Source organism: Massilibacteroides sp. (assembly GCF_028705895.1).
Lineage (GTDB): Bacteria > Bacteroidota > Bacteroidia > Bacteroidales > Tannerellaceae > Massilibacteroides.
This window is the reverse complement of the sequence record NZ_JAQWCQ010000004.1, coordinates 57,672-103,737: the sequence shown is the minus strand read 5'-3', so window position 1 is coordinate 103,737 and position 46,066 is coordinate 57,672. Positions and strand designations below refer to the sequence as shown.

General features: G+C 38.9%; 33 protein-coding genes and 1 tRNA gene (1 of these 34 running past the window's edge). 13 read left to right on the top strand and 21 right to left on the bottom strand.

Annotated features, from left to right (window positions below; translation table 11 throughout):
• Window positions 1-189: 189 nt before the first annotated feature.
• The 3 genes from gcvT to PHT93_RS02020 are packed head-to-tail and all read right to left on the bottom strand — an operon-like array spanning window position 190 to window position 3,922.
• Complete coding sequence (gene gcvT / locus PHT93_RS02030) at window positions 190-1,275, bottom strand: glycine cleavage system aminomethyltransferase GcvT (protein WP_300238861.1); 1,086 nt, start codon at window positions 1,273-1,275, stop codon at window positions 190-192.
• A gap of 10 nt (window positions 1,276-1,285) precedes the next feature.
• Complete coding sequence (gene pepT, locus PHT93_RS02025) at window positions 1,286-2,506, bottom strand: peptidase T (protein WP_300238858.1); 1,221 nt, start codon at window positions 2,504-2,506, stop codon at window positions 1,286-1,288.
• Between the two features lie 12 nt (window positions 2,507-2,518).
• Window positions 2,519-3,922, bottom strand: a complete 1,404-nt coding sequence (locus tag PHT93_RS02020) for an amidophosphoribosyltransferase (RefSeq protein ID WP_300238855.1) — start codon at window positions 3,920-3,922, stop codon at window positions 2,519-2,521.
• A gap of 351 nt (window positions 3,923-4,273) precedes the next feature.
• Here PHT93_RS02020 and PHT93_RS02015 point away from each other — a divergent pair.
• From PHT93_RS02015 to PHT93_RS02000, 4 genes are all read left to right on the top strand, one after another.
• A tRNA-Thr gene (locus PHT93_RS02015) sits at window positions 4,274-4,347 on the top strand.
• A 178-nt stretch (window positions 4,348-4,525) separates the two neighbouring features.
• The gene (gene rsfS, locus PHT93_RS02010) at window positions 4,526-4,885 is read left to right on the top strand and encodes a ribosome silencing factor (RefSeq protein ID WP_300238853.1); all 360 of its coding nucleotides are present in this window, start codon (window positions 4,526-4,528) and stop codon (window positions 4,883-4,885) included.
• 47 nt (window positions 4,886-4,932) lie between these two features.
• Window positions 4,933-6,942, top strand: coding sequence for an ATP-dependent zinc metalloprotease FtsH (gene ftsH / locus PHT93_RS02005; RefSeq protein WP_300238850.1), 2,010 nt, complete (start codon window positions 4,933-4,935; stop codon window positions 6,940-6,942).
• Window positions 6,943-6,967: 25 nt separating this feature from the next.
• The gene (locus PHT93_RS02000) at window positions 6,968-7,786 is read left to right on the top strand and encodes a phosphatidate cytidylyltransferase (RefSeq protein ID WP_300238847.1); all 819 of its coding nucleotides are present in this window, start codon (window positions 6,968-6,970) and stop codon (window positions 7,784-7,786) included.
• Here the strand turns inward: PHT93_RS02000 and PHT93_RS01995 are convergent.
• A complete protein-coding gene (locus PHT93_RS01995; protein WP_300238871.1) occupies window positions 7,773-8,474 on the bottom strand; it encodes a porin family protein in 702 nt (233 codons plus the stop codon). The two genes, PHT93_RS02000 and PHT93_RS01995, sit on opposite strands and share 14 nt — an antisense overlap.
• Before the next feature lie 154 nt (window positions 8,475-8,628).
• Between PHT93_RS01995 and PHT93_RS01990 the strand changes: the two genes are divergently transcribed.
• Complete coding sequence (locus tag PHT93_RS01990) at window positions 8,629-8,799, top strand: 4Fe-4S binding protein (protein WP_300238845.1); 171 nt, start codon at window positions 8,629-8,631, stop codon at window positions 8,797-8,799.
• An 86-nt stretch (window positions 8,800-8,885) separates the two neighbouring features.
• Here the strand turns inward: PHT93_RS01990 and PHT93_RS01985 are convergent, their stop codons facing one another.
• On the bottom strand, window positions 8,886-9,242 hold the full coding sequence (locus tag PHT93_RS01985) for a DUF3276 family protein (RefSeq protein ID WP_300238843.1): 357 nt from the start codon (window positions 9,240-9,242) through the stop codon (window positions 8,886-8,888).
• Window positions 9,243-9,474: 232 nt separating this feature from the next.
• Here PHT93_RS01985 and nusB point away from each other — a divergent pair, with 232 nt between their 5' ends.
• The 5 genes from nusB (at window position 9,475) to PHT93_RS01960 (ending at window position 12,936) form a co-directional block, all read left to right on the top strand.
• Window positions 9,475-10,401 carry a transcription antitermination factor NusB gene (gene nusB, locus PHT93_RS01980; protein WP_300238841.1) on the top strand — a complete coding sequence of 309 codons (927 nt, stop codon included), beginning with the start codon at window positions 9,475-9,477 and terminating at the stop codon, window positions 10,399-10,401.
• Between the two features lie 56 nt (window positions 10,402-10,457).
• Window positions 10,458-10,760: a preprotein translocase subunit YajC gene (gene yajC, locus PHT93_RS01975; RefSeq protein WP_300238839.1), complete on the top strand. Its 303-nt coding sequence runs from the start codon at window positions 10,458-10,460 to the stop codon at window positions 10,758-10,760.
• 152 nt (window positions 10,761-10,912) lie between these two features.
• Window positions 10,913-11,782 (top strand): CdaR family protein, encoded by an 870-nt coding sequence (locus tag PHT93_RS01970; protein ID WP_300238836.1) that lies wholly within the window; start codon window positions 10,913-10,915, stop codon window positions 11,780-11,782.
• Window positions 11,779-12,357, top strand: coding sequence for a dephospho-CoA kinase (gene coaE / locus PHT93_RS01965; protein ID WP_300238833.1), 579 nt, complete (start codon window positions 11,779-11,781; stop codon window positions 12,355-12,357). The genes PHT93_RS01970 and coaE overlap by 4 nt, the downstream gene beginning before the upstream one ends.
• A gap of 126 nt (window positions 12,358-12,483) precedes the next feature.
• Window positions 12,484-12,936: a DUF5606 domain-containing protein gene (locus tag PHT93_RS01960; RefSeq protein WP_300238831.1), complete on the top strand. Its 453-nt coding sequence runs from the start codon at window positions 12,484-12,486 to the stop codon at window positions 12,934-12,936.
• A gap of 90 nt (window positions 12,937-13,026) precedes the next feature.
• Here PHT93_RS01960 and lon read toward each other — a convergent pair whose 3' ends face one another.
• Entirely contained in the window at window positions 13,027-15,486 is a 2,460-nt protein-coding gene (lon, locus tag PHT93_RS01955; RefSeq protein ID WP_300238867.1) for an endopeptidase La, read from the bottom strand.
• Window positions 15,487-15,591: 105 nt separating this feature from the next.
• On the opposite strand from lon, the gene PHT93_RS01950 reads away from it, so the two are divergent.
• On the top strand, window positions 15,592-16,302 hold the full coding sequence (locus tag PHT93_RS01950) for a methyltransferase (RefSeq protein ID WP_300238829.1): 711 nt from the start codon (window positions 15,592-15,594) through the stop codon (window positions 16,300-16,302).
• Here PHT93_RS01950 and PHT93_RS01945 read toward each other — a convergent pair.
• On the bottom strand, window positions 16,274-17,257 hold the full coding sequence (locus PHT93_RS01945; protein ID WP_300238864.1) for a diacylglycerol kinase family protein: 984 nt from the start codon (window positions 17,255-17,257) through the stop codon (window positions 16,274-16,276). The genes PHT93_RS01950 and PHT93_RS01945 overlap by 29 nt on opposite strands.
• An 860-nt stretch (window positions 17,258-18,117) precedes the next feature.
• On the opposite strand from PHT93_RS01945, the gene PHT93_RS01940 reads away from it, so the two are divergent.
• Window positions 18,118-20,457 carry a GH92 family glycosyl hydrolase gene (locus PHT93_RS01940; protein ID WP_300238826.1) on the top strand — a complete coding sequence of 780 codons (2,340 nt, stop codon included), beginning with the start codon at window positions 18,118-18,120 and terminating at the stop codon, window positions 20,455-20,457.
• 109 nt (window positions 20,458-20,566) lie between these two features.
• Here the strand turns inward: PHT93_RS01940 and PHT93_RS01935 are convergent, their stop codons facing one another.
• From PHT93_RS01935 to speA, 6 genes are all read right to left on the bottom strand, one after another.
• Entirely contained in the window at window positions 20,567-21,733 is a 1,167-nt protein-coding gene (locus tag PHT93_RS01935) for an FN3 domain-containing metallophosphoesterase family protein (RefSeq protein ID WP_300238824.1), read from the bottom strand.
• A 12-nt stretch (window positions 21,734-21,745) separates the two neighbouring features.
• Window positions 21,746-23,440: a RagB/SusD family nutrient uptake outer membrane protein gene (locus PHT93_RS01930; protein WP_300238819.1), complete on the bottom strand. Its 1,695-nt coding sequence runs from the start codon at window positions 23,438-23,440 to the stop codon at window positions 21,746-21,748.
• Window positions 23,441-23,452: 12 nt separating this feature from the next.
• Entirely contained in the window at window positions 23,453-26,740 is a 3,288-nt protein-coding gene (locus PHT93_RS01925) for a TonB-dependent receptor (protein WP_300238816.1), read from the bottom strand.
• A 215-nt stretch (window positions 26,741-26,955) separates the two neighbouring features.
• Window positions 26,956-27,906, bottom strand: a complete 951-nt coding sequence (locus PHT93_RS01920) for a FecR family protein (RefSeq protein WP_300238814.1) — start codon at window positions 27,904-27,906, stop codon at window positions 26,956-26,958.
• Between the two features lie 57 nt (window positions 27,907-27,963).
• Window positions 27,964-28,518 carry an RNA polymerase sigma-70 factor gene (locus tag PHT93_RS01915; RefSeq protein WP_300238812.1) on the bottom strand — a complete coding sequence of 185 codons (555 nt, stop codon included), beginning with the start codon at window positions 28,516-28,518 and terminating at the stop codon, window positions 27,964-27,966.
• A gap of 119 nt (window positions 28,519-28,637) precedes the next feature.
• Complete coding sequence (gene speA, locus PHT93_RS01910; protein WP_300238810.1) at window positions 28,638-30,530, bottom strand: biosynthetic arginine decarboxylase; 1,893 nt, start codon at window positions 30,528-30,530, stop codon at window positions 28,638-28,640.
• Window positions 30,531-30,652: 122 nt separating this feature from the next.
• Between speA and PHT93_RS01905 the strand changes: the two genes are divergently transcribed.
• Entirely contained in the window at window positions 30,653-31,837 is a 1,185-nt protein-coding gene (locus PHT93_RS01905) for a hypothetical protein (RefSeq protein ID WP_300238807.1), read from the top strand.
• A 20-nt stretch (window positions 31,838-31,857) separates the two neighbouring features.
• Here the strand turns inward: PHT93_RS01905 and PHT93_RS01900 are convergent, their stop codons facing one another.
• From PHT93_RS01900 to PHT93_RS01865, 8 genes are all read right to left on the bottom strand, one after another.
• The gene (locus tag PHT93_RS01900; protein ID WP_300238805.1) at window positions 31,858-34,218 is read right to left on the bottom strand and encodes an ABC transporter permease; all 2,361 of its coding nucleotides are present in this window, start codon (window positions 34,216-34,218) and stop codon (window positions 31,858-31,860) included.
• A gap of 14 nt (window positions 34,219-34,232) precedes the next feature.
• Entirely contained in the window at window positions 34,233-36,578 is a 2,346-nt protein-coding gene (locus PHT93_RS01895; protein ID WP_300238802.1) for an ABC transporter permease, read from the bottom strand.
• 92 nt (window positions 36,579-36,670) lie between these two features.
• Window positions 36,671-37,351 carry an ABC transporter ATP-binding protein gene (locus PHT93_RS01890; RefSeq protein WP_300238800.1) on the bottom strand — a complete coding sequence of 227 codons (681 nt, stop codon included), beginning with the start codon at window positions 37,349-37,351 and terminating at the stop codon, window positions 36,671-36,673.
• A 138-nt stretch (window positions 37,352-37,489) separates the two neighbouring features.
• The gene (locus tag PHT93_RS01885; protein ID WP_300238798.1) at window positions 37,490-39,814 is read right to left on the bottom strand and encodes an ABC transporter permease; all 2,325 of its coding nucleotides are present in this window, start codon (window positions 39,812-39,814) and stop codon (window positions 37,490-37,492) included.
• Between the two features lie 11 nt (window positions 39,815-39,825).
• On the bottom strand, window positions 39,826-42,192 hold the full coding sequence (locus tag PHT93_RS01880; RefSeq protein ID WP_300238795.1) for an ABC transporter permease: 2,367 nt from the start codon (window positions 42,190-42,192) through the stop codon (window positions 39,826-39,828).
• A gap of 4 nt (window positions 42,193-42,196) precedes the next feature.
• Entirely contained in the window at window positions 42,197-44,527 is a 2,331-nt protein-coding gene (locus tag PHT93_RS01875) for an ABC transporter permease (protein WP_300238792.1), read from the bottom strand.
• 8 nt (window positions 44,528-44,535) lie between these two features.
• Window positions 44,536-45,786, bottom strand: a complete 1,251-nt coding sequence (locus tag PHT93_RS01870; protein WP_300238789.1) for an HlyD family efflux transporter periplasmic adaptor subunit — start codon at window positions 45,784-45,786, stop codon at window positions 44,536-44,538.
• A gap of 33 nt (window positions 45,787-45,819) precedes the next feature.
• Window positions 45,820-46,066, bottom strand: the end of a protein-coding gene (locus PHT93_RS01865; RefSeq protein WP_300238787.1) for a TolC family protein. 1,091 nt of this gene lie beyond the right edge of the window; 247 of the gene's 1,338 nt are visible here — the last part of the coding sequence; its start codon lies beyond the right edge, outside the window — the gene reads right to left on this strand; the stop codon is at window positions 45,820-45,822.

Genomic DNA, 46,066 nt, shown 5'->3' with positions numbered 1-46,066 from the left:
CCAACCTCTTCGGATTGACAGACGAGGATATCTATGATGCTATTATAAACAGGTCTGAAGAGATCAAGCATGTTTTTGATATTTACAAATTAAAACTGGCAAGTTGAACTTGCGAAACTTAAATAAAGGATATAATTTTAAAAATAACCTTTATTTCTGGAAGAATAAAGGTTATTTTTTTTATTCATTCTATTTTCGGAAAGGAGGTTTTACGACCTGCGCTTTCAATGATTTATTTCTTACTTTAATCATTATTTCTGTTCCGATTTTAGCAAATTCAGGCTTTACGTATCCCATGCCGATACCTTGTTTAAGAACAGGAGACATCGTTCCGGAAGTAACCGTGCCAATCACCGTATCATTCGTATCCACTATTTCATAACCATGACGAGGAATCCCTTTTTCTACCAATTCAAAGGCACATAGTTTGCGCGTTACGCCCTCTTTCTTCTGACGTTCTAACTCTGCGCGACTTGGGAAATCTTTTCCATCCACAAATTTGGTGATCCAGCCTAATCCGGCTTCTATCGGAGATGTCGTATCATCCAAATCATTTCCATACAAACAGAATCCCATCTCCAGACGAAGAGTATCACGGGCTCCAAGTCCAATAGGCTTAATACCTTCCGGTTTTCCAGCCTCGAAAACAGCATTCCAGATCGTCATTGCATCGGCGTTATAGAAATAGAGTTCAAAGCCTCCTGCACCGGTATAGCCTGTGTTGGAAATTATCACCTCTTTACAACCGGCAAAATCGCCCGTCACAAAGGAATAATAAGGTATAGAAGATAAATCAACCGAGGTAAGCCGTTGAAGCACTTCCTGAGCTTTAGGGCCCTGAATAGCCAACTGTCCTGTTTTATCAGAAGCATTTTCCAATATTGCACCAACCTTATTATGGCTCACACACCAATCCCAATCTTTAGCGATATTTCCGGCATTAACTACCAGTAAATACTTTTCCGATTCGTAGTGATAGACCAATAAATCATCTACAATACCTCCTTTTTCATTTGGAAAACAAGTATATTGCGCTTTTCCAAGAGGAACAACAGATGCATCATTTGATGTTATTGACTGAATGAAGGCAAGGGCATTAGGGCCTTTCACCCAGAATTCTCCCATATGCGACACATCAAACACCCCCACACTATTACATACGGTCAGATGTTCGTCAATAATACCACTGTATTCAATCGGCATATTAAAGCCGGCAAACTCGTGCATCTTAGCTCCTAAGGAAATATGCACATCGGTAAACGGTGTAGTCTTCATGTTCTTTTGTTTAAGATTTATGTGTTAATAGCTCTGCTATTTTTATGATTGTTTCCATGCTCTTACGCAATGAAGGAACCGGTAGAAATTCATACCGTCCGTGAAAATTATGCCCTCCGGCAAAGATATTCGGACAAGGTAACCCCATAAAAGACAATCGGGCGCCGTCTGTTCCTCCGCGAATTGGTTTTACAATCGGCTTTACCCCTACTGCCGTCATTGCTTCAAAAGCCAAATCTACGATATATTTTTTAGGTTCGACCTTCTCTTTCATATTATAATATTGATCACGCAATTCCAAAGTCGTACTATTCGGATATTTTGTATTGAGCTTATCAACCAAAGATTGCAGAAGTTCTTTTTTGTCTTCAAATAACGCGCGATCATGGTCACGCACAATATAAGACAGAGAGGCTGATTCCACCGAGCCGTTCATTTGTATCAGATGGAAGAAGCCCTCATATTTTGTCGTATGCTCCGGTCGTTGGTCGGCAGGCAATAAAGAAGCATATTCAAGAGCAAGCAAAGAGGCATTTATCATCTTGTCTTTTGCTGTTCCGGGGTGCACATTCAATCCCTTAAAACTAATCTTTGCGGCGGCGGCATTAAAATTCTCATATTCCAATTCGCCGATTTGTCCACCGTCAATTGTATAAGCCCATTCGCAACCAAACTTTTCCACGTCAAAGTGATTGGCTCCTTGTCCTATTTCTTCATCCGGCGTAAAACCAATTCTTATCTTTCCATGTTCTATTTCCGGATGATTCCTGAGATAGGCCATAGCTGAAATAATAGCAGAAACACCCGCTTTATCATCTGCACCAAGTAATGTTTTGCCATCGGTAACAACAATATCCTGTCCGATATAATCGTTTAGTTCCGGAAACATATTCGGAGACAATACGATATGATCCGTTTCATTTAATAAAATATCTCCGCCGGTATAGTTCACCACCTTCGGGTTCACATTCTTTCCCGATAAATCCGGACTGGTATCTAAATGAGCAATAAAACCAATCACCGGAACTTGTTTTGTTGTATTAGCCGGAAGAGTAGCCATAATATAGGAACGTTCGTCCAACGAAATATCTTCCAAGCCTATTTCTTCTAATTCTTTCACTATTTGCCTGGCAAGAATAAGTTGCCCGGGAGTACTCGGCGTTACACCGCTTTCTTCATTCGATTCAGTATCGAACTTCACATATCTTAAAAATCTTTCTAAAGGGTTCATAGCTTTATCCTATTAAAAATAACTATTTGCATTATAACAATGTGTACAAACACATTCGGACGGCAAACCAATAGACTCAATCAAATCCTCTACTGTATTAAACCTCAAGGTAGTGATATTTAACTTTTTCCGAATACACTCCACCATATTGCGGTACTCCGTTGTACCGGTAGTCGCATATTTTTCCAGATTTTTCTCATCATCACCCTCCAATTCTTTAACAATACGACGGGCGATTAGTTCCAATGCAGACTTAGAAGCAGAGAATCCGATAAACGGACAAGCATGAAGGATAGGAGGACAGCCGATACGCATATGTACTTCTTTCGCCCCATAACCATAGAGAATATTCACATTATCCCGTAATTGAGTTCCACGAACAATTGAATCATCACAAAAGACCACACGCTTCTCACGCAACAAATGTTTATTCGGAATTAACTTCATACGGGCTACAAGGTTACGTACTTCCTGATTGGATGGAGTAAAACTACGTGGCCAGGTTGGAGTATATTTCACAATCGCTCTGCGGTAAGGTATCTTTTTCTGCTCTGCATATCCCAAAGCCATCCCAATACCGGAATCCGGAATACCCGATGCAAAATCAGCATCCACATCATCCCGTCGCGCCATCGCCATACCACTGGCATAACGTGCGGCATCCACGTTTACTCCTTCATATTCAGAAACCGGATAGCCGTAATAAACCCAAAGAAAAGAACAAACCTGCATCTTCTTTCCCGGTTCACGCAGTTGCGTCATCTTCTCAGACGTTAAATGAACAATTTCGCCCGGCCCTACATTATAATAATGTTCGTATCCTAAATTAGGAAAGCTGCAAGGTTCACTTGATGCCGCAAAAGCATCTTCTTTTTTTCCAATAACCAAGGGTGTTCTTCCGTATTTATCCCGAGCGGCAATAATTCCGTCTTCCGTTAGAACCAACATGGAACATGAACCTTTTATTTTCTCATGCACAATCTCTATTCCTTCCTTAAACGTCTTCCCCTCAGATATCAGCAAAGAGATCAATTCCGTTTGGTTAATATTACCCGAACTCATTTCCGAAAAATGCTTTCCTTTCTCTAAAAGTTCTTTTTCAAGCTCTCCCAGATTATTAACCTTTGCAACTGTAACAACTGCATACTTACCCAAATGAGAATTAATAAAAATTGGTTGAGGATCAGTGTCACTAATAATACCTATTCCGGAATTACCTTTAAACTTATCTAATTCACTTTCGAAACGAGGTCTGAAATACGAATTTTCCAAATTGTGAATAGATCTATTAAAAACGCCCTTGTGAAGTGTAACTAAACCTCCTTTTTTTGTTCCTAAGTGAGAATTGTAATCCGTACCATAAAACAGGTCGATAGAACAAGGAGATTTAGAAATCGTACCGAAAAAACCGCCCATTGTTGTTGTTTATATATTATGTAATTAATTATTCACAAAGTTAACAGAATATTCTATGCTTTAATACCAATTAAAGACAAAGCAATCGGATACGTATTACCTTTTCTTACCGATCTTTATCTTCACTTTTTCCTTAAATTACATTTTTTAACAACAAGAATATGAAAGAAATCCAGACACTTAGAAAAAACTATGAGGTTCCTGATGATTTTTCATTTGCATTGTAAAGAAAAATATCTACTTTTGCAGCCGGGTAAGTCCTACACGGCATGCTCCCTCGGAATCCCCCAGGGCTTGACCGCAGCAAGGGTACTTGGTTGTAGCGGCGCGATGTAGCAAGCTTACCCACCTGCCTCTTTAGCTCAGTTGGCCAGAGCACGTGATTTGTAATCTCGGGGTCGTTGGTTCGAATCCGACAAGAGGCTCAGAAAAGCTGTCCGACACGGATGGCTTTTTTCATATCCCCCCCTCTCCTTCCACCCCTTGTAAACTTTATGAAAGCTATATTGTTTCTATACAGAACAATTAATTTTCGTAACGACAGTGTTCGTCATAAATTTAAGAAGTATATTTGCCAATTCAAACAGACCCATTAGAATAGGAATGAATCAAACAAAAAATTTAGTTAAAACATTGATAAACGGCTTGCAGGAAAAGAAAGGCAAGAAGATTGTAACAGTAGATATGAGCCACCTCTCCGGTGCCATATGTCAATTCATGATTATCTGTGAAGGAAATACGCCTACACAAGTTGCGGCATTATCAGACTCGGCCTGGGATTTCGCACGCAAAGAAGCAGGAGAAAAACCATTATCCGTAGATGGGAAACAGCAGGCGGAATGGATCGGTATGGATTATGGCACAGTTCTTGTTCATATCTTTCTGCCGGAAAAACGGGAGTTCTATAATTTGGAAACATTATGGTCTGACTCAAAAGTCACCAGCATTCCTGATTTGGACTGATTTTCTCATAATACATCGTTGATACGTTTATGAATAAAAATAAGAATATGTTTAATAAGCCTTCAAAAGATAATAAACAAAAAATGTTTCGCTTCAACATCTATTGGATGTATGGGCTTATATTTATAATGTTAGGAGCACTTTATTTTATAAGTGACTCTTCAGTGACTAAAGAAATAGGCTGGACAGAGTTTCAAAAGTTTGCTCAGGAGAATTCCTTTGAAAAGATTACAGTTTTCAACAAAAAAAACTTATTGGAGGCTACTGTAAAAAGCGATAAGGTCAAAGAAGTCTTTTCTGAAAATGCAGACAAGCTTGGTTCTTCTCCTAAAATATTAGTAAAGATCCCTTCATCAGACAAATTCTCGGATTTTTATGACAGAACGGTTAAGGAAAACAATATCGACACACAAATAAGATATGAAGAGGGAGAAGATGCTTTTCTTAATTTCTTTATATCATTAGCGCCTTGGATACTATTCATATTCCTCTGGATATTTATTATGAAACGTATGTCCGGTAACGCAGGAGGCGGCCCCGGTGGTGTATTTAATGTAGGAAAGGCGAAAGCTCAACTGTTTGATAAAGATAATGATCATAAGGTTACTTTCCAGGATGTCGCCGGGTTATCAGAAGCCAAACAGGAAGTTGAAGAAATCGTCTCTTTCCTTAAAAATCCCGGAAAATACACAGAACTTGGAGGTAAAATACCGAAAGGAGCCTTACTTGTAGGACCTCCGGGAACAGGTAAAACGCTGCTTGCTAAAGCTGTGGCAGGTGAGGCAAATGTGCCGTTCTTCTCTCTATCCGGTTCGGATTTTGTTGAAATGTTTGTTGGTGTTGGAGCATCGCGTGTACGTGATTTATTCCGTCAGGCAAAGGAGAAAGCCCCTTGTATTGTCTTTATCGATGAGATCGACGCTGTTGGACGTGCGCGTGGTAAAAATGCGAATATGAACAGCAACGACGAGCGAGAAAATACACTGAATCAATTACTGACAGAAATGGATGGATTTGGTTCTAACAGTGGCGTAATCATCCTTGCGGCAACAAACCGTGCGGATGTCTTGGACAAGGCACTTCTCCGCGCAGGACGTTTTGACCGTCAGATACATGTAGAACTGCCCGATTTAAATGAACGAAAAGAAATCTTCGGAGTACATTTACGTCCAATCAAAATAGACAATAGCGTTGATGCGGAATTCATGGCAAGACAAACCCCGGGATTCTCCGGAGCCGACATAGCCAATGTATGTAATGAAGCCGCGTTAATAGCCGCACGTAATGGCAAAAGTTTTGTTCAAAAGGAAGATTTTATGAATGCAGTAGATCGTATAGTCGGCGGTTTGGAAAAACGGACTAAGATTACAACTGCGGAAGAGCGAAGAAGTATAGCCTTTCACGAAGCAGGGCATGCAACTCTTAGCTGGTTACTGGAACACGCCAATCCATTGGTAAAGGTTACGATCGTACCGCGTGGAAAAGCTTTAGGTGCAGCTTGGTATCTGCCTGAAGAGCGACAGATAACAACGAAAGAACAGTTGTTGGATGAAATGTGTGCGACCTTAGGCGGACGTGCTGCTGAAGAAATCTTTCTTGGTAAAATTTCGACAGGTGCATCCAATGATTTGGAAAGAGTAACCAAACAAGCTTTAGCTATGGTTATTTACTTTGGCATGAGCGAAGCTTTACCTAATATTAATTATTATGATTCTACAGGTCAGGAATGGGGGTTCACAAAACCATATAGTGAAGAAACAGCCAGACTGATCGATACCGAAGTACAAAAGATCATCAATGAACAATACGCACGGGCAAAACAAATTTTGTCGGAAAATTCAGAAGGACATAATAAGCTTGCGACAGTACTGTTAGAACGAGAAGTGATCTATACAGAAGATGTAGAACATATTTTCGGAAAACGTCTTTGGGTATCCCGCAGCGAAGAAATATTAGAACAACAAGAAAAGAAAACCAACGCTCCCAAGGAAGAGCAGCCAGACCATCCTGTTGAAGAAAAAGCTGCGGAAACAACCGTAGAGGAAAAAGAAGAATAAGTTTCATCCATAAAACTCAGTAACCTTGAAAAATCTGATAATCCGTGCATTTACCGGGCTAATATTCGTAGTCGTCATCATTAGTGGCATATGGTATAGTGCATATACTTTTCTCGTGCTATTCGGTATAATCACCGGGCTTACTGTATGGGAATTGTACGGATTATTATATGGAAAAGGAACAAACCTGATTAAACGCAGTACACAGGTTTTAGGAGGAGTATATCTTTTTGCTTCCACTTTTATGTATAATTACGGAATTGCTAATGAAGATATATTTCTGCCCTATTTGTTATTCGTCCTGAGTATCTTTATTATGGAACTTTATTACAAAGCAGAGAACCCTATCAGCAACTGGGCAAACCTTCTTTTCATTCAAATTTACGCAGCCGGATCATTTTCATTATTGAATTTAGTCGCTATAGAAGGTGGAAACTATTCTGTAATTCCATTATTTGCCATATTCGTTTTTGTATGGATTAATGATACCGGAGCTTATTTAGTAGGTTCCACTATTGGGAAAAGACGGTTGTTCGAACGCATTTCTCCAAAGAAATCATGGGAAGGCTTTTTGGGAGGAATAACATTTGTATTATTAGTCGCCTATTGGGCATCGTGTTATTTTGTAGAGATTTCATGGTACAATTGGTTAGGTCTTGCTTCAACCATTGTTGTATTTGCAACTTGGGGAGATCTGACGGAATCTTTATTGAAAAGAACATTAAAAGTGAAGGATTCGGGCAATATACTGCCAGGTCATGGCGGAATTCTTGACAGATTTGACAGTATCATCATGGCAGTTCCTGCCGCCTATATTTATTTAGAGCTATTTATTCGAAATTAAAAGTAAGCACAATCATTCGTGATGTAGCTTTCGAAAGAGCATTGGTATATTTGATCGTTTCCGTATCATTTAAATCTTCACGATTCTTCTCCAGCAAGTCAACAAGACCAAAGCTAAACTTCAATTCCGGACATAACTTAAAGTACGGCAAATAAAGATCACATCCAAAACCGATCTCAACACCAAAGTCTGCTCCTTTCAACAATATCGGATTTCCTTTCTTTCTGCCCAGATCAAAAGCCCCGTAAACACCTCCATAAAGATAAGGCCTGTAATTATTCAATCTTACCGCAGTATATTTCACACCTAACGGAAAACTAAGATAACTGGAACGGACATCCGTAGTAAAAGTCTCTTGTGTGCTCTGTTCGATATATGTTATTTTTTTATCTCCAAAATGCAAAGAGGGAGTAAAGCGAAGGTTCATATACGGATTCATGAACATATCTCCTATCACACCGACACTAAATCCGGGAGAATACGAAGGTACTTCGGCAAAAAGAATCTCACCATTTTCGGATACACCCGTATTCGTCAGGATAAGATCCTGAGCATGGATTCCGACATGAAAGCCAAGATGAAACATTTTAAAATCAGCGTATGGCTGATTTTTAGGTCGTTCTCGTTGAGCCAAAGCCAATACTGAAACCAAACAACCTAAACTTATGAATAAAAACAGACGTTTCAATTTTCCCACTATTTTTATTACTATAACGAAGAACGAATAAACTTATTGCAATAACTCGGAAGTATGCGAAAATTAAAAGGTTTATGTTTTTTTACTACAAATATTTATAATATTTTTGCAGGAACTAATGGTGTTTAATTTAAACGTTTAGAAAATGGCTTACGTAATTAGCGAAGATTGTATTGCGTGTGGAACTTGCATAGACGAGTGTCCTGTATCTGCAATATCAGAAGGGGATATTTATCATATTGATCCTGAAATGTGTACTGATTGTGGAACTTGCGCGGATGTATGTCCAACTGAAGCAATCCACCCTGCAGATTAAAATTGAAAAAGTACATTATCAATGTAAACAACAAGCGGCTTACTCTTTATAGAACAAGCCGCTTGTTGTTTTATTTTTAGTTAAACTCAAAATTCGATATCAAGCTTAATATCTCCGTCTTCTTCTGTTTTCTTATCAGTCGGTTTTTTTTCGTCTTCCTTTTCTATACCGTGTTCTTTTATAAAAGAGATAACATCCGTCATCCCATCCATAAATTTCTGAAAATCTTCTTTATACAAAAAGATTTTATGCTTTTCAAAAGAAACATTCCCTCCATCACGGGATTGTATCTTTTTGCTTTCCGTTATAGCTAAAAACAAATCATTCTTAAGATTCTTCTTAACATCCAAATAGTAAATCCGTTTCCCTGCCTTTATGGCTTTAGAATAAACTATTTCCTTATCCCCACTTTCAACATAAGTTTTCTTAATTGAATCTTCCATATCTGCAAAAATTACTGTAAACACTCTCTCATTTACTAAATACTGGTTCAAATATGTACATTTTTTTTAAAATATACACTATTTTAGATGAGTAAAATAATACATAACACACACAAAATTAAAAAATTACAGAACTATATATATTTATTTAATCCTATAAACAGCCTTATTCACAAAAGAATAATTAAATTTGCAGCCTTATTTAATAAATTAAAAGAAGCTCCTTCAAACAATGATCAACAGAATTTTAATCCGTATTAAAGTTTTACAGATAATATACGCTTATTATCAAAACGGAAACAAAGACCTGAAAACTGCGGAAAAAGAATTACTATTCAGTTTACAAAAGTCGTACGACTTATATCATTATTTTCTTCTCCTGCTCATAGACATCACGAATCTTCAAAAACGTATTTTAGACAATCGCAGGCATAAATATATGCCGACAGAAGAAGAGTTGAATCCTAACACGCGATTTATCAACAACCGATTTATTGCGCAGCTTGAAGAAAACACAGATCTTAAAGCGCAGATATCCGAGAATGGAATATCGTGGAGTAACGATGCCGATTTTATTAAGGATGCATTAGAGCTTATTCTTAATTCGGATATTTATCAGGAATATATATCCAACGAAGAAGATTCGTATGAGGTAGATAAAGAGTTCTGGAGACAGGTATTTAAAAAGATTATCTGTACAAACGAAATGGTAGAAGATTACCTGGAAGACAAAAGCATCTACTGGAATGATGATATAGAAATAGTCCAGACCTTCACTTTGAAAACAATAAAAAAGTTTGAAGAGAGCAATGGAGCAAATCAACCACTTCTTCCCATGTTCAAGGATGAAGAAGATCGCGAATTTGCCGTATTATTATTCAGACAAACCTTGTTGAAAGGGGTTGAGTACCGCGAACGTATAAGTCGTCATATGAAAAACTGGGAAACAGAACGAATCGCAAATATGGACCTAATAATAATGCAGGTGGCTCTGGCAGAAATCACGTCTTTCCCCTCGATCCCAATTAACGTTACGCTAAATGAGTACATAGACATTGCTAAATACTACAGCACTCCAAAGAGTGGTGTCTTTATCAATGGTATTCTTGATTCAATTGTCTCCGAGTTAAAAAAGGAGAACTTGTTATTTAAAGATTAATTATTATCATTACATTTGCAAATATCTGAATTTGATAAAACAATAAACAAGTAAATATGAACTTATTAATTATCTTACAAGCTGCTGGGGGACAATCTCAGATACCTGGAATTATTATGATTGTAGCAATGGTTGCAATCTTCTATTTTTTCATGATTCGTCCGCAACAAAAAAAGCAAAAAGAAATTCAAAAAGCGCGTGAAGCATTACAGACTGGTGATCGAGTGATCACATCTGGTGGAATCTATGGTAAAATAAAAGAAATCGGTGATGTTTATATGATTATAGAAATTGCTGATGGTGTAAAAATAAAAGTAGATAAAACCTCAGTCTTCGCTTCTTCTGAAGACGCAAAATAATACAAACGAATATGCCGCGACTTGAGGAAAACGAAAGTATCAAGTCTGTCCAGAGAAAGATTAAAGCTTTTTTACATCGTCAAAGTTGGAAAGAAGTTTTAATCTTTTTTTCTTTTCTAATGTTATCATTCGGCTTTTGGATTTTACAGAGCATGAATGAAGAATATGAAATAGAAATAACAATTCCGGTCAGATACAAAGATATTCCGGCGGATGTAGCCTTTACGCAAACTCCGCCAAAGGAGATTATTGTGTTTGTAAAAGACAAAGGGAATGTGTTACTAAACTATTCCATAGGAAGGATTATTGCTCCTATTGAGGTTGAATATAAAAAAGCACGTAATAAAAACGGAGTATTAGTTGTTAGCCAGGAAGAGATTGAAAGCCATATACAAAAACAACTATTCAACACAACTCAACTTCACAGATTTTCTCCCACCTCTATTGAAATCCAGACAAGCAAAAGAAAACAGAAGAAAGTCCCCATTAAATTTAACGGTTCCGTTCTTCCAAATGACGGATACGGAATTTCCGGAGAAATAACCATTGCTCCTACCATGATAGACATCTTCTCGACTCAAAACATTCTTGACTCCATTTCTGAAATAAAAACGGAATATTTAGAGGTGAAAAATGTAAAGAAGTCCATTTCAAAAAGTATAGCGTTAGAGACTATTCCGGGCGTTACCTTCGGACAGGCCTATGTATCCATAGCGATTCCGATTGAAGAGTTTACGGAAAAAACGCTCGAAATACCGGTCGTCTGCGTTGGCATCCCGCAAAATTACAGTGTAAGGATATTTCCACCGACAGTTAAGGTTAATTGCAATATACCCCTTAGCAAATACAAAAACCTGAACGAGGACAATTTTACTATCCGCATAAAATATACCGACTTGGAGCAATACGTGTCCGGATCAATCCCAATCCGGTTAGAGCAACAACCGGACTGGATACAGAATTACAGTCTCGTTCCCAGTAAAGTTGAATTTATCATTGAACAAGCGATTACATCAAAATGATCAGGATAGGTATCACCGGCGGCATAGGAAGTGGAAAATCGGTTGTATCAGAGATACTCTCGTTATCCGGCGTTCCGGTATTTATTGCAGATACAGAAGCTAAATTATTGATAAATACGTCTCAGAATATACGAAAAGCCCTTTGTGAGTTATTCGGGAACGACCTTTACACAGACCAGGGATTAGATAAAAAAAGGTTGGCTTCTATCATTTTCAATGATCCTAAAAGATTGCAAACAGTAAATAACATCGTTCACCCGGAAGTGGGAAGAGCTTTCATAAAATGGGTACAAGAACAGAAAGGTGATCTCTGTGCAATTGAATCTGCAATATTATTCGAATCAGGATTTGATTCATTAGTGGATAAAACGGTAACCGTCTATGCTCCTGAAGCCATACGTATCAAACGAGCATGCAGCAGGGATTATACAACAGAAGATAACATCAGACAACGAATAAAACATCAACTACCTGAAGAAATAAAAAAAGAACGTTCGGATTTTGTCATCTATAATGACGATCAGAAAGCCCTCATTCCTCAGATCTATGCCCTACTTACCTCTTTACATTCTTAAGACATCACAAATCAGTTGACTTTTAATAGAGAAACGTTTTTTATACTATAAGATGTTTCTTATTCCCACTCCTTATCGTACATTTGTAACTTTAAAGTTTAACGCTAAGAAGAAAAGGAAAGTATTATGTTGAAGACTATTTTGTCTGTTTCGGGGAAACCCGGATTATATCAATTGGTTTCCCACGGGAAAAACATGTTGATTATCGAATCTTTAGTAGATAAAAAAAGAATACCGGCGTACGCTAAGGACAAAGTAATATCATTAGGTGATATTGCTATTTATACCAATAGTGAAGAGGTGCCATTGCATGAAGTTCTTACGACCTTAAGAGACAAGAAAAACGGAGAAAAAGTAGATACAAAACAACTAAGCTCCTATCCTGACGAACTACGTAAGTTTTTTGAAGAAATCCTTCCCGATTTTGATCGTGACCGCGTTTACCCAAGTGATATAAAGAAACTTATCGGTTGGTATAATATATTAATCGGAGCGGGAATTACGGATTTTTCGCCTAAACCGGAAGAAACAAAAGAAGAGTCAACAGAAGAAAAGACAACCGACTCTGAAAAAGAATAAATCAAATTATAACGATTTAAAAAAGGTCTAAAATTCCGGCATTGGAAATTTAGACCTTTTTTATTTTCTGAATGTATGCTATTTATCTACTCAGAACTGAGGATTTTTAACGACTTCATCAGTCAGAGCAAAAGCAATCACATCTGCAATGTCTTTTACATAATGGAAAGATAAACCTTTCAGATAATCCGATTTGATCTCATCTACATCCTTTCGGTTTTCCTCACAGAGAATGAGATCTTTAATTCCGGCACGTTTAGCAGCAAGTATCTTCTCCTTGATTCCGCCTACAGGCAACACCTTGCCTCTTAATGTAATTTCTCCGGTCATAGCCAGATTCGGTTTTACCTTCCGTTGTGTGAAGGCCGAAACAAGCGAAGTAACCATTGTAACACCGGCACTTGGTCCGTCTTTGGGAATTGCTCCTTCGGGCACGTGAATATGTACGTTCCAGTTTTCAAACATTTCTCCTTTAATACCAAACAGATTTGCGTGCGAACGAATATATTCAAGTGCCAGCATAGCCGACTCTTTCATAACATCACCTAAATTGCCGGTCAAGGTGAGCTTTTCACCTTTTCCTTTACTCAGGCTTGATTCGACAAAAAGGATCTCCCCTCCTACAGCCGTCCACGCCAAGCCTGTAACAACACCGGCATATTCATTACCCTGATATTTATCACGCGTATATTCAACTGCACCAAGAAATTCCTTCACCAGATCAGCCGTAACCTGTACTTGAGAATCGTCACCCATAGCAAATCGTTTAGCAATCTTACGCACCACTTTTGCTATCTTTTTATCCAATTCACGCACTCCACTCTCGCGCGTATAAGATTCGACAATCAGTTGTAGGGATTTCTTCGGAAAAGAGACCTTTCCTTTAGGAATACCATGCGATTCCAATTGTTTCGGCACCAGATGACGGGCTGCAATTTCCACTTTTTCTTCCAATATATAGCCACTTACCTCAATCAACTCCATACGATCCAACAGCGGTTGAGAAATCGTATTCAGATTATTTGCCGTGGCAATAAACATAACCCGGCTCAAATCATAGTCAATATCCAAGTAGTTATCATGAAAAGTTGTATTTTGTTCGGGATCAAGCACCTCAAGCAAAGCAGAAGATGGATCACCTTTAAAATCACTCGTAATTTTATCTACTTCATCCAATACAAAAACAGGATTGGAAGTACCGGCCTTCTGTATATTTTGAATAATACGTCCGGACATAGCGCCGATATACGTACGACGGTGCCCTCTTATTTCTGCTTCATCGTGTAAACCGCCTAAGGATACACGCACGTATTTCCTGTTCAGCGCCTCTGCTATCGACTTTCCGAGTGAGGTCTTTCCTACTCCCGGAGGACCGTAAAGGCAAATAATAGGCGACTTCATATCTCCTTTCAATTTCAGAACGGCGAGATGCTCGATAATACGTTCTTTCACCTTTTCAAGTCCATAATGATCCCGGTTCAGCACCTTCTCTGCACGCTTCAAGTTGAAATTATCCTTGCTATATTCACCCCAAGGTAAATTTACAATCATCTGCACATATTGTGTTTGTATCGAAAAGTCGGGCGATTGCGGGTGCAACCGTTCCAATTTACGGATTTCCTTCTCAAAAATCTCTGCGACCTCTTTTGACCATTTCTTTTTTGCAGCCTTATCTCTCAGCTCTTTAATCTCAAGTTCATTGATGTTTCCACCCAGTTCTTCTTGTATGGTCTTTATTTGTTGCTGAAGAAAATACTCTTTCTGTTGCTGATTAATGTCTTCATGCGTTTTCATCTGAATAGACGCCTTAAGTTCAATCAACTGATACTCCCTATTCAAGATAAACAGCAAACGATAAGCCCGTTCTTTGAGATTATCAATCAACAAGAGTTGTTGTTTTTCTGAAGCTCCACTTGGAATATTACTGGCTGAAAAATTAATCAGGTATTGTAGATTCTTATTATTCTTTATTGAGAAGATCAAGTCACGCGGCGGATTTGGAAGCGCACTTAACATTTTCGTTGTTAAATCCTTAATCGTAGATGTCAGCGCTTCAAACTCGCGATCATTCTTCCCGGGAAGTTTATCATCCAACAGGGTAATCTGACCTTTCAGAAAAGGTTCCGTTTCTGTTATCTCGTCTAATTTAAACCGTTTTTTCCCTTGTATAATAACCGTAGTCGCTCCATCCGGCATTTCCAGCACGCGAACGATCTCACCAATCACACCTACCGAATATAAATCCTCAATCTGGGGATCATCTATCTCCATATCTTTCTGACAGACAACGCCTATCAAGAATTTCTTTTGTGCGGCTTCTTTGATTAATTTCATGGACTTCGGTCTTCCCACAACTACAGGTATAGCAACACCCGGGAAAAGCACCATATTACGAAGCGGCAAGACAGGCACTGTTTTGCCAACCGTGTCCATACCCTCCATAAAATCTTCGTCCACATCACAATCTGTTAGTATTGGCATAACAACACCAATATTATCTTCTAAATCGTCGTACACTTCTTCTGTAAATAGTTTCGTTCTCTTTTTCATCATATTGGATATCCATTGTACCAACGAAGTACAATAAATGTGCCAAAGGTACACCTTTTAGATCAGAATCTATTATTTTTGCCTTTTCTAATCTACATATTCGTTATGGCTGCTTCATTTTTCCAGTTTAAAAAATTCATCGTTCACCATGATAAATGTGCAATGAAAGTCGGCACGGATGGTGTTCTTCTCGGAGCCTGGACTTCGGCTGAAAGAAGTCAACGGGTTTTAGACATAGGCACAGGAAGCGGTCTGATTGCTTTAATGTTAGCCCAACGCTCTGAGGCTCTGATTCATGCAATAGACATTGACCATCAGGCCTGGATACAAGCTAAAGAAAATATCTCCGAGTCCATATTCAGCGAACGTATTCATGTGTTTCAGTCTTCATTAAATGAATACGCAGCACAAACGACGGAACGGTATGACTTAATTGTTTCTAATCCACCTTATTTCAAGAATTCGTTACGATCGCCTGTTCAGGAGAGGAATCTTGCACGCCATAATGACAGCCTTACATTGAAATCTCTGATAGAGGATAGTTTAAAGATACTGGCTCCTCAAGGAAGCTTATCCTTAATATTACCCTATGATCAGGAACAGGATTTAGACACTCTAGCGGTTTCGTTTCATTTATATTTTTCACGGAAAACCTACGTCAGACCCATTCCTGAAACTGCCTGTAAAAGAATATTAGTCACACTGACAACAAACAAGACCACTTGTCAATCCGACGAATTAATAATCGAAGAGTCCCGACATAACTATACACAAGAATATATAGCTCTTACAAAAGATTTTTATTTAAAAATGTAGGTAGCTTTCTTTCAAAAAAACGAGTAAAATCATCAAAAAGATTTTTCATTTCTGCCGTAAGAGAAACGACTTCCGGTGTTATCACCTTCAAGGCTTTGGGTATTACGGCAATATCGATTCTGTTTTCTGCCATTACAGGATCACCATCCAGATGCATTAATCCCGGCTTCTGACGTATGATAGAAACATTCTTAGCCTTCAGCATCTTAATCTTACTGTTGCGATCAATCTGCTTCGTGAAGAGCTGTATGGCTAATGGTGCGATATCCAGCGGAGTAAAAGGAGAAAGGATCGTTATATCCATTTCTCCATCTTGTATATTGGCGTGGGGAGCAATAAAGGCATTATTTCCGTATTGGGAAGCATTACCGCAAGCTACAAGAAATGCTTTTTCTTTTATTGTCTGATCGTCAACCAGCAATTCATAGGGTTCGGGTTTGTAATTCAGATATTCCTCTATGGTGTTTTTGATATAAGTCAGCGAACCACGATGTTTTTCCTGAGCAAAAGATTCACTTACTTTGGCATCAAATCCAACGCCACAGGTACAAAAGAAAATCCGTTCGTTTGCACGACATGCGTCAATTACACTTACGTGACCTTTCGATAATAAATCGATCGAACGCCTTACATCCATCGGTATATGTAATTCTCTTGCCAGCCCGTTTCCCGAACCTTTGGGTATTATCCCCAATACCGCATCGGAATGAATCATCGTTCTGGCGATTTCATTCACAGTGCCATCACCTCCAACTGCAATTATACAAGTATATCCTTCGTCTAAGGCTTTCTGGGTAAGCTCACTTGCATGTCCAGCATATTCAGTAAAGGCTATAGAGAAAAAAAAGCCTTTTTCAGTACACATTTTTTCCAACAATTGCGGTATTTTCCGTTTCGATCCTACCCCCGAAATTGGATTGATTATCGCCTGAACTTTTATTTCACTACTATGCATACCCATATTCCCTTTTTTTGAACGACAAAAGTAATGCTTTTATCAAATTAAAAAAACGCATTGAGTTTGAAAACAAGATTTCATTACATTATTATAAAAAACAGAGGCTTTTGGAAATAATATCCTTTCAGAGGCTGTTTTGAATTTTACGAATCTTTTTTATATTGTTTGTAAGAGCCTGTTTTAATTTTTATAGGATATTTCTTGAGGGCTTGTTTCGGTCTGAGCTATTGGTTTAAAAAAAAAAAATCAAAATGTTGGCAAATCACCTGTTTTTGTGTCGGATTGACACCGATCGCAAATAAGGCTTTTTGGGCTGACTTCTCTAACAAAATAACGAAGTGTGCGCCTGAAGAGCAGAATTCGGGAGATGTTGTTTAAATTGCATTATCCGGCATGTCCGTTTTTTCAAGATTTGTAAAAAGAAAAAAAATCAAAATTACGCTACTCTTTTTTGAAGATAAAGGATATATTTCGAAAGATAACCTTTATATCTCGGAAAATAATCTTTATATTTTGGAATACAACCTTTGTTTTTTTGGCAAAAAAACGGTCTTTTTTGTCATTATGGAATATTTATTGGTTTGAAACTATATAAACGAAAGAAAAATGAGGTTAAGTGCTTTTGAAGTGCGTAAGCAAAATGGTTAAAATAGTTTCTTTTTGTCTTGTCTTCATGTGTTTCGCCAAATACCCCAAGCTCTTCAAATTAACAGAATTCCCTAATTAAATTAAACAGATAATGATTACAACACGGAATAAAGCACAAATAAATCTCTAAAAAAATTGTTTCTTTGTAGTTAGAAACCCTAAGCAAGGATGCAGGACTGAAACATAACAAATAATAAAATACGATACGAATGATAAATGTAAGAAAACTCATTTTCTGTTTGACAATAGCAGGTAGTTTAACCAATACGCTTAGCGCTCAGGTAACCAATGTAGAACGCGTAAATCCGATTATCGGGACAAATGGAATGGGGCATACTTTTCCCGGGGCCTGTGTTCCTTTTGGTTTAGTACAATTAAGTCCGGATACGGATACGATCCCTCATAATGTAGATGGAAAATATCAAGCTCGCGTTTATGAGTATTGTGCCGGTTATCAACACAAAGACAGTACGATTGTAGGGTTCAGTCATACGCATTTCAGTGGAACAGGGCATTCCGATCTGGGTGATATATTGATTATGCCGACCACCGGAGAGTTACGCCTCAACCCGGGAACAATGACTGATCCGGATCATGGTTATCGTTCGCGCTTTTCGCATGATACAGAGATCTCCCGTCCGGGTTATTATGAAGTGATGCTTGCCGATTATGGAGTTAAAGCTCAACTTACCGCAACCAAACGTGCAGGGGTGCATAAATATACTTATCCCAAAGAGACAAACCAACGGATACTTCTTGATCTGATTCATGGCATTTACAATTATGACGGCAAAGTGCTTTGGGCAAGTATCCGTGTTGAAAACGACACGTTGTTAACGGGTTATCGTATAACCAATGGATGGGCAAGAACGAATTATACCTATTTCGCTGTTTCCTTCTCCAAACCAATAAAAAATTATGGATTTGAAGAAAAAGGAGAAGTGAAATATAGCGGATTCTACCGGAAATTCGACCAGAAGCATAATTTCCCTGAAATCGGTGGCAGAAGAATAGTGGCTTATTTTGATTTTGATCCGAACGCATCTGCTGATCTTGAAATAAAAGTTGCTCTTTCCGGGGTAAGTAGCGCAGGCGCTGTGATGAATCTCCAGGCTGAAACGGCAGGTAAATCTTTTGATGAGTTAGCTGTTGCGGCCAATAAGGATTGGAGTGATGCTTTAGCTCTGATCGATGCAAAGGGAACGGATGATCAATTAGCTATGCTCTATACTTCGCTATACCATACGATGATCAATCCGAGTATCTATACTGACGTGGACGGTCAATACAGAGGAGTAGATCAGAATATTCATCAGGCAAAAGACTTCACTAATTATACGGTATTTTCCGTTTGGGATACCTATCGTTCTTTGCATCCGCTATTCAATATCATCAATCGTCAGGTCAATACAGATATTGTAAACTCAATGATGAAACATGGAGAACAAAGTGTACATAAAGCACTTCCGGTATGGAGCCATATGGCAAATGAGAACTGGTGTATGATTGGCTACCATTCGGTATCCGTATTAGCTGATGCGATTGCCAAAGGGCTACCGATCAACAAGAAAGAGGCATTGAAAGCGATGGTTAACAGTTCTACGATTCCTTATTATGAAGGGACAGGAGAATATATGAAACTTGGTTATGTTCCTATTGAAAGAAGCGGAAGTTCAGCTTCTCTGACGCTCGAATATGCTTATGACGACTGGACTATTTACAAAACGGCTCAATCAGCCGGTAATACTGAAACGGCTGCTACCTACAAGAAGAGAGCGAATTCTTTCAAGAATATTTTTGACACGAAACTGGGAATTGCCCGTCCACGTTATACTAACGGGGAGTGGAAAGAAAACTTCGATGTGATGAGTACGCATGGACAGGGCTTTATTGAGGGTAATGCGTTGAATTATTCGTTATACGTTCCCCACGATGTCAATTCGCTGATTGAACTGACAGGAGGAGATAAAGTTTTCGTGAACCGCTTGGATTCTTTGTTCGATATGCATTTGCCTGATGAGTTTTTCGCCCATACGGAAGATGTAACCAAGGAAGGTCTTTTAGGAGGTTATGTACATGGTAACGAGCCAAGTCATCATGTGGCTTTCCTTTATGCCTGGACTTCGGCTCCATGGAAAACACAATACTGGCAACGCGAAATCATGAACCGTATGTATAAGAACAACATTGATGGATTGTGTGGAAATGATGACTGTGGGCAGATGTCGGCGTGGTATATCCTTTCTGCCATGGGATTCTATCCCGTTTGTCCGGGAACAAACCAATACGTATTAGGAGCTCCTTACCTACCCTACATGAAAGTTCAATTGGAAAACGGCAACTCGCTAACGATCAAAGCCGACAAAGTCAGCGATAAAAACCGCTATGTCAAAGCGGTTAAACTAAACGGCAAGCCTTATACCAAAGGTTATATTACCCAAGAAGACATAATGAACGGAGGCATATTGGAATTTACCATGTCTTCCAAGCCCAATAAACAACGGGTATTTAAAGGAACAGATCGTCCTTACTCGTTAAGCGAAGAATAATTTGGACGATTCCTCCAAGAGAGGACAAACAGATAAAAAGCCACGTTATCCCGGACTTGTTCCGAAATAACGTGGCTTTTTAGCACAATTTCTCTTTCTTCTGATAAAACTATTTTGCTGAATAAGATTTCTTTGTTACAACTTTACCATCCAGATCCAGCACCTCTAAATTCAGTTGATTGCCCTCTGTTTTTACAGAAACAACACTGTTGTTAGAATTAACCAATACCGGGAATTTAATTAATGAACTGGGTTCTTCATACACATTACGGTGAAGATGTCCGCACAGCATTAAGTCAACCCCGATTTCGTTCAGGATAGGGACGAATTTATCCAAAACGTCTTTTTGTCCGTGCCATATTCCCGGTTCTTTAGAGGGCGGCATATGCGCAATTACCACCTTAAATCGGGCTTGTTGGAAATCTTTATTATCACGAAGAGTCTTCATCCATTCCATCTGTTCGGTACGATAACCGTCGTAGTCGGTAATACCACTGTATTCGATATCCGAATCAGGTTTGTCTTCTCCTGTATCTAACATGATAAAACAAACAGGTCCTTGCTTGAATACATAATACAAGAATGGTTCTTTAGGAGAAAAATAGTTCTGAAACGAAGTGGCAAATTCCCCACGGGTTTCATGGTTGCCGCGCGCATAATACATCGGTTGCTCGGAAGCAAACAAGTCTATGCTTTCTTTCATAAACCCATTAAAGATCGTTTCCCGGTCTTTAAACTCCGAAACCATGTCTCCATTGAAGATTATCAGATCTTTTTTCTTATAATCCGCAGCGTTCAAAAGTTTAGTGATAATATTTTCACGTCCATGAATATCATTGATCATAAGAAAAGACATATCCGGTTTATCGGGATCACAGGTCGTAAAAGTCAACGGTTTCTTCTTATAAACATCAGATGCAGCTACACGTCCGTATATTACGGAAATACCTTCGTGCGACAACACCTCCTGAGAATAGATACGATAACGGTAGGTCGTAGCCGGTTTTAGTCCCTTTATCTTTACGGAGTGAAGCAAAGACGTATTCTTAACGCCATTGGTCGTATCGAAAAACTTCGGCCTCTCTTCACCATAGAAATGTGTCCCGTCATCAGGGGCTAATTCTACCCATCCGACAGATGGTTTATCAGCTTCCCAGACAATCGTAGCCTCTGCGTCTTTCACATTTTGCAGATAAGGACCGTACAGAATCTTTATCTGCGCAGTTGCCACTTGAGCGGCAACTGCAAGAAATAATAATAAAACAATCTTCTTCATCAAACTATAGGATTAATTATAACCAGCATTTTGCACCAATTGAGGGTTAGCATCCATTTCGGCCTGTGGAATCGGTAAGTGGAATTGTTTCTTATCAAAATAGCGAACTTCCACCAAGCGGTCTTCACGGGCAGCATTCAAATTAATGATAGCACGACGGTCAGGATCCGGCTCTTCATAGTCCACAGTTCCACAGAGACGAAGAAGGTCTCCCGGCATAACCGATTCTGCCACCTTTCTGCCGGTTTTGGCTCCGTTTGCGTCATATTCGTCCCAACGAACAATATCTTCATAACGGAAACCTTCACCGGCCAACTCAATTGTACGTTCTTTCCTTACCAACTCGCGTACTTTGGCTTGTGTCGTATATTTTGTACGGTCAAGAGCAACATGTCCGCCACGCAAGCGTAATTGGTCAATGATATCCAGAGCTTCAGACAAACTCTGATTCAACTCCACCAAACACTCTGCCTTGGTAAGTAATACTTCAGCATAACGGAAAATGATAGGACACAAAGCATCATCATTCATAGATGTAGAATACTGCGATTGATTAGGATACAAATATTTTGCCCACAACATCCCCGTATGGGAAGCATTATTAGCCGCAATATAGTAATCATTATTCAAAGATCCGTTAGGAAGTGACTTGTCAAGAGTGTTAAAAATTCGAGGAACATTATTACGGCCTATCCAATCCTGACCGGAGTAAATCACTGTATTTTTCAAGCGTGGATCACGATTATAAAATGGATGAACAGGATCATAACCGGAATCACTTTCATCAATCGTTTTTCCATTACTCATCTCGAACATATCAACCAGATTTTGTGTAGGGACAAAACTTGCCCATCCACCATCTGCATTATTGTAAAAACGAATTACATCGGAATATTTGAATGTAGTTTTTAAATGTTGATAGGAATAAATAACTTCCTTTGAATCTTGTCCTGTCATTGAAAACATCTTAAGGAAATCACTATCCAACGAATATTGCCCTAAGGCAATTATCTTATTTGCTGCATCCAACGCTTCCGCATAATTTCCCCACAGAAGATTGAAACGAGCAATCATAGACAATACGGTTCCTCTTCCAATACGTCCTTTTTCTGCTGGCTTTTCAGAAATATTTTCTGCACACCAATACAATTCAGTCATGGCATATTCTTTCACCTTTGCTTCCGGTTCTCTTGGAAGTTTTGCTTCTTCTGCCGACTGAGGAAGAAAGTCCACAATCACCGCATCACCGTACCATGTTGCTAAATAAGCATGGTGATAAGCACGAATTGTACGTACTTGTGCTAAAAATTCCTTTTTCTCTGTTTCAGAAAGTTCCGAAACAGGAATTTTATCTATATTTTCAATTACAAAATTACAACGGCGAATATTTTCGTATTGGTAATAATTGGGAGTAGAGAATGGAGATATGGCTCCATTTCCCGCCATCTTATATTGTGATGCATTTGTATAGTTAAATCCGATATCGGACATACAATCTTCATAAAAGATAAATTTTGAGCCCAACAAGTTATTTACCCACCATTCGTAGGCCGCAGTTACAGCTGCATCCGCGTCACTTTTCGTCTTCCAAAAAGTAGAAGGCGTTAATTGATCTTTAGGATAGACATCAAAGAAATCATCACAGGAACTCAGAACTCCTGTTCCGGCCAGGCATAAGGCCAGGCCTATTATTTTTGTTAGTTTCATATCTGGTTACAATTAGAACGTTACATTAATACCGAAAGAATGACTTTTACTGATTGGATAAACATTCAGGTTACCCGAAGCTGATTCAGGATCAACATTGAATGGCAGATCATCAATTGTAAAGAGATTTTCACCCGTATAATAGACTTTAGCATTAGCGATACCTAATTTACCAAGAATCGATTTAGGCAAAGTGTAGCTGAAATTAATATTCTTTATACGCAAGTAATTAGTATTCATACACCAGAAAGTTGTTCTGGCTTTATTGGGCGCACTAACAGATCTATCATCTAAAAAAACACGCGGCCAGTCCGTATTTTTATTTTCGGGTGTCCAGGCATTCAACCAATTTGAACTCGGGTGGGATGTTTCTCCTTCAAACAAACCACTAACGGTATAATCGAAGTAACGGTTTGTTCCTGTTATCCCTTGCATAAAGACTGACACATCAAAGTTTTTCCAACCTCCAGCCAGAGTTAGACCGTATGTGCCTTTCGGCTGTTGCGAACCTCTTACTACGCGATCATCCTCCGTCAGCTTTTTATCGCCATCCACATCTTTTATTTTAAGGTCACCGCCTTTGAACGGCAAAGACCATGGATTGCCATATTCTGACTCATAAGCAGCAGCTTCATCATCACTTTGGAACAAGCCATCAGCAACATATACATAGAATGATTGGTAAGGCTCACCAACACGGTTAATCATATAACCATCAATCGTTTCATCAACACCTCCCAAATCCAATAATTTATTTTTATTGTAAGCGAAATTAGCATGAATACCCATTCTCCAATCTTTATTAAACGGGTGATTCCAACTAAAGCTCATTTCAATACCACTATTACGTAATGCCCCGACATTATCTTGATAAGCACTTGTAGTTCCAAACGTTTTAGGAACAGGAACATTCATAATAATCCCTGTTGTCTTACGATCATAATATTCAGCGGTGAAAGTAAACTCATCCAAAAAGCTGGCATCAAAACCGACTCCCCAGTTTGTGGCTTTCTCCCATGAAATACTTGAAATTTTGTGGGCTGTCTGAGTAATTCCTTGATGCAATACGTCATTGAACGGGAAGTTTTTTCCAATATACAGAGTCGTCAAAGATGGATAATAATCAGACAAAGCCTCCTGATTTCCTAATTGCCCCCAAGAAGCTCTTATCTTTAATGATTGCAACCAGTCTTTCGATTTTTCCATAAAACCTTCTTCAGAAATACGCCATCCCGCAGAGAATGCAGGAAAATATCCCCAACGATATCCTTTGGCAAAACGAGAAGAAGCATCAGCACGGAAATCCGCTTCAAACAAATACTTTCCTTGATAGTCATAATTTATACGACCAAAATAAGACATCATTGCTAATTCCCTTGAATAACCACTATTTGTCTGTGTGGAAGCATCGCCGGCATTCAGGTCAGTTAACGAACTATTCGGAAAACTTTTCCTGAACGCTTTAAGTTCCCGGCTGTTATATTTTTCAATCTTATAACCTGTCATAACCTTAAAGTTATGATCCTGATTGAAAGTTTTACTATAGTTCATCAACGCATCAAGCGTATAACGACTCCATCGTGCTATTGTTTCTGTTAATTGATCAGGCCCATGATAGTTTACATCATCATACCAGCATTCTTTACGGAAATCCTTTGTTTCTTTAATATCTGTCACGTATGCACCTTGAAGTGTAAAGGTCAAATCTTTAAGAATATTATAATCAAAGGCCAACGCTCCTGAAAAGTTCTGTTGTGTATAGTTTATTCTACTATCAATATCAATCCATGCAGCCGGGTTTCCGTCAGAGATAGATCCATATGTACCATCTTCTTTTTTATACGGAATCCAGGGAGCAATACGATCTGCCTGCCATATAAATCCTGAATATCCCCCACCATAAGAAGCATTAGGATCAGAGTAATTGTTATGAATAAAGGCCATATTGGTACGCATATTAAATTTCTCAGACAGTTTGATATCCAGATTCGTACGCATATTAAATTGTTGTCTATCTGAATTTTTCAAGGTTCCTTCCTGTCCTAAAAATCCGGTTGAAGCCATATATTTCACATCTTCCGAACCTCCACTCACATTCAGGTTATGTTTATGCATAAATCCTGTTCTGTAAATATAATCTGTCCAAACCGTATTCGGGTGACCATAGGGATCTGTACCATCCTTAAATAATTGAATATCTTCTTCTGTAAAACGAGGTGCTGATCCATCCTGCGTCAACGCATAGTTATATAAGCGTGCATGATCGTAAGAATTCAGACGGTCAATCAATGTTGCCACGTTCGACAGACTCACATTGCCACTATATGAAACAGTAGGCTTACCTATCTTTCCACGTTTTGTCGTTATAAGAATTACTCCGTTGGCCGCTTTCGAACCATAAATTGCAGCAGAAGCCGCATCCTTCAATATAGACATAGATTCTATATCATTCGGGTCAATCTGATTAATTGTTCCTGTTTCGATACCGTCAACAAGGATATACGGATCAGCCGTATTTAATGTCCCTACCCCACGTATGCGAATGGTAGAACCATCCTGACCAGGACGACCTGTTCCGGAAGTGACGGTAACCCCGGGAGTCAGGCCTTGAATAGCAGAAGAAACGTTCGTCACAGGACGGTCAAGCAAATCATCTTTGGCTATAGTACCAACTGCACCAGTTAAGTTAACTTTAGTCTGCGTTCCGTATCCAACGATTACGATTTCGCTCAAAGCCTGCGTATCCTCTACAAGTTTAATTATCAGAGACAATTGACTCCCAACTTTTACTTCCTGCGTATTATAGCCGATATAAGAAACCTGAATTATAGCATCCGCGTCAACTTCTATAGAGAAATTTCCATCAAAATCCGTCACAAGACCATTGGTTGTCCCTTTTTCAATTACATTGGCCCCAATAATAGGTTCGCCTAAAGCATCAGTAACAATACCTGTAATTGTTTTCTTTTGTTGCGCTACGATTGGAAGTACATTCCCGGAGGGTTTCTTTCGTTTTGACAAAACAATATACGTTCCCTCCTGATAATAAGTCAGGCCTAATCGGGATGAGAGATTATCCAAAACCTCAAGGATTGGTTTACCGACCATATCTACTGAGATTTTTTCGTTTACATTAACATCAGCATCATAAATGAATAGGAACTCTGTTTGTTCTTCAATAGTATTCAAATAGTTTTTCACTGACAAGTTATTACCTCGCAGGGTAATATTCTGGGACATTGTGTTTTCGGCATGTAAACAGAAAATGCCGACAAATAATAAAAGATAGGTTATCTTCATAATCCTGAATAATTGTTTACGTCGTGATTTCGGTACACAGCAAAATCGCGACAAAGAGATTTTATTCATAACTTTGTACATATAAGGTTAATACATTTTTTTAAGAGTGTTAATCATCAGGCGGTGAATGGTCGAGATTCATCGCCTTTTTTAGTTTTGTGATTAAGGCATATTCTATGTCATAGGCATGTTCTTTTAAATTTAAGGTTAGACATTTATTCTATATAGATAATCGTATTATCCTCATTTCTTTCAAAGGAGAAATCCCTGTTTCTACGTAAAACATGTAAGATAAAATCAACGCCATCAGCTACACGACATTTCCCACTACATACATAATCTTTGAGTGCTTTATTCTGTACAATAATACGTATGTCATATATTTTTTCGAATCGTTTCATCAACTCTGTGAACTGAATATTTTCAAAACAAATCAACCCTTCTTTCCATCTGAAACTATCAAAGTCACGAATAGAGTCAACGAAAAAGCGGCCATTTTTCAATTCTACTTTTTGCATAGGAGAAAGTAAAACTATCGGTTCGTCATTTAATTTATTGGTTAATTCGATCGCTCCTTCAAGGAGTGCGACAGCAAAGTCACAATTAATTTCATCTACCTGCACATTAAATTTAGTGCCTAAAACTTTAATATCACATTTATTTGTTTCTACTATAAAAGGATGTTCTTCATTTTTGGCTACATCAAAATAAGCTTCTCCTTTTAAAGAAACAATACGTTTCTCTCCTCTGAAAGATGACGGGTATATCATCTCACTACAAGCATTCAACCAGATATTCGTACCATCAGACAATGTCAAATTAACCCGCTGACCGGGAGGGACAGTTATCTTATTATCTGTAATCTCGGCTTCTATAAGTTTTTCGTTTATATTATCATATATATAAAGAAGAGAAACAAATAAAACGGAGATAGCAGCAGCAATCATCAAAGACTTATATAAAATATAAGGTAGATTAGTCCGATTGGATTTCTTAACTGGATAAAGATGTTCTTGTTTTCGAAACAACAGGAGATCAAAATATTTTCTCTCTCTTATTATTTCTTTTTTATTCTCATCGGAGCCATCTGCCCAATCACAAACGGCAGCTTCCTCTTCAAAAGAAGCTGTCCCAGAGAAAAAACGATATAAGATTTTTCTATCCATATACAATATAAGCACCTCAGAAGATATACCCCCTAATAAAGTATAGAAATAATTATTTTACAGAAATAATATAAGCGTTATATAATCCTTCAACTTATATCTTAATATTTTCAAAGCTTTTGAGATATGAAATTCTACACTTTTAACAGATAAAGAAAAGTGTTCTGCAATTTCCTGATACGTTTTATTTTCATATCGACTCATCATAAAAATTTGTCTTGTCTTTTCCGGCATCATGGCCAGCGCCTGATCAATTAGTTCCTGAGCTTCAAGACTAAATAATTCTTGTGGATCACAAGCTTCAAGTGTAGCTATACGAAGGTTGTTTACTCGTTGCATATGTTTCAGAAGATGCTGTTCCACATCCTCACGAACACGAATATGACGGAGATAATTAAGACATTTATGCTTGATTACCTCAAGTATATATGCCGGGATATTAGATTCATGAGTAAGATTATGACGATTTTTCCAATAATACATGATTGCTTCAATGGCTATGTCTTCCGCTGTTGCCTCATCATTTATATAAGTATTAGCAAAACGAACAAACAAACCATGATAATCTGCAAAAAGTTTATTAAATTTTTTTGTCTCCGTAGTCACATCCATTACTCTCTCTTTTCGTCACTAAGATAAGACAAATATATAATTCTTCCATATGTAAAAACAAAACAGAGGCCACCTTAAAAAATTAAAGATGGCCTCTGTCTCTATTTATAATACGATTCTTATTCCAAATATGTGTAGCCGTACAATCCCGAACGATAGTTAGAAAGAAACTCCCGTCCTTCTTCTACGGAGATCACTCCGGCTTTCATAGAAGATGTCACCCATGATTCAACGGTTCTTACTAATTTTTTCGGGTTATATTGCACATAGTCTAACACATCAGCTATGGTTTCTCCGTCAATTACTTGTTCTATCTTATAATTATCTTCATTAACCGAGATATGTACTGCATTCGTATCTCCGAATAAATTATGCAAGTCTCCCAGAATTTCCTGATAAGCACCGACCAAGAATACCCCCATATAATAAGGTTCTTTATTCTTCAATGGGTGTACGGGAAGGTGGTAAGCATAGTTTTTGGAGTTGATAAAGTTATCTATTTTCCCATCCGAATCACAGGTAATATCCTGTAAAGTAGCAGTCTTTGATGGTCTTTCATCCAAACGCGTCAGCGGAACAATCGGAAAAACCTGATCTATAGCCCAAGAGTCTGGTAAAGACTGGAAAAGAGAAAAGTTACAGAAGTATTTATCCGGCAACATTTTAGATATTTTGCGGAGTTCTTCAGGCGCATGTTTCATTTCAGAAGCAATCTGATATACTTCACGGGCAATCGACCAATACAATCGTTCAACCTGCGCTCTTGTCACTAAATCCAGCATCCCGAGACTAAACAAATCTAAAGCCTCTTCGCGAATCTGTTGCGCATCATGCCATGTCTCAATCAAACGGGGTTGATTCATTTCATCCCACAGTTTGTAGAGTTCACAGACTAATTCATGGGCATCATCAGGTAATTCCTGATTTTCGTCCCATTCAGGCAAGGTTGCCGTTTCAAGTACTTCAAAAATGAGAATAGAATGATGAGCTGTTAAGGAACGACCTGATTCCGTGATAATATTGGGTTGAGGTATTTCATTCTTTACACTGGCATCCACTAAAGCAGAAATAGAGTCGTTCACATACTCCTGAATTGAATAGTTCATACTGCTCTCACTACCGGATGAACGCGTTCCGTCATAATCAACTCCTAAACCACCGCCTATATCAACGAAATCAACATTATAGCCCATTTGGCGAAGTTGCACGTAAAATTGTGACGCTTCACGTAAAGCATTTTTAATACGACGGATTTTAGTGATCTGGCTGCCGATATGGAAATGAATCAAACGAAGACAATCTTCCATCTTGTTCTTTTGAAGGAAATCCAAGGCTTCCAACAATTCACTGGATGACAGCCCGAATTTACTTACATCCCCTCCGGATTCTTCCCATTTTCCGCTTCCCGAACTGGCAAGTTTAATACGGATACCGATATTGGGTCTGATCTTTAGTTTTTTGGATAATTCGGCAATCAACTTCAACTCGTTCATTTTTTCCACAACAAGGAAAATGCGCTTACCCATCTTCTGAGCAAGAAGAGCTAACTGAATATAAGGTTCATCCTTATAGCCATTACAGATAATCAATGAGTCATTGCTTGTATTGATCGCCAACACAGCATGTAATTCAGGTTTAGATCCTGCCTCAAGACCAATATTAAACTTTTTACCATGACTAACGATCTCTTCTACGACCTGGCGCATTTGATTTACTTTGATCGGATAGATTATAAAGTTTTGAGCCTCATAATTATATTCTTTAGCTGCAACCTTAAAGCAATTCGATATTTTTTCAATCCTGTTGTCCAAAATATCCGAGAAACGCACTAAAAGAGGAGCTGCCACATCCCTCAAAACCAACTCATCCATCAACTCTTTCAAATCGACTGCCGCCGCCCCTTTTTTGGGTGTTACTACAATATGTCCTTTTTCGTTAATAGAAAAATAATCCAATCCCCAACCGTTTATATTATACAACTCGGCCGAGTCTTCAATTCGCCATTTTCTCATTATCTTACACTGTAAACTAATTATAAATTAGTGCGAAATTAATAATAAACACGATATGTTTATCTTTTTGGTTTATTCTTGTTTATTTTTGTCGTTTAAATCTTATCAAATTTCAGAAACATATGTCTCCACAAAAGGATAATCAATCTATTATACACCAAGTTATACCCAACACTACGCGCCTTCGTTTAGCTATTGTCTGGAGCATTGTCGTGCTATTTAAAGTATGGGGAGAGTCGTTATTGGAAAGTTCCATCACAGCACCCATCGCCCTATTTGCATTTCTTATACTACTCTTCACAATTATCGGGGCAGCTTTCGGTGTCGTAAAAGAAGCCGATCAATTGGCACATAAACTGGGCGAACCTTACGGTACGTTAATCCTGACCTTGTCTATCGTAGCCATAGAAGTAATCCTGATTGCAGCCGTCATGGTGGGACCGGGCGAATCGCCAACTATCGGAAAAGATTCTATCTTTTCGGTCATGATGATTATTATGAACCTTATCGTCGGTATCTGTATTTTAGTTGGAGGACTTCGTTACGGAGAACAAGAATATAATGCGCAAGGGACCATGTCTTACATAGCCATGATTATCTTATTAGGTAGCATTTCTATGATCTTACCGAATTTCATTGAAGGAGCAGGCGGTGGCATGTTCAGCAGCTTACAAGCAATTACGCTTTCATTTGTTATTATTATTCTTTATGGAGTATTTCTTTTCTTTCAAATAAAAAGCTACAAACATTTATATGTACAGCCGCCTAAAGGACAGATGTCCATTCGTTTCGAAGAAAGAACAACGACAGATTTACCTGCCAGAGAAAACAACAAGCAAACAATATCAGAAAAGAAAGAAATTATAATGCGCTCAGTCTCGTTATTACTGATGATCCTGCCGATTGTTTTGTTGTCTCACAACATGGCTGTGGTAGTAGATTACGGCATTAACGCAGCAAATCTTCCAGTATCCTTGGGTGGAGTTATTATTGCGATTATTGTCTTCACTCCCGAATCCATGACCGCCATCAAAGCAGCCTACAACAATGAGTTTCAACGCACAATTAATCTTTGTCACGGAGCCTTTCTCTCCACCGTAGGATTAACAGTACCCTGCGTGCTTATCATAGGACTGATCACTGGAAAAACCGTATTATTCGGTCTGACGGCCGCAGAAACAATCCTGTTCATTATTACAATGCTATTAAGTATAACCACTTTCTTAGGCAAGCGTACCACCTCTATGACAGGAGCAATGCACCTTGCCCTGTTTATTATATATGTGATGCTTGTTTTTAATCCATAGACCATAGTTCTGTGACTTTTTCACTCCGTCTTAACACTATTCACCGGATTTTCATTGGCGACTTTCCAGCTCTGGAACGAGACTGTGGCTACTGTTATCAGGCTGACGACGGTGAAAGCCATCAGAAATACCCACCAATAAATGGGAACGCGGTAAGCGAATCCGGACAACCAGTTAACAACACCGACATATGCGACGGGAACGGCTATGATAAAGCAAACACCGACAATATACAGGTAGTTTTTATTAAACATATACAGGAGTTCGGTGGCTGTTGCACCCATGATTTTACGGATACCTATTTCTTTTCGACGGTAACCGGCTTCGAAGACGACTAATCCGAATACACCGACAATCGATAATAATATTGCCAGAAGACTGAAATAGGTAATCATCTTGCTGACTGAAAGTTCTTTTTTATACAACTGGTCGTAGATTGTGCTGTAAAACTCTACATCTACAGGATAGGTCGGATCAATATCTACCAAAACTTGCTGTATATACTCTGTTATTGTCTTATGATCGGTTCCTTCGTTGAAACGAATGTAAGAGTACAGCAGATCGCGGTTTACACCCATCAGAAAGGTCAGGTTGCTGTCTTTATTCCGAAGCGAAGTTAATTTGACATCTGTTGTAAAGGCCGGAATTATTGCTCTTCTTCCCCAGAAATCCAGACTTCCGGTTTCCATAGTATAGGCTTGTTGCATATGATGGGTAGGAATCAAGTAAAAGGAAGAATCTTGTTTGGATATACTATTTACATCCATTCCTTCCACCACATCAATTCCCATAACAGACAGGAAATTTCGAGACACATTTAGTCCGTAAATGGATATTTCCTGTTCTTTGTAGTTTAATGTCCATGTAGCATACGAATCTTGTCCGCCTAATTTTTCTGCCGAGAATGCCACATCTTCTATTTCCGGGAAACTCCGTAGTTTTTCGCGGTAAGCATCTTTGCTATTCTCATAAATATCACCGTTGATCTTGACTACAGCCACCCTGTCTTTATCAAAGCCGACCGAATAATCACGCATATAGCTATTCTGTAGTTGGATAAACACGGCAACAATAATCAGAACAATAGAGATGACAAACTGAAAACCGATCAAGGCTTTACGAAGCAGCTGACCGGATGGGGAAAGTCCGAAACTTCCCTTGAGTACCAATGCCGGCTGAAAGGAGGTCATGTAGTAGGACGGATAAAGTCCGGCTATCAAACCGAGAATTAATGAAACGCCAGCCGTTAAGAAAAGTAAAGGCAGATGATCTGTCAGACTCAAACTGACAGAAATAAAAGACAGAGCATCAATTTCACCTAATACATAAACAAAAAGTAGTGAGATCAGAAACGAGAGAAACGCTATAATCATTGCCTCAGCCAATAAGGATATACGTAAAAACGTGCCACTACTCCCCAACACTTTCTGTGTATTGATGCTCCGGATACGAAGTGGTGCAAGAGCGGTACTGAAATTGGTATAATTGATTCCGGCAATAACGACAACCAAGATGGCGACAAAGACAAGTAAACCGGTCGTAGTTTTATCTCCGCCTTTCAGAAGTCGTCCGTCAGGCGTTTCATTCAGATAATATAAGTCTGTTATCGGAGTCAGTTTTATTCCTTTTGCTTCTTGCTTACTATAGATTTTTGTAAAATCAAAATTGTTGTTGAAGTTTTCCATAACGACCGAAGCTGATTCCGGAGAATCGAGTAATAGATAACAAAAATAATTACTCGATCCCCAGTTGTTCTTATCGTATTCGGGGTCAATTGCTATATAGAGAGCATTGTTTAATTGTGCATTAGCCGGAAAATCTTTATAGACTGCACCGACAATAAAGTCGGTACGATCTATAGTCCAAATTGATTCTTCGGCATGTAGGGGTTGACCGATAGGATTTTTGTCACCAAACAACTTTGTCGCTATACTTTCCGGAATTGCGACTTCCCCCGGTTCATGTAAACAATCCGGGTTACCTTCCTGAATTTCCAATCCGAAAACTTTCGTCATATCCGGATGAACCGGCACTACGGCTTCAGTAAATCCCTTTTTATTGTCAGCGTCCTTTGTCGTAAAATAAATCTTATTCACAAACGGATTAATAAGTGTTCCGGCCTCAATATGCGGAGAAGATTGAATTATAGCTTCCACAAAAGCGCGGGGGAGAATAAATGAAAACACACCCTCGTTATTGAAGGTCACGCGATAGACCCGATCTGATGTAGCATAGTTACGATCAAAATTCCGTTCATAACTGACTTGCATCAAAATAATGATAAAAGCAGCGAAAGCGACAGACAATCCCACAACGTTCAGGAAAGTTGCCATTTTGAAACGCCTCACAATACTTAGCAAATTTCGTAGTCTTGTTTTCATTTGATTCTGTTTTTTTACTCGGTTTTAATACTATTTACCGGATTCTCATTGGCAGCCTTCCAGCTTTGGAAAGAAACGGTAGCCATGGTAATGAGGGAAACAACTAAAAAAGCGACAAGGAATACCCACCAGTACATAGGCGTTTTATATACAAAACTTTCCAACCAGGCGTGTATCAGATACCAGGTTACAGGTAATGAAAGCACAAAGCAGATACCCAATATCTTCAGATAAGTAAGGTTGAACATGGATAAGATCATACCGACGGTCGATCCCATCACTTTACGCAGTCCTATTTCTTTTTTCCGGTATTCACAGTCGAATACAACCAAGCCGAACACACCGACGATGGAGATAAATACGGCAACAAGACTAAACAACGTGATTTGTTGCGTCAGACGGTCTTCGGCTTTATATAAGTTATCCAACACTTTGTCATAGAAAAATGCATCAAAAAGTGTTTCTTCATCAAACTTATGAACCGTAGCTTTTACGTGTTGCATAGCTGCACGTAAATCGGTTCCGGCTTTTACTTTTACATACAGATAGCTGGGAATCGTTCCCCAGTTTTGTGTACCCCAAACATAAAACGCCATCGGAGATACTTCCGTACGGAAGGACGCAAATTTGATATCCGGAATGAAGCCAATTATTTCTGCAGAATCAATCATTGAATTCAATTCCAGATTGTATTTGAATCGTGCCGTTTCATTAAAGACATATGCCCCATGTCGTGTCAAAACATCCTCTTTCCGGAAATTTCGTCCTTCGGTAACCTTCACTCCTATCACATCCAGAAAAGTCGGATCTACAGGAAGGCATTGATAGTTGATGTCTTCGCCTTTATACTTTCTACCCCATCCCATATACTGATCACCACTGGAAAGCAAAGATTGCGCGTTTGAAACATTTTCTATCCCTGAAAAACTTTTCAATTCACTTGTCACAGCATCCCAACTCTCCAACAACGGGTTGCTGAAATTACAGACAATCAGTTCGTCTTTATTATATCCCAAAGGAGAATTGTGCATAAACTGGTTCTGAAGATACATAAAGAGTGCGCCAGAGATCAACGCGAAAGAGGCAAAGAACTGAATACCAATCAATCCGTTACGTAATAAACGTCCCTTGGGACTCAAGCCGAAACTCCCCTTCAATACCAATGCAGGCGAGAAAGAAGTAACATAAAAAGCAGGATACAAGCCGGCGACAATTCCTAAGGCTAAAGAAATAACAGCAGCAATAAGCACCAATTCTTTGTGCAGCAATAAGGAAGTGTCCGCACTAACCAATTCTGACAACGAAGATGCAGAGAACAAAGTAACCAACCCCAACGCAATCAAAAAAGAAGTAAAAGTAACACACACGGCCTCAATCAGCAAAGCCGTCCGCAACATCCGGTTCGTTCCTCCCAGCACCTTTTGTGTATTAATACTTTTGATTCGCATAGGTGTTAAAGCCGTACTGAAATTAGTAAAGTTGATTCCTCCGATTACGATAATAAGTAAAGCGATGGCAAACAAAACCATTACAATCTGGCGAGTAGATTTAGGGGTATAGTCATAGGTTACATCAGTCGTATAATGCAGATCCCGCAAGGGTGTGAACCGGATATTCAGAAGGTCCCAATTAGCTCCTTCACCAAAAACAGTCTGAGGATCAAAATTTTTCGTAAATGTTTCATGTACTTCCCGAGCCGACGACGGATCATCTAAGAGCAGATAGAATTCATAGTTCCAGTTTCCCCAATTAGTCGCATTCTCCTTTGGATTCATCGCACAATAGATAGCATTACTCAAAGAAGAGTTTTTTGCCATATCTTTATATACACCTTTCACAGTAACCTCTCCGTACTTCATGAAAATCTGTTTTCCTAAGCCAGACTCTCCCGGAAATAGTTTATGAGCCAGACTCTCCGGAATCAAGGCGCTCTCAGGTTCTTCCAGACTATTCACATCACCTTCAAGCATTTCAAATCCGAAAACGCGTGGCAATGAAGGGCTAACCGTGCGCATTTTCTCCTTATAGAATTGCTTCTGCCCGTCTTTCAAAACAGATACATCAGTGCGATCCCCCCCCGTATTCAAAATCGCTCCTTCCTTGACGTGTGGAGAAGATGCTATTATTTTTTCGGCGAATGGTCGGGCAATAATAGCTTGTTTTGTTCCTTCGTTAACCAGTTCTACGCGAAAGATACGATCCGCGTTGGGATGCGAGGCATCAAAATTCTGATCATAACCGACCTGCATCATGATGATCAGAAAAGCGGCAAAAGCAATCGACAAGCCCAATATATTCAATATTGTAGCCATTTTAAAGCGACGCAAGACGTATATAAAATTCCGTAATATTGTTTTCATTTTTCATCTGTTTTTGGAAAAAGCAATACTCCCGCTCTTCACAGATGGGAAGTACTTTAGTTGACTTAAAATTTGTTCACACCATAAAAACATTATACAAATTCACTCACAGAAGAAACCACTTGTCCGTCAAACAGATTAATCACACGGTGAGCAAAACTGGCATCATGCTTGGAGTGTGTTACCATGATAATCGTAGTTCCTTCTTTATTCAATTCCGTAAGTAAGTCCATCACTTCCGCTCCATTCTTACTGTCTAAGTTACCCGTAGGCTCATCGGCAAGGATAATCTTTGGATCGGAAACAACCGCACGGGCTATAGCAACACGTTGTTGCTGTCCTCCGGATAATTGTTGCGGGAAGTGTTTGGCGCGGTGACTGATATTCATTCGTTTTAATATTTCGTTCACCTTTTCTTTACGTTCCGCCGGTTTCATGTTCAGGTAGGTCAACGGCAGCTCCACATTCTCAAACACATTCAGTTCATCAATCAGGTTAAAGCTCTGGAATACGAAACCGATATTTCCCTTACGCACATTGGTACGCTCTTTTTCTTTCAGATGTCCCACTTCCTGATCTCCCAGATAATAATTTCCTTCCGTTGGATTGTCTAACAGCCCGAGAATATTCAACAACGTGGATTTACCACAACCCGAAGGTCCCATCACAGCCACAAATTCGCCGTCTTTAACTTCTAAAGACACTTTATTCAACGCAATGGTCTGTACTTCTTCTGTACGAAAAAACTTACTTAAATTTTCAATCTTAATCATGACTCTATAATTTTATTATTATTACTTCAAATTTTAATTATAAGAAAAAACAATTTACACCTACCTCTAAATCGATTTACACCTACCTCTAAATTAATTTAGACCTACCTCTAAAAAAACAAACGTATTGTATCGATTTTATTCCGCCTTTAATCGTTTAACCGGATTGCCATTTGCCGCGTAATAACTTTGTACGACAACTGCCACAAATGAGATCAACAGACAGAACAAACCGGCTCCGATGAATATAAGCGGACTTAATTCGATCCGGTAATCATAGTCAGACAACCATTTGTTCATCGCATACCAAATAATCGGACTTGCGATTACAAAAGCGATCAATACATAATTCAAAAAAGTTAAAACTAAACGCTTTAAAATCTGCATACTCGATGAACCGAACACTTTCCGGACAGCTATCTCACGGGACCGCTGCAGAATAAAATAAGTTGACATGGCAACCAATCCAAGCAAGGATATAATGATTGCTATGATAGCAAAAAGCATGACAATTTTTGAAGTCCGTTGTTGCGCTTCAAATGATTTCTGAATTTGCTCATCAAAGTACTCACCATTAAACTCCAGTCCGGTAAACTTTTCGTAAACAGCTTTTATATCTTTGTTTGCGACAAACGGATCCCCTTGTACTTCTACAATTAAATCCCAAGGATAAAAGTCCTCTAATTTATTTATACGGTAAAGTATTGGTGCTACCCGATAAGTGATATTGTATAGCTGGAAATCTTTTAAAATACCGGCAATAGAAGGTTTATTATCATAAAAGGTAAAGGTTTCGGCATCTTCGCTGATCTCTAATTCGCGAAGGGCTTGTTCCGACAGATAAAAACCGCCAGTTCCTGTATAATGATTATCCCTGATGATCTGCAAGCCTAACATATCAAAGAAAGTCTGATCACTGACAATCGACTGAAAACTGATATTCTTATTTTTCTCTTTGTATTGCATGGTGTGATTATTTCCCCGGCTAAAAGGAGTTCCTTGCGAATAAGCCACTCTTTTGACGGATGATAGTTTTTGCAATTCGTTGCCAAGGGTGACCAATTTCTCTTTACTCTCGAACAAAGGAATATCCATCAGATTCGTGGATTGATAACCTAAGGGTGCTTTAATCAGATGATCCACCTGCATAATCATGGTTATTGAGGCCGCAATCATGACGATAGTAATCACATTCTGGAAAGTTATAAAAACTTTACTAAAGCGCATCTTAGTCTTTTGCCTGAACTCACCACGTACTACATCGATTGGTTTTGAGTTGGATATGATATAAGCCGGCAAGATTCCGGATAAAGCACCGATCACGAGAATTAATCCTAAGGAAAGCAGAACTGCTCCTGTAGAAAGACTTTCTCCTATAAGAATTTTTGTTTGCAACAGATCATTGGCAAATGGAACCACAGCCATAGCCAGAAGTAAACCAATGAAAAAAGAGATAAAAGTTACTAAAGTAGATTCCATAATCAGCCGCATGAATAACTCTCCTCGTGAAGCTCCATTTAAACGACGGATCGACATTTCCTTTGCTCTGAATCCGGCCTGTGCTACCGTTAAGTTGATATAATTGATAATTGCAAAAACAAGAATCAGAATACCCACAGACAGTAATATCAGAACAAAACTTTTATCCCCCTGCATCAATCCGGGCGATTCATAATCTGAGAAATAAAACTCTTTCAAAGGCACAAAACGAACTTGGTCACACAATCCGTTTTTGTAGAGCCAGAAAATTTCTTTAAAGAAAGATTTCATATCCTCTGCCTTTGCATTTAAGTCTGCCTCTTTTCGTTTTTGAATAAAAACAACACAGCTCCCTGCATTATTAAAATGCTCACTGTCCATGCTGCTGTTAAAGAACTTTATATTATCGATCCGGATCAACACATCGGCATAGGGTATGGAGGAGTTTTTAATATCCTTCATAATTCCACTGACAGTTACATTGACAGAATCATTCAGAAAGATAGTTTTGCCGATCGGATCAACATTAGGAAAAACTTTGCGCACAAAAGATTCGGAAACAACGGCATAATCCCGGCTTTGCAATACTCCCTCTTTTGTTCCCTCCACTAACGGAAAAGAGAACATATTGAAGAAAGTAGAATCAGCGAATAATACGTCTGCATTGTGTTTTACATCATTGACAGTTACCGGTTGTTTATACCAGGTAGGAACTAAAGGACAAACTTTCTCGATTTCCGGGTACCGGTCTTTTATCCGATAAGCCAACCGGAAGGCGCTTCCAATTCCTTCTTCATTCCCTAACATATAAATCTGTTCCGCGTTTTCCTGAAACTTATCTACGGATAATTCCTGTTTCACATAGACCGTGATCAGGATCACAAACATCAGCGACAACGACAGTCCGAACACATTAATCAGTGTATAGACTTTGTTTCTGCTGAGAAACTTCAAAAAGAATTTTATATTCAACAAATTATTCATACTATATATGATTATTGATTTCTTAGACTTTCTACCGGATTTTGATTGGCTACCCGATATCCATTGATACTTACTAAAGTTAAGATGATTGAAAGTACCGCCAAACCGCAAGCGATAAACAAGAAAATAGTCAGCGAACTTTTTTCGGCAAATTGCTCCTGCCATTTTACTGCAGTGAAGTAAGCCGCAATACCTCCCAGTACAATAGCGGGTATAGCAATTTTCAATATATCTATTAAGAAAATACGTAAAATATCCAGTAAAGTTGCGCCGTTTATCCGCCTGACAGCAATTTCGGCTCTGCGACGGTTTATTTCGTCATTCGTATATCCAACCAATCCGATCAGGGAAATAAGCAGTGTTACAATACCTCCGATCATGACTGAATCACGAAATACGCGGGAGTCTTTATACAGATTTATCATCTCTTCACTGTATGGTATGACTACAAGATGCTTGTCCGGCATAGAGTTTTCCAAAACTGACGTTACCTGCTGTATTAACTCCGAATTCATCTGATGCAGACGAACAGTAATAATATTCTGAGGTTCTTTAGTATAAAGCAATACACTCGGACGCTCGTCCATATTGGCTATAGAAGAAACACGAATATCATTATATACACCCACAATACGGCGTAATTCCCATTGACTCAATCTTACTTCTTTTCCTACGGCTCCATCAGTCCAACCACACATAAGTGCCATCTTTTCTTCAAAGGATTTACTGACTACAATATCTCCTTCTGCACTATTTTCATCGAATGCCTTTCCTGACATAATGGGGATTTGCAATAACTTAAAGTAATTTATGTCCGCATCTTCCATATCTGCAAAATTGAACAGTTCTTCATCTCTACCGGGAAGAGAAACATTATTTCCTGACATTCCCTGAAAAGGCAAAGTCGATGAGGTAGCTACCATATCTACACCCGGAATACGACTTAATTCATTAATTGCCTGTTGTCGTCTTTCCTTGTTAGTACCAAAGGTTTCACAATAAACCACGTTCTCGTAATTATATCCGGGATTATCATTGACCATCAGGGTATATTGACGACCAATAATCACAAGCAGAGTAACCAGAAATGCACAAGCAATAAACTGGATAAACAACAATCCCAATTTCCAGTTCCGACGGGACTCGCGGTAATTACGAAACGCAACAGCAACAGGGATACGTGCAAATAATTGGGCCGGAATTAATCCTGCTAACAGATAAACAAGTACACATACACCCAACAGCAGTAAGCAAGCCTCCCAAGACAACAAGGCGATTAAGGATGTACCCAATAATTCTTTTACAATAGGCTGGCAAGCAGCAACAAGTAAAACAGCCGTTATTATGGAGATCGTAAGATGTACTGTGGTTTCGGCCAACATCAGAGATGTGATATTTTTACCCGAAGCACCATAACATTTATAAACCGCCACTTCTTTTGAACGACCAACCAATGTGGAAATAACAATCAGAATATAGTTCATTACTGCAGTAAACAACAAGGCAAAGGCAAGTAATCCTAATAAAAGAGACATACGTTTCACATTCTGATCTGCGGAATGGATGGTTAGCAAGGGATTTAGCGTATAATAAATATCCATACCCAATTTTTTCAACTTTTCCATCGGTTGATGTCTGGTTTGCATTTCATGCATTGACGCGGCTATAGACTCAGGTGTTACCCCTTTTGATAAACGGACATAAGCCGAATAACGGTCATTACCCAACCAATTCATCGAGCCGTCCCACATAAACTCACCGATCGAAGACATAGAAATTGCCACATCATAACGATAGTGCGAGTTTTCGGGTATATCGTCAAAGATAGCTCCGATAGTCATGATCTTACCGGGATACGTATCCATTTCTATTGTTTTCCCGATCACATCCGAACCGATCTTATCGGCAATACTTTTAGATACGATCACATACATCGGACGAGACAATGTTTGCTTCACATCACCGGCGAGAACAGGACGCGGAAGCACATCAAACAGACAGGAATCAGCAAGAATAAAATTGCCGGAATAATTGCGTTTATCGTCTGTTGTATAGAAGATCGCATCTTGTAATCCAAGATTAGTAAAGCGAGTTCCGGCTTCTACTTCCGGTAATTCTTCACGCATTCCAACGGCTATGGCACCGCTAACACGGTTATGCCACCCGGGCTCATCATCATCTGCCTTTGTAAAATTCTCAGTCAGATGATAAACCCGGTCTCCATCCGGATAGAAATTATCAAACGTCTGCTCAAAATAGACTTTAGCGATCAGTACCAAGCCCATCGCCAAGCCTACGGCTAATGACAGTATCTTGATATGATTGTTACGTCCTTTCTTAAACAGGGAGCGAAATGCTAATACTAATTCTTTATTCATCTTATCAATCTTGTTTTAAGATCGTTACCGGATTTACGGATAATGCCCGCAAGGTTACTCCTGAAGTGGTCAGTAAAGCGGTTATCGCCTGAATCAAAACAGGAACAACAAATATCACCCAGTTCAGCGTTATCGCGTTATCGTATTGTTTAAATAAATCATGCGCTATCAGATAAGTTACAGGTGCAGCCAGAACGCCGGCAATAAATACCCACTTGATTACATTTATAGACAGCAACTTGAATATAGAACTGCGGCTGGCTCCGTTGATACGCCTCAACCCGATTTCCTTCGTGCGCCGTATTGTGGAATAAAGATGCATCGCCATCAACCCCAACATCGCTATAAAAACAGAGAGAACAGAGGCTATCAATATGATCCGTTCATTGATCTTCATTTCTTTGAATTTATCGGCATACAAATCGGCACTCCATACCGCATTGAGTGTGAAGTTCGGATCGAACTCTTTCAACACATTTGCGATTGTTTGTTCCGCATCCATTCGGTTAATGCCTTCCCTTACTTTCAGATACAGTAAAGACGGATATCCTACTCGCGTAAGCATAATCGGTTCGATCTTATTCACCGGATTGCCATAGTAAAAGTCCTTTACCACACCGATTATTTTCATCTTTCTTCTATAATAAATATCTTGTCCGACAACCGGCGATTCCAAACCTAAAGCTTTAATTGCCTCTTCATTAAGCACGATCTGCGGAATACTGTCGTGCGTCGTTTCCTTATAAAATTCGCCTTCTGCTAATTGAAAATTCATCAACTCGCATAATCCCGGCAACATCCTGTATTCATTTACAGCTAAAGAAGAAGGATCTGACTCCAAAAGCTTTATACCTTGTCCACTTGTTCCTCCACCTACCTGATGCGATCCTCCACTTACCATTATTATATCAGGATTAGCCAATAACTCCTGTTTAACAGCAGCATAACTTCCGGAAACCGCCCGATTACCATAGACCATCACTACATTTTCAGGGGAATAACCTAATGGTAAATTCTGCAGAAACATTATCTGTTGGTAAAAGATCAGAATAAATGAGATTAAAATAATGGAAAGAAACGATTGGAAAACCACCACTACCACATTTAATCGTTGTTTTGAAAAACGGATTTGCTTATTCAGAATAGCCAACGGATTAAATCGGCTCAAATAAAAGGAAGGATAGAAAGCCGCCAACACAATCGTTAAAAGGAAAAGTAAGATTCCTCCAAACATAAACAATGGAGTAAGAAGCTGGCTTGAATCTATTTCCCTGTTAACCAATTCTGAGAAATAAGGCATCAGGTAAAGCATCAATAAAAAGCCAATAACAAAAGCAAGACTTACAACAACCGTTATTTCTGAAAAGAATTGTTTCACAATATTCGGGATCTGCGCACCTAAGGTTTTACGTACACCAATCTCTTTCATGCGTGTTTCTCCCTGTGCCATAAACAGATTGATAAAGTTCGTCACGGCCAGAATCAAAATAAATACAGCCAAAACCGTAAGTAGCCAAACAAATTTCATATTGCTTTGCTTGCCCCAGAAATTTTGCACATCCGATTTCAGGTAAATATCTGTAAGTAAAAATGTTTTAGCGTTTATTTCTGCTCCAAACTGTGCTCCGAATGGTTCAAGTATTTTTTCATATTCTGCGACAATAGCTTTTCTTGCTTCAGAAACAGAAACTGATTCATTAACTAAGTAATAGGTATAGAACTCCAACCCCGCACCATCAATCCAATTCATTCGCTTGATATTTCCCAACGCCTCAAAGTTCAAAGAGGTATTATAAGGATAGGCTTCAACAACTCCGGAAACAACAAAAGTGTCCCGATCTGTTCTTAGCTCCTTACCCATTGCTTCGTGGATATCTCCAAATATTGCTTCTGCCTTTTCTTTTGTCAACACAAGTGAACGAAGATCTGTCAAAGCTGTTTGCGGAGTACCTTCTAAAAATTTCATCTGAAAAACGTCGAAATAATCAGCATCAGCTAATTTCGTCTGAATATTGGGATAACGCTCCTGACCATTAGTAAATTCAGAAGCTCCCCAATTATAAAGTTGTACAGCAGCTTCTACAGCTGGTACTTTTTCCGGCAATTCGGTATAGGCTTTACGCAGGTTTATCGGATATTTCTCCGATCTGTCGGCCGTTTCAATTTGAGTAGTCAGCCAAACGATACGTTCATTATTCGCGATATGTTTATCATAACTTAATTCGTTAACAACAAATAGTATAAGCAAAATAGAAACAGCCAACCCTATGGATAAACCGATAATGTTTATCCATAAGAAAAGACCTGTTTTTTTATATAATCTGAAAATATTCATACTAGAATTTATTGAAGGATCAGCACCTCATTGTCTTTGTAATTTTCATAGTTAGAGATAACAACACGTTCGCCCGGTTCAAGTCCGTCCAGCACTTCATAGAATTGTGGGTTCTGACGACCGATTTTGATTTTACGACGAGTTGCTTTTTTGCCATCTTTATCAACAACAAATATCCAGCTTCCTCCCGTAGTCTGGAAGAATGTTCCGCGAGGAATAATCACACTTTCTGTAGGTAACCCCAATTGTAAATTGATATAATAGGTCTGACCGCTACGAATATTATCCGGACGTTCGCCGGCAAAGACCAACTCGGTACGAAACTTGCCATCACGTACTTCAGGGAATACCTTGCGTACAGTCAACGCATATTTCTTATCCTGACGTTCAAAAGCGGCATCCAGACCTTGTTTTACACGATCAATATAATGTTCGTCTATCATAGCCTCGATCTTATAATCAGACAAGTCATTGATCTGACCAATCTTTTGTCCGGTAGAGACATTTTGTCCCAATACGACATCCAACAGACCTAACTCACCATCTATTTGCGAACGAATGTTCAGGTGTTCCTTACGTTCACGAATCAGTAATACATTCTGGCGCATATTAGATAAGTTGTCTTCCATCTGATCCATCTGTATAGAACGATAGATAGAATCCTGACGAAGCCGCTCAATAATAAGCGCATGTTTTTGTTTGGCGAGATCATAATCTTCTTTGGCCTGCAAATATTCTTCCTTAGCAATCAGACTCTCTTTATACAATTGTTCCTGTTGTTTAAAAGCCCTCAGCTTACGCTGAATATCCAAATCTAATTGCAGTTTTTCAGTCTTATTATTCAGCTTATCCTGTTCCATGGTCACCTGTGTATTTCTTAGGAAGTTTTGCTTTTCAGCTAAGTCGGCTTCCGCGTTCAGAATCTGCAAATCCAATCCGGAATTACTCAGACGAACGATCACGTCTCCTTTCTTTACCTGCGCACCTTCTTCCACTACTTTTTCCTGCACAATCCCCCCCTCTTCGGGACTAAGTTGTACAACAGTGATTGGCTGTACCTGTCCGTCCACACGCACGAAATCATTAAATTCCGATTTCGTTACATCTCCGATATTTACGTTTCTGGAATCGACTTTTAGGGTAGACGAATGATCCCCGAAAATTATCCATCCCACTAATATCAGGAATAATGCACCTCCGACAACATAAGGAATGTGTTTCTTCTGAATACCTTTCTTTTTTTCTAATTGTATATCCATGATTGTATTTTTTATATTTTTCTTATCCGTTTGTTATTTCTGTACTAATTCACCCCCTTTATAATAATCGACCTGTCGTACTTTGACAATGTACAGCAAGCGTCTTTGTAAGAGGTTTACTTTGGATTGAATCAGTTGATTCGCACTTGTCTGCAAATCAAGCGAGCTCATCAGTCCTTCTTCGAATTTTCTCAAGGTCAACTGATACGCCAATTGGTTTGCATTGACTTGCTTCTCCATCTGGATCATTTCTTTCAGATAGCCATCACGATCAGCAACT

Excerpts from the sequence above, each read along its gene's own strand:
- PHT93_RS01985 (WP_300238843.1), bottom strand. The coding sequence starts at position 9,242 with ATGGAAGATTCAATTAAGAAAACTTATGTTGAAAGTGGGGATAAGGAA.
- lon (WP_300238867.1), bottom strand. The coding sequence starts at position 15,486 with ATGAAAAAGAGAACGAAACTATTTACAGAAGAAGTGTACGACGATTTA.
- PHT93_RS02020 (WP_300238855.1), bottom strand. The coding sequence starts at position 3,922 with ATGGGCGGTTTTTTCGGTACGATTTCTAAATCTCCTTGTTCTATCGAC.
- PHT93_RS01960 (WP_300238831.1), top strand. The coding sequence starts at position 12,484 with ATGTTGAAGACTATTTTGTCTGTTTCGGGGAAACCCGGATTATATCAA.
- pepT (WP_300238858.1), bottom strand. The coding sequence starts at position 2,506 with ATGAACCCTTTAGAAAGATTTTTAAGATATGTGAAGTTCGATACTGAA.
- PHT93_RS01895 (WP_300238802.1), bottom strand. The coding sequence starts at position 36,578 with ATGAAAACAATATTACGGAATTTTATATACGTCTTGCGTCGCTTTAAA.
- gcvT (WP_300238861.1), bottom strand. The coding sequence starts at position 1,275 with ATGAAGACTACACCGTTTACCGATGTGCATATTTCCTTAGGAGCTAAG.
- PHT93_RS01905 (WP_300238807.1), top strand. The coding sequence starts at position 30,653 with ATGTCTCCACAAAAGGATAATCAATCTATTATACACCAAGTTATACCC.
- PHT93_RS01935 (WP_300238824.1), bottom strand. The coding sequence starts at position 21,733 with ATGAAGAAGATTGTTTTATTATTATTTCTTGCAGTTGCCGCTCAAGTG.
- PHT93_RS01875 (WP_300238792.1), bottom strand. The coding sequence starts at position 44,527 with ATGAATATTTTCAGATTATATAAAAAAACAGGTCTTTTCTTATGGATA.
- PHT93_RS01890 (WP_300238800.1), bottom strand. The coding sequence starts at position 37,351 with ATGATTAAGATTGAAAATTTAAGTAAGTTTTTTCGTACAGAAGAAGTA.
- PHT93_RS01880 (WP_300238795.1), bottom strand. The coding sequence starts at position 42,192 with ATGAATAAAGAATTAGTATTAGCATTTCGCTCCCTGTTTAAGAAAGGA.
- PHT93_RS01945 (WP_300238864.1), bottom strand. The coding sequence starts at position 17,257 with ATGCATAGTAGTGAAATAAAAGTTCAGGCGATAATCAATCCAATTTCG.
- nusB (WP_300238841.1), top strand. The coding sequence starts at position 9,475 with ATGATCAACAGAATTTTAATCCGTATTAAAGTTTTACAGATAATATAC.
- PHT93_RS01900 (WP_300238805.1), bottom strand. The coding sequence starts at position 34,218 with ATGAAAACAAGACTACGAAATTTGCTAAGTATTGTGAGGCGTTTCAAA.
- PHT93_RS01920 (WP_300238814.1), bottom strand. The coding sequence starts at position 27,906 with ATGGATAGAAAAATCTTATATCGTTTTTTCTCTGGGACAGCTTCTTTT.
- PHT93_RS01870 (WP_300238789.1), bottom strand. The coding sequence starts at position 45,786 with ATGGATATACAATTAGAAAAAAAGAAAGGTATTCAGAAGAAACACATT.
- PHT93_RS01930 (WP_300238819.1), bottom strand. The coding sequence starts at position 23,440 with ATGAAACTAACAAAAATAATAGGCCTGGCCTTATGCCTGGCCGGAACA.
- coaE (WP_300238833.1), top strand. The coding sequence starts at position 11,779 with ATGATCAGGATAGGTATCACCGGCGGCATAGGAAGTGGAAAATCGGTT.
- PHT93_RS01885 (WP_300238798.1), bottom strand. The coding sequence starts at position 39,814 with ATGAATAATTTGTTGAATATAAAATTCTTTTTGAAGTTTCTCAGCAGA.
- rsfS (WP_300238853.1), top strand. The coding sequence starts at position 4,526 with ATGAATCAAACAAAAAATTTAGTTAAAACATTGATAAACGGCTTGCAG.
- ftsH (WP_300238850.1), top strand. The coding sequence starts at position 4,933 with ATGTTTAATAAGCCTTCAAAAGATAATAAACAAAAAATGTTTCGCTTC.
- PHT93_RS01990 (WP_300238845.1), top strand. The coding sequence starts at position 8,629 with ATGGCTTACGTAATTAGCGAAGATTGTATTGCGTGTGGAACTTGCATA.
- PHT93_RS01925 (WP_300238816.1), bottom strand. The coding sequence starts at position 26,740 with ATGAAGATAACCTATCTTTTATTATTTGTCGGCATTTTCTGTTTACAT.
- yajC (WP_300238839.1), top strand. The coding sequence starts at position 10,458 with ATGAACTTATTAATTATCTTACAAGCTGCTGGGGGACAATCTCAGATA.
- PHT93_RS01940 (WP_300238826.1), top strand. The coding sequence starts at position 18,118 with ATGATAAATGTAAGAAAACTCATTTTCTGTTTGACAATAGCAGGTAGT.
- PHT93_RS01915 (WP_300238812.1), bottom strand. The coding sequence starts at position 28,518 with ATGGATGTGACTACGGAGACAAAAAAATTTAATAAACTTTTTGCAGAT.
- PHT93_RS01950 (WP_300238829.1), top strand. The coding sequence starts at position 15,592 with ATGGCTGCTTCATTTTTCCAGTTTAAAAAATTCATCGTTCACCATGAT.
- PHT93_RS01970 (WP_300238836.1), top strand. The coding sequence starts at position 10,913 with ATGAATGAAGAATATGAAATAGAAATAACAATTCCGGTCAGATACAAA.
- speA (WP_300238810.1), bottom strand. The coding sequence starts at position 30,530 with ATGAGAAAATGGCGAATTGAAGACTCGGCCGAGTTGTATAATATAAAC.